This window comes from Telluribacter humicola, from assembly GCF_017355935.1.
GTDB classification, from domain to species: Bacteria; Bacteroidota; Bacteroidia; order Cytophagales; family Spirosomataceae; genus Telluribacter; species Telluribacter humicola.
The window spans coordinates 115343-173013 of sequence record NZ_JAFIQT010000006.1 but is presented as its reverse complement, the minus strand read 5'-3'; the positions used below and the strand labels follow the sequence as shown (position 1 = coordinate 173013).

Below are 57671 nucleotides of genomic sequence, written 5' to 3'. Positions count from 1 at the left end.
TGCACCAGGCGTTGATGGTGCGAGGGTTATTTTTTTGCATGAGGAGAGTATTTGGGTGCAATATAAAAAAAGCGGCAGGTTTTACCTGCCGCCTCATTTTCCAAATATATTTTTGAATGAATTCTTCCTATTGAATCACCGGCTCAAACACCATGTGTGCATCCTGCTGTACACCGCTGACAGGTACCCGGTTCTTTAACGTCATCTTTGAACGGGTTAATTCTATTACACCAAACGCTCCCTTAAACTGGCTTACTTCAATATCAAGTACCTGTGAGTTATCTTTCAGATACCAGGTACCACCATTGACAACCTGACGGGTAGTACGGTCAAGTGCTTTGGTAACGTTGTTATCAAAAAACTGAATATCGAACATATAGATGGCCTGGGTCTCAAAGCTTAGCTGATTGGTAGGTATGGCTTTCCCGTTCACGTCTGTAACTGATATCAGACGCCAGGGATTAGAAACCAGCACCTTGTCTTTGGTTTGATTAGTAGGCTCCGGATCTGTAGTGTTGCAGGCAGAAAAAAGCACTACAAAAGCAAAAACCGATATGTAACTTAGTAAACGATTCATATAGTCGAACAGTTTTTATTAGGGAATCCCGGCAATGTTAAAGATTTTTGCAAAAGTAACGAATGTATGCGGTCAAATCTTATCAAGTGGTGAACTTTAAAAATATGTACCAGCGATTTCTACTTTTTATAGTCATACTACTTGTTCATCAGCGAGCGCTAAGCCAGGTATGTGAACCCGCTTTCAAACTGAGCCCTGTCACTCCCAACAATACGATAGAATGGTCTAAGTTTCCTGAGTTCTCCTTACCCTTTACAATCATCTACGAAGGTCCTCGTTTTGGTGATACCCAATCCCAGCCCTTAAAGCACGGATTCAGCCACCTTTCAAGCCTCAGCGGAGCTGAACCAAGTACCCTGCCTGTACAGAATCGGGCTCTCCTGTGGAATTCGGTTGCCACCGTTGATAACAAGCAGCCCTGGTCCATTTTCGGACTCGAAAGTCCCTGGGGTAATGATACAACCCTGTACCGAAACTACTGGAACAACTACCTGGAGTTCCTGGCCAACAGGTTCGACAACTCACGCGGTACTGGTTTACCCAAAGCCGATATTATATGCCTGGACGTAGAACGTATGCAGGAAGAAGACCGAGATATACTGCGGCTAAAAACAGACCGCCGTGTACCCGAACCATACCTTTCCCTATCAGATACTGAATTTTTGAGGACTTATAAACAGGACATCCGCTGGTGGTACAGTGAAGCCGTACGCCACCTCAAAAGAAAAGGCCTGGACCCGTCTACCAAAATTACCAGCTACAGCGATGTACCCGTACGCGGCACCTGGCTAAACATCACGGCCAACAGTTGGCAGGACTGGGCTACCAATCCTCTGCGAACCCACTACCTGATGAATGATAACAGTGGTAAGGTAGGCGGTCAATTTTATGAGCAAATGGACCTGCTGACCCCTTCAGCTTACTACTTTTATCCGTATTCTAATCCACTGGGGAAGGACTACCTGTCGTACCTGCTGTTTCAGATAGAGGTAAACCGCGCCTGGAGTGATAAACCCATCGTACCGTTTGTGTGGCTGCGCTACCATACCAGTTTCTCTCCGGATGCCAATCAGATTCCAGATTTTATGGCTCAGGCCACGGCTATTTTCCCATTCTTCTCAGGGGCAAAGGGACTGTGGCTATGGGATAGTAATCAGTACGAGCGTAATCGTCAGGAGAACTACGCCACCTACGAGCACTTTATCTATGGCCTCTATCGGCTTTCGGAATACGCCGATATGTTCCAGGGTAACTACGAACTGGTGATCCCTCAGTCGGCCCGGGACCATATGGAGCTCCGCAACCCAATCTGGCGGGGTGTGGTGAAGGGTGACCGGATACTCATCGCTGCTCAAAACACCTATGCTACTGAAAACCAGGATACTGAAATCACTGTCGCCTATCGCAACTGGTACAAGACCATTACCCTCAAAGGCCGTGAAGTATTCCTCTGCAGCTTTGATCTCAAAGACGTCATTGCCTCAGACGAAACGTACCTGGCCGATGCTCGTTTGTATCCCAATCCTACCAGTGAGCAGGCCTATATGATCCTGACGGGAGTAGGCGGGGGTGAAGTAGACTTCACCCTCACTGACGTAAGAGGAACAGTTATTTTGGAAAGCAAATACCGTGTACTTCCGGGTGACTCGCGCTACGAACTTCATCTGCCTGGCCTGGCGCCCGGTGTGTACATAGCTCGTATAGCAGGCAAGGACAAAGTTCTGACCCGGCGGCTCGTGATTGCCAAATAGTATTTCCGATAACTGAAACTAAGCAGCGTGAATAGATTAGCCAACGAAACCAGCCCTTACCTACTCCAGCACGCCCACAACCCGGTAGACTGGTACCCGTGGGGGGAAGAAGCACTCAGTAAAGCCAGAGAAGAAAATAAGCCCATTCTAGTCAGTATTGGCTACTCGGCCTGCCACTGGTGCCACGTGATGGAGCGAGAGAGCTTCGAGAAGGAGCAGATCGCGTCTATTATGAACGACAACTACATCTGCATCAAGGTGGATCGGGAGGAACGTCCTGATGTAGATGCTGTATACATGGATGCCCTGCAGGCGATGGGCACCCGCGGAGGCTGGCCTCTTAACGTATTCCTGTTGCCCGATGCCAAGCCCTTTTACGGAGTTACCTACCTACCTCCCCAGAACTGGGCCAACCTGCTGCTGAGTATCAAGACCGCTTTTACCAATCACCACAAAGAGTTGATCGAATCGGCGGAAGGCTTCGTGCAGAATATGATCATGAGCGAAACCGAGAAGTACGGACTGGCATCTACCTCCGACTCCTATACCGAAGATGAAGTAGATACTATGTTCGAGGTACTAAGGCGTAACTTCGATCGGGCTAAAGGAGGCATGAACCGGGCACCTAAGTTTCCGATGCCTTCCATCTACAAGTTTCTGCTCAGGTACTACGACCTTACCCAGCATCCCGAAGCCATTGCCCAACTGGAAACGACACTGGATCGAATAGCTCTGGGTGGAATCTACGACCACGTGGGGGGCGGATGGGCTCGCTACTCGGTAGACGATGAGTGGTTTATCCCCCACTTCGAGAAGATGCTCTACGACAACGCCCAGCTACTGAGCATTTATGCCGAAGCCTATACGCTTACCCGTAAACCTTTGTATGCTGATCGACTAAGACAGACCATTCAGTGGCTGCAACGCGAAATGCAGTCGCCAGAGGGAGGCTTTTATTCAGCTCTGGACGCGGACAGTGAAGGCGTAGAGGGGAAGTTCTACATCTGGACGGAAGACGAGCTACATGATATATTAGAGTCTGATTTTGAGTGGTTCGCTAAGTTGTATTCAATACGTACTGAGGGCAACTGGGAGCATGGCTACAACCACTTGCACCTTACGCACTCCGCCGAAGACACCGCCCGCCTCCAAGGGATCTATACCGATGATTTTGGGCAGAAGTACCAGACAGCGCTCCAAAAGTTAGCCGAGGCCCGCACCGCACGGGTACGTCCCGGTCTAGATGATAAGATACTTGCCTCCTGGAATGGGCTACTGCTGAAAGGGCTAACCGATGCCTATCGGGCCTTGGGTGATGAATCCATTCGGGAGACAGCGCTGGGCGTAGGTGAGTTTATCCTTACCCGAATGACAGATAACGGTAAGCTCTGGCACAGTTATAAGCAGGAGAAGGCCACCATTACGGCATTTCTGGAAGACTACGCAGCAGTAGCTGAAGGGTACCTCGGACTATACCAGATTACCTTTGACGAAAAATGGCTCCTGGAAGCGCAGACTCTTTGTGACTATACACTGGCAAACTTCTATGACCCGCACGACGAGTACTTCTACTTCACAGATGCCGCGGGCGAATCGTTAATTGCCCGTAAGAAAGAAGTCATTGATAACGTCATACCGGCCTCCAACTCGATCATGGCTCATAACCTGTACACACTTGGAGTCATACTGGACCGGGAAGACAACCTGGAGGTATCGGACAAGATGCTGTCCAAGATGCGGAAGATCATGCTCACGGATGTACAGTGGGTAACCAACTGGGCCGCTTTGTTCTGCACCCGCGTTACCCCTACCGCAGAGATCGTACTGGTGGGGCCCGAAGCCGATCAGTACCGTCAGGAGATAGAGTACTACTTTATACCTAATAAAGTAGTAGCCGGTACGCCGACTACCTCTCGCCTACCTTTGCTGGAAGGACGAACTACCATACAGGGAGAGACTGCCATCTACGTCTGTTTTAACAAAACCTGTCAGCTTCCTGTTACGAGTGTAGAGAAAGCATTTCAGCAGTTAAGAGAGGCCAGGAGTATGTAGTTGGGTTTTGTAAAGATATCAGGTGATTGGCAGACTTAAATGTATGGTCTAAGCTACGTAGACTCATTAACTAAGAACTCATCGACTCATATACTTATTTAAGACGTTCCGGATTCTCGTTTAAGAAGGCTCCCCAACCTCCTTTCTTAGCTTTTTTGCCAGAACCTCCGCCTCCAATCGAAGCAGGAGCTGTAGCGTGATAGTGATGACAGATGGCAATGGCTATGCCGTCGGTAGCATCCATAAACTCCCGGCTCAGCTCCATTTTGAGGATATTCTCGAGCATATAGGCTACCTGCTCTTTAGTAGCGTTACCATTGCCGGTTACCGACTGCTTTATCTTTTTTGGGGAGTACTCAACGATAGGTATACTGCGCGCGAGAGCCGCCGCCATGGCTACTCCCTGGGCACGGCCCAGTTTAAGCATAGATTGGGCATTTTTACCAAAAAATGGATCCTCAATGGCCATTTCGTCGGGAAGATACTCGTCTATGAGCTGGCTGATCCGTTCAAAGATTTTCTTTAACTTCAACTCATGGGTACTATATTTGCTGAGATGGATGACCCCGTACTGAACCAGACTAATCTGCTGGTTTTTGACCATAATAACCCCATACCCGGTTACCTGCGTACCCGGATCCACCCCGATTATAATCTTTTCGGGCGTCTCTACTTTTGTCGCACCAGCGCTGGTTCCCACTTCTTTTTGAATCATCATGGTGCAAGATAAACAACTACCACTTCCAAACGACAAAACGGTATCCAGAAAGCTGTGGTGGTTGCTTAAATTTTTCGTAACCGGACTTGTACTCAGCTATATATTTTCAACCCTTCAGTCAGAGCAAAAAGGGGTACAGTCCATTGGTGTAGTACTGGGTCAGCTGTGGGTAAAAGAAAATGGCATTACCCTACTGACCATGCTCCTGCTGGTCCCGGCCAATTGGGCACTCGAAAGTCTGAAATGGCAACGACTGGCGCTGAAAGCAGTACCTGTCACATTCAAGGAAGCATTTAGGAGTACCCTTACCGGGCTGGCCGTGGGAGTAGCCGTACCCGCTCAATTAGGCGATACCCTGGGTCGGGTAGCTTCACTACGTTCTGATAAGCGCCTGCTAGCCATCGGAGCTGCCGTGGTTTCAAATGGTATCCAGTTTTATGTTTCGCTGGTAGTCGGGCTGGTGAGCTGGTCACTGGTAGGTAGTTCGGTTCCGGTTTCACCTACCTTGTCTACAATCATTTCAGGAGGATTAATATTCCTGGTCGTACTGGGGCCGGTTGTAGCTTATTTTCGTAAATCGCTGACCCGCTGGAAATCAAATTTCGCTTTTATTAATAAAATTGCTCCCTACTTTCAGGTGATCAGCCGGTACGAAGCCGGGGATCTGCTCCCCCCTCTCCTGTACGGTATGTTCCGATACCTGGTGTTTATGCTGCAGTTTGTGCTGGCGCTTACGCTCTTTAACTTCCCCCTGACCCTGGTTGAACTTACCGCCTGCGTCGGACTAATCCTCCTCGCCAAGACTATCATTCCGGCTATCAACCTGTTTGGTGACCTGGGACTTCGGGAGTTTATCGCATTGTTTTTGTTCAGCCAATATGGTCTGCCCTCCGAGCAGGTTATAACGGCTACCCTATTAGTGTGGGCGATCAATATTCTTGGTCCGCTATTGGTAGGTATCGTACTGGTGTGGCAGCACAAATGGCTTTCCCGACATGATTGAAATACTTGTAGATATACTTTGGGTGCTAATTGGAAGCTACTCCCTCTTTACTATAGGGCTGCTGTTCCTGTGGAGGTCTATTCCCAAAAACAAGATAAAAAGTACCGCTACTTCCACTACGATATCGGTGATTATACCCGTACGGAATGAAGCTGCTAATATTCTTCACCTGCTACGTGACCTGGAGGGGCAGTCACTTCCCTACCACCAGTTTGAAGTGATCATTGTGGACGATTCTTCGACCGATAACACCGCTGAACTGGTAAATACGTTTCGGGCAGGTTCTTCCTGTCGGATCCACTTGCTTCCACTTACAGATACCTTTACAGAATCGCCTAAGAAACGAGCTATTGAGTCAGCCATACACATAGCTACAGGTGAGCTCATTGTCACGACCGATGGTGACTGCCGCGTAGGGCCCGGTTGGCTGGAGGCTATTGCGACCTGTTACGAACAAACTTCGGCTCGCCTGATTAGTGGTCCGGTTACGTTTACTGCGGAAACATCCCTTACTGACCACCTGCAAACGGTAGAGTTCTCCAGTCTGATCGGAAGCGGTGCCTGTACCATTGCCGCCGGTAAACCTACCATGTGCAACGGAGCTAATCTTACTTATACCAGAGAGGTATTCTTCGACGTGGATGGCTTTGAAGGTACCAGACACGTGGCCTCGGGGGATGATGAATTTCTGCTGCATAAGATCTCGTCCCGTTATCCTGACCAGATTCAGTTCCTGAAACATCCTGAGGCAATAGTACAAACAGGTCCCCACAGGCAATGGATGCAGTTCTACCGGCAGCGGAAGCGCTGGGCCAGCAAGTGGAAACATTATAAGAGCAAATCTCCGGTCATACTAGCCCTGTATGTTTTCAGTTGTAATGCCGCCTTACTGGTAGCTCCTATCCTGGCGGTAAGCGGATTTATCACGTTCACTACTTTGCTGGCTATGTTGCTGCTGAAATGGATACCTGAGTGGCTATATATTGGCCGAGTCCTGTTGTTTCTGAAGAAGAAGAGGTCTATCCCCTATATTCCATTAGTACAGCTTATCTACCCTTTCTATGTAACGTTCTTTGGTCTGGCGGTACAGCGACCCGAATATGAATGGAAAGGCCGGAAGCTGGTTTAAGAAAACTTTTACATCAATTGATAGCCATGTTCATGCATTATTCCCCCTTCTGGCTGAAGGCTATTTTCCCGAAGTACCTGTGGCACGTACCTACCCGGGAGAAAAAGCTGTACCTGACTTTTGATGACGGCCCTATACCGGATATCACCGAAATGGTACTGGACACGCTGGCACAGTATGGGGCTAAGGCTACCTTTTTTTGTATTGGGGACAATGTCAGAAAACATCCGGAAGTGTATCAGAAAGTATTGGCGGCAGGGCACTCGGTAGGGAATCATACCTTCAACCACCTCAACGGCTGGAAAACAGAAGATACTACTTACCTGTCTAATATTGACCAGTGTACCCAACAGTTGAACCTAAGCACCCGGCTCTTCCGTCCCCCCTACGGCCGGATCAAAGGGAGTCAGGCGCGGGTAGTAATGGCCGACAAGCAGGTAGTGATGTGGGATGTACTTAGTGGGGATTTTTCAAAAGAAGTAAGCTCAGATACCTGTCTTCGTCAGTCAATCAAACATACCCGATCCGGCTCTATCCTGCTATTCCACGATAGCATTAAGGCCGCTCCCAATATGCAATACACAGTGCCGCGGGTGCTGCAGCATTTTACCGAAGCAGGCTTTACCTTTGAAGCACTTCCCATGCACTAAGTCATGGTACAGTTTTATAGATACAGTCTGCAACAAGATCCGTGATACATTTGGAAGAGAATATACAAGTGAGTGTACTCGTAGCTGCCCGCAACGAGGAAGCTAATATAGAACGGTGCTTACAGGCATTGTATGAGCAGCACTACCCGACCAGGCAGATTGAGATACTTATTGGTGACGACCAGTCTACTGATCAGACTGCACGTATTATACAGGAATTCATTGCAGATAAACCCCAGTTCAGGTACATCCTCATCGAGCAGGAAATAGCCGGACTCAAAGCCAAAGCCAACGTACTTGCCCAGTTGGCCCAGCAGGCCCGCGGACAATATTTTTTATTCTGCGATGCCGATATTACGGTTTCCAGCCACTGGGTTACGAATATACTCCGTCACTTTACCCCCAAAGTAGGGATAGTAGTAGGCGTCACGCGTATGCAATCTATGGGTTACTTCCCGGATCTGCAGTCACTCGAGTGGATGTTTATTATGGGTGGTGTACGAATGCTTTCCCTGTTCCGAATACCTGTTACCGGTTTGGGTAATAACATGGCTGTCACGGCCAAAGCCTACCGTCAGGTTGGTGGCTACGAAAGCATTGGGTTTTCTATTGTAGAAGATTACAGTCTGTTTATCACCATAGTTCGCAAGGGGTATCGCTTTGTTCAGGCATTTGAAAAAGGGATATTAGCCCGGTCTGAGCCGGTACTTTCCTACACTGAACTGATGAAGCAGAGGAAACGTTGGACAGTAGGTGCGATGAAGCTTCCCTGGCCACTCCGGCTCTTCTCATTTATTACGGCCCTTCTGTTACCGGCCTTAGTAGTTATGGCATTTTGGATACCGGAGCAGAGCCTTAGTATAGCGGTATATCATTACTTCCATCTTACTTTTGCGGCTGGACTAACTGTGGTCATGCTCCGTCAGTGGGACCTCCTGAAGGTAGTACCGCTGTTTTGGTTCTATATAATGGGGAACTTCACCAGCATGCTGATTAACTACTACCTGCCCAGCCCTATGGTGTGGAAAGACAGGCAGTTTTTACAAGCGAATTAGACAATATAAATTAATAAATATAGTAAAGAATAGCTTTTCAAATGATTGAAACCCACGCTCATATATACGACGAGCAGTTTGCAGAAGAGCGCGATGCCATGCTCGAACGGGCTTGGCAGGCCTGTATACAACAAATATGGATGCCTAACTGCGACCATGGTACCATCGAGGGTATGATGCAACTTGCTGAACAGTACCCTCAGCGCTGTCTGCCCATGATGGGGCTACACCCTACCTATGTAAAAGAAGGCTTTGAGAAAGAATTACAGATCGTTGAAGACTGGCTGGCCAGGTACCCTTTCCTGGCCGTAGGAGAGATAGGCATGGATCTATACTGGGATACGACCTTCCGCTCCCAGCAGGAAGAGGCTTTTCTGGTACAGTGCGGATTGGCCCGTAAGCACAACCTCTGGATCGATATCCATAGCCGCAACGCCTTCTGGGAAACCGTAGCCCTCATTGAGAAATTTGCCGATCCGGAGCTGACCGGTATATTCCACTGTTTTGTAGGTACTCTGGAAGAGGCCAACAAAGCCATTGAATTAGGTTTCAAACTGGGTATCGGAGGAGTAGCTACGTTCAAGAACGGAGGACTGGACAAAGTACTCCCCTACGTAGATCTTGAACACCTCGTACTCGAAACAGACAGTCCCTACCTCGCTCCTGTCCCATACCGTGGCAAGCGCAATGAGCCCTCTTATCTGGAACTGGTAGCCCAACGCGTCGCTGACCTGAAGCGCATATCCAAGGCTGAGGTGATAGAAGCTACTACCCAAAATGCCCTGTCCTTCGTCTCTGAAAAAACGACTAACTGACCCGGCTTTACCTGCCCTAATGGCTATTATGGAGTATAAAGAAGTACGCATCAATCCCATTTCGCCTGAGCCCCCCCGGGCCTCGGTGCTGGTTATCTACACAGGTGGTACATTAGGAATGGTGTTCGAATCAAAAGGGCGTCAGCTGGTCCCCTTCGACTTTGAGCATATCATCGACAAAGTACCTGAGATTCGGAGGCTCGACTTTGAGATTACCTTCCTCACTCTTACCGAGCCCATTGACTCATCCAACATGAAGCCGGCCCTCTGGGTGGAGATAGCTCAGATCATCTACAACCACTACACCCAATACGATAGCTTTGTGATCCTGCACGGTACCGATACCATGGCCTATACGGCTTCGGCCCTGAGCTATCTGCTGGAAAACCTTAAAAAACCCGTTATACTGACGGGAGCTCAACTGCCCATAGGAGTAGCCCGGTCCGATGCGCGTGAGAATTTCATCACAGCCCTTGAAATAGCCGCGGCTACCAACGAGCAGGGTTACCCAATCATCTCGGAGGTGTGTATCTATTTCAACTCGGTACTACTGCGGGGCAATCGGGCCAAGAAACAAGAGAGTTCGGACTTTAACGCCTTTCACTCACAGAACTATCCTCACCTGGCTAAGGCTGGGGTTCGTATCGAATATAATTTCCCTTATATAGCTGCTTACCAACCGGGCTCGACGCTACGGCTCAATACCAAACTGGATCGTAATGTTACCTTTCTCAAACTATTTCCGGGAATCTGTCGCAAGGTAGTTAGCTCTATACTTGAAATTGAAGGTCTGAAAGGGGTGGTCATTGAAACCTTTGGTGCGGGCAATGCTCCAACTGATTACTGGTTTCTGGAAGAGCTAAGGATGGCGATTGACCGGGGACTGATCCTGTACAACGTTTCGCAGTGTGAAGGCGGACGGGTAACCCAGGGCCAGTACCAGACCAGCAAGTACCTGGAGCAAATAGGCGTAGTAAGTGGCTCAGATATTACAGCCGAAGCGGCTATTACCAAAATGATGTATGTATTTGGTAAAGAACTGGATAGTCTACACTACCGCGATCTGCTCTCTGCCCCCCTGCGTGGTGAAATGAGTATTTGATTTGCACAGATAGGTAATTGCGCTATATTTACACCCACTTTCCTATACAGAGAGGTGCCCGAGTGGTTGAAGGGGCACGCCTGGAAAGCGTGTATACCGGTAACGGTATCGAGAGTTCGAATCTCTTCCTCTCTGCAAAAAGCCGATCTTAGTCGTAGGATCGGCTTTTTCATTTTTATACTACTGACCAACAAGAATTATTTTAAAGGGATATGCCTTTTGTAGCAGAGACTATAACAGGTTGTATCTACCAGACTAACCCTTCCTGAATATAATCTAAGCTTACACATTCTGGATCATTCTCCCTTACCAGGTATAGATTCGCCTGCTTCACCACCCTAATAAGTAACCAAATAATTATTTTTAGAAACACACACTTTGAAGTTACTGTAACTCTCTGTATATTAACACTTCAACTGCTAGTATTTCAGCTACTTATAGTAGCAGGAGTCAGTGATTTAATTATTGCGACTCATACTTTACTAGATCATACCTTAGCGATAGGTGCAGGGCGTTATCCAGCCCTTCGTTTTTCGCCAATTGTCTTCCGTCACGGCCAGCAGAGGTCGTATTCCTGCGTTTGCTTAATAAAGTACCTAGCCACACCTTCACCGCTATTCCTATCATGATTAAGGCTACTAGTATTATGGCCCAATTTCCGGCCTCATCCATTGCTGAGTACTACCCATTTGCCCGGGAGATATTTGAATATGCTGAAATCAATTCACCCGAAAGAGAATCTATGTTCTGGGCCCAGACCGGACACGAATGCGCCGGTTACACCCGCTTTATAGAAAACCTGAACTACAGCGAAGCCAGACTGCCCCAGGTATGGCCGAAGCGTTTTAGAACGATCAAGGTAGGTGAAAGACGGGATGTACCAGTATTCGCTGACGGCAAACGTAATCCTGCCTTTTACGCGAAGAATCCTGAACGACTGGCTAACTATGTTTATGGAAACCGACTTGGCAATGGGAACGAAGCCAGTGGTGATGGATGGCGGTACCGTGGGCGCGGCCCCAAAATGATAACCGGAAAAAGTAACTATATCGCCCTTAACCGTGATATTGGAATGGGGCTGGGGGTTGACTTTGTAAAAAATCCCGATCTGGTAGCCACGCCACGCTGGGGTATGTGGGCGGCAGCCTGGTTCTGGAAGAGGAACGGCCTGAATGCCTTTGCAGATAAAAAAGATATGGTCAGGACCACCGAAATCATCAATGGTGGATTAATCGGGCTCAAAGAACGGACTACACTCTTTGACCTACTCCTTAAAGATAATTTATCCTCTTTGGCTTAGACAGATAACTGACGTCCCTTTACAGACCCGTCATAAGCTACTGGAACATGTGCCGGGGATGGTACGCAATAAATTTATTCTATTTGGAAGAAACCCTCATGTCAAAGCCCCGGCTGACTGGACTAGTCGGGGCTTTGATATGCGTAAGTGGTAATCAGCAGCAGACTATCTTCAAGTAGTATTAGCTCTTACTAAGTACATAATCTGCCCCACGTACAGACTGACATTGGGTACACGTACATAAACTGCACAGGTACTCACCACAGGTTGAGCATTCGGTCAGGAGATCCTTAGGTAGTATATGCTTACAGCTACTGCACTTAATTTCTTCCTCTTCGTTGGCCCACACCACATCAAATACAGGCTCCTTATCGAGCGGACCACTATAACTGCGAGCTATATAAAGGATTTCGTCTAGTACGTCAGGTATTTCTGACTGAGGATTGCTAGTGATTACGAGGTCGTTAATTACACAGCGACCTATAATATTTCCGTTGGCAGTATGGCTAAGTTCTAAACTATACATGCATATCTTGAGTGTTGAAACTTGGCAATTCTAAGCAAATTTCGAGCCACACATACCTCAACCTCCAAAATATATTTTTCTATTTACAATACCGGCGCCATATATCATGTAATCCACTCAATACCAATGATATAAACAATAATATCACTACTATATGCACTACATATGATACTAACGCTATTGTATAGTCAGCCTACTGTACCAATATTTGTTGCTGAGCCTTTCACTGCATACAGTCTGTATCTCAATAAGACATTCAGAGTTTACTCTTATCTACCAAACATCAGGTTTTATTCCAATTCCTTTTTTTACTTCTCGTTGTATGGTACAAGCTTTTTTGCCAACTTTACCATAGCCCTAATTTCACTTCCCTCCAATGGACAAAAAGAAGCTAGTACTTGAACACTGCAAAGAGGCACATGCATTAACTGAAGAGTGCTATCTGGAACACGAAGCTATCAAAGGATCACCTGAATGGCTTGAAAAACGCAAATATCTACTGGCGGACCTTTCGCTTCACATGGTACAAGCAGCCCTACAGCAAGATAAAGCCGATCCTGCTCTAATCAGTCGATCGCTCTACTCGTTGCTCATAGTTTGTGAAGATTTTATTCCGGATGCTGAATTGCTACCATTGGCCAGAAAAATGATGGAACAACAGCGGGTAACTGAATAGCCAGATTTCTCATTTTGAATAAAATGAGAAAGTAAAGATATAAAGAAAAGAAGCAATTAGAATTATATATGTGAGAAAGAAATGATAGCTACTGCTGTAACTGTAAGAGAAAGTGATTACGAATTTCCTGACTTTCGAATTCCCAGATAATCTGCTTTTTTTGACTTTTTTTCAGTTGCAGAAATACAACAAGTGACTGCCCCTGCGGATTAGTATCAGGTAGAACTGCATTGACCATACTGAGGTCAACAAATTCTTCTAAGGTTGGATGTTTGACGAGATCGGCCATGTAGTTAGGATGGTAAGAGGTGAGAGACACTACATTCTGATCCACAGAACTAACGGGTACTGGTGCGGATAGTAAGGTACCCCCGAATTGTGCGTAGCAAAATATAAGTAAATGTAACAAAATTATTTATCAAACGGTACTACATCGCTGAAAAATAACACAAGCGTCACATTGAAGTTTTAACTGAAGTACCGGAGCAGAGTGGGTTATGAGGTTTGGCTAACGAAATCTAAATTAGTTAGTTATCCTACTTAGTGAACAAAGTATAGTCTGACAACACCCCCGCAACTGCATGAATGATCAGCAGTCAGTAAACAATAAATAATTACATTGCTTTTATATTCTCACCATTGTTTCAAAAAACACATGAAAAAACTACTTCTGTTTTGTACAGTACTGGTACTAATGGCTGCCTGCAAAGGCGAGCAGGGCGATATCGGCCCTCAAGGTCCCGCCGGGCCTCGTGGTGAAACAGGAACCGCCGGTCCTGCCGGACCCGCAGGGCCAGCTGGACCACAGGGACCAATCGGTGAACCCGGTGCCAGCCCCAGGATCTATGACTTTACGGCAGGCTTTGATTCCGGACTTTTTACCTCCTTTGACTTTCCTGCGGCCCTTGATTCCACGGATTTTGTACTGGTCTACATTCGTAAGGATACTAATTTATACAGTTTATTGCCTTTCCGAAGCTGGGCCTACACGGCTGACGGTGAAAATCTGGTTAACCTGGACCTGACTTTTGACTATAATCCTACTACCCTGTTTATCAATAGCCCTAGCAACATTTCCCCGGCCTACACCTTCAGATACAGAGTAGTGGTTCTGAAGGGTATACCTACCGGGCGTATGAATATGGAACGGTATAGGGATTACGAAAACCTCAGGAAAGACTATAATCTCTTAATACAATAAAGTCTAAATAGTACCAGAGCAGCCTAACGGCTGCTCTTTTTTATTGTAAGGGTATAGAGTTTTCCTAGAGTAGCAATGGCTTCGTGAACGGTAGTATACTGTCAATTCATTCTATGTAACTTAGTTACAATAAGAATACTTCATCAATGAAACGATTTGATATTGACAGCTTTATTGCCAGGGCCAAAACCCTCGATTTGGTTGATCTCATCATCTTTACCAATGATGAAATCGCCAGAGCAAGCCTGTACCTTAAGTGCCTGAATGAATCCTCATCAGAGTGGATCAGAACCAAAGGCTACCTCTGTTTCATCCAAAATACGCTACATTTCTTTCAGACAGGAGGAAATATACTGCTAACTGAGCCAACCCTGCGCTCCCGCCTTCAGCCCGTGATAGAAGCTCTAAGCCAGAAGAATCAACTATTAACCAGCTAAAATATCATCTGAATTTAGGATACCTCGTTGTTATTTTTGATCAGATACAGCATGACTACCCCATTCTCATAAATAGCATGCTGCGCTAATTCCAGGTTTTCCTGTCTGGTCACGGCCGGAAAAAGCTCTACCCCTTCACCCAGTACAATGGGAATGTACGCCAGTATGTACTCATCGATAAGTCCGGCATCGTGAAGTAGCGTAATAACCTCCCCTCCGCCCACGACCCAGATATCTTTACCTTCTGACGTTTTAAGATCCCTGACAAATGCTACGGGGTCCTGATTAACCAGTTGCACTACCGGAAGTACCTCCCGATCTGGATTTTTGGAAAGAACGTAGGAGGTTTTGTCCTTATAGTACCAATCCCCGAATCCCAGGCACACTTCATATGTCTTGTAGCCCATGATCACTGTATCAATAGAATCATAAAACTCCTGATAACCATAGTCTTCGCTGCTTGGATCAGGTAACCAGTCTATGGCTCCGTCTTTACGGGCTATCTTACCATCCAAACTGGTAGCGATGTAGAGTATGAGCTTACGCATGGGGATCATGTTTTTGTTCCTACCTATAAATTACAATAAGAATAGTGCCACTGGTCAAGTTTGTTTTGCGTATATCCAAAAGTGTACATAAATTACTATGATTTCAGTCTATCCACTTATCCACTTTTTCATTACGTTATGCGAAAACTTATTTTACATTCAATGCTCCTGGTCCTGATAGGCCTGGTATTTTCTGCTTGTGAAGGCCCTCAGGGTGAAATAGGCCCGGAAGGTCCTCAGGGGCCCCAGGGTGTTCAAGGAGAGCCGGGTGAGGCAGGTACAGCTGGAGCTTTTCAGTTCTCGACTGATACCATCAGTACTGATGAGTCGGGTGATCTGGCCTTTGCCCTCGAAGATCTTCCGGCGGATGCAGTTGCCAGTGTTGAAAAAGGAGTAATACTGGTATATGCCAAAAGCCAGAATTTGTGGTTTCCTCTACCCGGCATTGTTCTTTTTGGAAATAATCAGGTATCAAGTTACAGCTTCTTCTATGGCATCGAAGGGCAGAATATGAATGTCTTCCTGCTACAGAACAGTGAGGCCGCAAAGCGTAGTTTTCAGGATTTACGGGTAGTAATAGTACCAGCACTGAATGCCCGATTGAGTGCGGAGGTAAACTTAAAGAACTATGAAGATGTAAGGAAGGCGTTTAATCTACCTGAATAAGAAAAAGCCGGGTAATACCCGGCTTTTTCATTTAAAATTTTTAGATTCAGAGACCTCACTGACAGGTGCCCTACTTATACCTTATCATCGGAACTACTCAGGTACTACCACCCCTCCTTGCAGAAGTTCAGCAAAACCACTGCTCCCCTTGCCACCAATTGAAAGTATACCCGAATAGATATATAACTCGTTACCCTTTTGTACCTCAGTACGCCATTCCTTTTCTATTTCTAGCCATAGGGTATAGAGCAGGAGCCTGCGGCACTATATGGGTCAAAACAAAGGTAGCTTCCTGGCTTCAGTAGTACGGATATTATTACCGACGGAACATATTAGCCCGCACCAACACTAGCAGCAGTAGTACTTCTTTTATGCCCAAAGGTAGAAACTGGCCACTCACATGGTACACGAGGTACTCTATCAATGACAAATAACATTACAGAATTTGTTGTAAAATAGGTACCTGTCTGGCCCTCTTCGTACTTGTAGATCCACTTTATTTAGGCTATTTTGCTGTGAACCCTAAATAAGTGGTAATTTTACACACTATTTAAAAACGTGAATCAGTGGCTCTTAATACCGATAATATTCGTTTGGTCTTTGGCTTAAAGCTCAAACAACTCCGCCTCGATAAAGGTATGTCGCTCAGCGACCTCTCCCAGAAATCGGGCCTCTCTATCTCCTACATCAACGAAATTGAAAAAGGCAAGAAATACCCCAAGTCAGATAAAATCATAGCCCTGGCGGCGGCCATGGATGTAGACTATGATACTTTGGTATCCATCAAGCTCAGCAAGCGGCTCGAACCTATTTCGGAGCTACTGAGCTCCAATATCCTGACGGAGCTTCCCCTCGAACTATTTGGTATTGACCCGGCCAACCTTTTGGAACTTCTTTCAGATGCTCCTACCAAGATCAGTGCCTTTATAGGTACCCTTATAGAGATAGCCCGCAACTACAATATGTCGGTGGAGCAGTTTTACTTCTCGGCCTTACGTACCTACCAGGAAATGCATGACAACTACTTCGAGGATATTGAAATAGCCGCGGAGCAGTTCCTTGCCGACCGGGGTATTGGTGATGATATGATCCTGGACGAGAAGTACCTCGCGGATGTACTCAGGAAAGACTTTGGATACAGCATCGAGGAGATCAATGACAAGACTCACCCCGGACTGCACGGCGTACGCTCCCTGATCATCCCCCGCCCTCAGGCCAACCGCATCCTTATCAACACACAATTGACTTCTATTCAGCGGTCATTTGAGTATGGCCGGGAGATTGGGTATCAGTACCTCAAACTAAAAAACCGTCTGCATACTACCGCTCTCGTGGAGGCTGAGTCCTTTGAGCAGCTCCTGAACAACTTCAAAGCTTCCTACTTTGCAGGTGCGATTATCATCAAGCGTACACTGCTGGTACAGAAGCTGAAAAGCTTCTTTGCCCTCGACACCTGGCAACCCGACGTACTGGTGGATATGATCAGGTACTTCAATACGACACCCGAGACCTTCTGCTACCGCCTCAGCAATGTACTGCCCCGGCATTTTGGCATCAAGCAGTTGTTCTTCCTCCGGTTCAGCAACTTCTCCGGTCAGAACCGTTTTGAGATGACCAAAGAGATGCACCTGGCCCGCAAGCACAATCCGCATACGGTAAAGGATGAGCATTACTGCCGCCGCTGGATAGCCCTGAATATTCTGCAGGAACTAGCCGAACAGCAAAAGGCGAAGGAAACTACTTCCATCCTGTGTCGGAGCCAGATTTCCCATTATGTTGATACTTCTGACGAGTACTTTGTTGTGAGTTTCGCCAAGGGTATAGCTACGACGGATCATCTGAATGTAAGCGTGACGATGGGTATCTATCTGGACGAAGCCGCCCGGAAGGTTATCAATTTCCTTGACGATCCCTCCATCCGACGCCGCGAAGTCAACGAAACCTGTGAGCGCTGCCGCCTCTTCAACTGCAAGGAGCGAATGGCCGCTCCTACGGTACTACAGAAGCGCCGCAAAAACGAAGAGCTTCGCAAGGTAATTACCCGGATGATCCAGGAAAGCTGATACTGAACTCTACTTAAAGGCAGGTATTCCCGTAATATCTGCTCCCAGGATCAGCAGGTGGATATCGTGGGTACCCTCGTAGGTAATCACGGACTCGAGGTTCATCATGTGGCGCATAATGGGGTACTCTCCGGTTATGCCCATACCACCCAGTACCTGCCGGGCTTCGCGGGCGATGTTTAGCGCCATATCTACGTTATTTCGCTTAGCCATGGATATTTGTGCTGTGGTAGCCCGTCCCTCGTTTTTGAGTACACCCAGTCGCCAGCTTAGTAGCTGGGCCTTGGTGATCTCGGTAAGCATCTCGGCCAATTTTTTCTGGGTAAGCTGGAAGGCTCCGATTGGTTTATCGAACTGAATACGCTCACCCGCATACCGGACAGCTGTTTCGTAGCAATCAATAGCCGCACCGATGGCTCCCCACGATATACCGTAGCGGGCGTTGTCCAGGCACTGCAGCGGAGCAGTTAGACCCATTGCATGAGGCAGTAGATTATCCTTAGGTACCTTCACCTGGTCAAATACCAACTCACCCGTGGCGCTGGTACGCAGCGACCACTTGTTATGGATCTCGGGGGTGGTAAATCCTTCCATGCCCCGCTCCACCAGTAGTCCCTGTACCCGTCCCTGTTCATTACGGGCCCACACGACGGCCAGGTCAGCAATGGGCGAATTAGAGATCCACATCTTGGAGCCGTTGAGCAGGTAGTAGTCGCCCTCGTCGGTGAAGTGGGTTTTCATACCCGCCGGATTGGAACCAAAGTCCGGCTCGGTGAGGCCGAAGCTGCCGAGTAATTCGCCCGTAGCCAAGCGCGGCAGGTACTTCTGCTTCTGCTCGTCGGAGCCAAACTGGTAGATGGGCCACATGACCAGCGAACTTTGTACCGACACCGTCGATCGCATACCCGAATCGCCCCGCTCGATCTCCTGACAGATAAGCCCGTAACTAATGTAGTCGGAGCCGCCTCCCCCGTATTCGGCAGGCAAAGTAGAGCCAAAAACGCCTACCTCTCCGAACTTCCGCACCAGGTGCCGGGGGAACTCAGCTCTCTGAGCGTAGTCCTCCATAATGGGTTTCACCTCCCGGTCGGTAAATTCCCGAACTGTTTGCTGAATGAGGCGCTGCTCGTCGGTCAGTAGCTCGTCGATTCTGTAGAAATCACTGTTGATCATTATTCAATCATGTTGTTGATGTAGTAGCTGCTTTTTTCAAACCAGCCGTAGTGCCGCTATGTTACTAATTTATTCGTAATTTAAGGCATTCGAAAAGGAGAATCATCAACCTCATGAAGCCATCCCCCGTTCATCAGGCCGAAGTGGCGGAGCGTCTGCAAAGACTGGAAGAAAAATTTGCCGCCATGGGGCAGGACCTTACCTCCTACCTTGACGGCCTCCTCTATGCCGACTACCTTACCTACTGGGAGTATGTAGAGCTGGATACCCTGCTTTCGCTCCAGAAGCCCAGGACTCCCTTCCCGGATGAACTGATATTCGTTACCTACCACCAGATCACGGAGCTGTACTTCAAGCTGATTATTCATGAGATCCGGCAGATAGCATCCCATCCATCGCTCACTGCCGATTTCTTCACTGCCCGACTAATTCGGATCAACCGCTACGTTCACTTGCTGATCGATTCGTATGATGTGATGGTACACGGGATGGAAAGGGACCAGTTTCTCAAATTCCGGATGGCCCTACTCCCGTCCAGTGGTTTTCAGTCGGTACAGTACCGGATAATTGAGATCATGGCGACAGATATGACAAATCTGGTACTACCGGAAGATCAAGGTACCTTGGGCAGGACGAGTCCTGTCGCGGACTTATATGAAACTATATACTGGAAAAAGGGAGCGACAGAATTGGCGACTCAACAGAAGACTCTTACACTTCGGCAGTTTGAACAGAAGTACAGTCCGCAGCTCTTACAACTAGGCGAAGAGTACCGTACTAATAACCTCTGGCAACGGTATCAGCAATTGGATAAAGAGGCCACTAATCAGGACCTTATCGGACAATTACGCCGCTTCGATCACCTGCTCAATATCCAGTGGAAGCTTTCGCACCTGCGCTCGGCAGTACAGTACCTGCAGAACGACCCCGTTGTGATCGAAGCGACCGGAGGTACCAACTGGCAGCAGTACCTCCCTCCTATCCGCCAGCAGATCCGCTTCTTTCCGGAACTATGGAGTGATGAAGAACGTAACGAATGGGGGAAAATAGCTAAACTAACCAAAAGCTAAATGGGCAGTATCATCATGGGCGTGGTATACATTGTAGCCGGAGTCCTGCATTTTGTCATTCCCAGGTTCTATCTACGAATCATGCCCCCTTTCATCCCGGCTCATCAGCAGATGGTAGCCCTCAGTGGTGTGGCTGAGATCGTTCTAGGCATAGCTATGTTCTTTCCTGTTACCCGTAGCTGGGCCGCCTGGGGGATTATCCTGCTGCTGATCGCCGTGTTTCCGGCCAATATCTATATGGCCTATGCGGATAAGTTCCAGCACCTTTCGCCCCTGGTCCGTTGGGGACGTTTGCCACTACAATTTCTGCTGATCTGGTGGGCTTACCAGTATACCCGTTGAAGAGTCTGGATTCTTTTTCTTCTTAAAAACGTTGTATCTTTGCACCGTTAAAGGTTAACTTCCTTTCCCCAAATGCAACGTACACTTCAATTGACCCTCCCGCCGCATACGGCGATGGACGAAACCTTGTTTCGTCAGCATATTCTAAGTGAGCTCCGACTCAAAGAAAGCGATCAGCCTACTATCCGTAAGATCCGACAGTCAATCGATGCCCGCAGCCGTCAGGTTAAGGTCAACGTGCAGGCTGAGGTTTATGTAGGTCTGACACCACCTGATATCATCCAGTACCGCAAGGACTACCCTGACGTAAGCCAAAGCCAGCAGGCTATCATAGTGGGCTGCGGCCCCGCCGGTATGTTTTCGGCCATTCGCCTGATCGAGGCTGGAATTAAGCCTGTACTGCTTGAGAGGGGCAAAGATGTCCGGACGCGTCGGCGTGACCTGGCGGCTATTAACAAAGAACATACCGTTAATCCCGACTCCAACTACTGCTTTGGCGAAGGCGGCGCCGGTACCTATTCCGACGGTAAGCTGTACACCCGTTCTAATAAGCGGGGAGATGTACGGCGGGTACTGGAAATATTCGTGGCGCACGGAGCCAGCGAGCAGATCCTGGTGGACGCGCATCCGCACATAGGTACCAATAAACTACCCCGCATTGTAGCCGAAATGCGCGAGAGCATCCTGAACGCCGGGGGAGAAATCCACTTTGATACCCGGGTTACGGATCTAGTGCTGGAAGGGGATGAGATCAAAGGTGTCACCACGGCCGATGGCAAAGAGTATACGGGTCTGGGGGTTATACTGGCGACAGGCCATTCAGCTCGTGATATTTATGAACTCCTGCAGGAGCGTGATGTACTCATGGAAGCCAAGCCTTTTGCCATGGGTGTCCGGATCGAGCATCCGCAGTCATTCATTGACTCGGTGCAGTACCACTGTGGCCCTGACCGGGGCCCTTACCTGCCCGCTGCTTCGTACAGCCTCGTCTCCCAGACCTACTATAAGGGCATTCAACGGGGCGTATTCTCTTTTTGTATGTGTCCCGGAGGCTTTATAGTTCCGGCGGCTACCGCACCCGGCGAATTGGTGGTGAATGGTATGTCCCCCTCCCGTCGTGACTCCCGCTTTGCTAATTCGGGTATGGTGGTAGCCATTCAGGAAGAAGATATAAAGCCTTATAAGGCATATGGTGTACTAGCAGGATTACAACTACAGAAAGAGGTAGAGCAAAAGGCTTGTCGCGTGGCCGGAGGAGGCCAGACCTCTCCGGCTCAGCTGGCGATGGATTTTACCAACAAAAAAGTTTCAAGGGAATTGCTGGATACTTCCTACCAGCCGGGCCTGGTGTCGATGGATATGTACGAGGTATTTCCTGATCATATTGCCTATCCGCTCCGGGATGGCTTGAAGGATTTCGGCCGGAAGATGAAAGGGTACCTTTCCAACGAAGCTCAACTGATTGGAGTCGAAAGCCGTACCTCCTCTCCCGTTCGGATACCCCGTGACCGCGATACCTGCGAGCATCCGGAGGTAAAACGACTTTTCCCCTGTGCCGAAGGAGCCGGTTACGCGGGTGGAATTATGTCGGCCGCTATGGATGGTGAACGCTGCGCTGAACAGCTCGTGAGCCTATACGTATTAAAGAACCGATTTTGATTGTCCCTAAAAAAATAGTATCATTGACCTTTCACGGTAATATTATATTTCCTCCCGTAGAAAGTACATGCTCGAACAGTCCTTTACCGATTTTACAGAATCACTTGCTGCCAATTTAAAAAATCCCTTACCCGGAGAGGCTGCTCACCAGCGTATGCTCTCTCAGTCACGACTTAGAATGATCACCGCTCCCAACGAGCGGACGCGAAAGAGTGCCATACTGATTCTGTTTTATCCGTACCAGGAGGAGGTCTACTTTCCCCTGATCCTGAGGCCCGCTTACGACGGAGTACACGCCGGACAAATGGCTTTTCCGGGAGGACGTTACGAGCGAACCGACGAGAACCTGATCCGTACCGCCCTACGCGAAGCGCAGGAAGAAATAGGCCTCCGCCTGACGGACGTAGAAGTTCTGGGCGTACTGAGCGAACTTTTTATACCAGCCAGCAATTTTTTTGTGCTCCCTGTTGTTGCTTCTATGCCCTATCGTCCCGAATTTTATCCGGACCCCCGCGAAGTAGAAAAAGTATTCGAAGTACGGCTTCAGGAAATTATGGATAAATCCATCGTCGGTGAAAGCGAAATTCAGGTCAGAGGTGTCACCATACAGGCACCACACTATATGGTTCAGAACTACAAAATATGGGGAGCCACTGCCATGATGATCAGCGAACTGCTGACCGTCATTGAGTCTTGATTCGACACGGCAAGCGACCTGCTAAAAATTACATGTTTCTTTATTTTTAGGGTCAGGAAACGTGTTTTTCTCTTAAAATTTTCTTATTTTTACTGACTACTTAACCCTAAGTATCCTCGTCTGTTTATGGATGAAAACGGAACACCAATACACTTAGAAGACAGTGAACTTCACGATCAGATCCCCGTATCAGGTCTGTATGAGAGCTGGTTTCTGGACTATGCTTCCTATGTAATTCTTGAGCGTGCCGTACCGGCTATTGAGGATGGACTGAAGCCCGTTCAGCGACGCATCATGCATGCCCTTAATGAGATGGATGATGGTCGCTTTAATAAAGTAGCCAACGTAGTAGGTTCAGCTATGCAGTATCACCCGCACGGTGATGCTTCTATTTATGATGCAATCGTTAACATTGGTCAGAAAGAACTACTCCTGGACACACAGGGGAACTGGGGAGATATTCGTACCGGTGACAGTGCCGCTGCCGCCCGTTATATCGAAACCCGTCTTTCCAAGTTTGCGAAGGACATTGTATTCAACAACGACACCACCAACTGGCAACTATCGTACGACGGCCGCAAACGCGAGCCAGTCACCCTTCCTGTCAAGTTCCCGCTGCTGCTGGCACTGGGTGTGGAAGGTATTGCCGTAGGTCTGTCAACCAAGATACTTCCCCATAACTTTGTTGAGTTGCTGGAGGCTTCCATTGATATTCTCAAAGGCAAGCAGGTAATACTCTACCCTGACTTCCAGATGGGTGGGCAGATCGACATCTCCAACTACAACGATGGGAACCGGGGCGGAAAGGTACGTGTACGGGCCCGTATCGAAGAGGAAGACAAGAAAATGCTTGTCATCCGCGATATCCCCTACGGTACCACTACTACCTCTCTGATCGACTCGATCATCAAGGCCAACGACGCCGGTAAGATTAAGATCAAGAAGGTGATTGATAATACCGCTGCCGATGTAGAGATACAGATCCACCTGGCCACGGGCGTGTCGCCTGACATTACCATGGATGCGCTCTACGCATTTACGGAATGTGAGGTATCCATATCGCCCAATGCCTGTGTGATTATTGAGGATAAGCCGCACTTTGTGGGGGTGACCGATATACTCCGGTACAACACCCAGCAAACGGTTGATCTGCTGAAGCAGGAACTTGAAATCAAGAAGGCGGCTCTGCTGGAAAAAATCCTGCATGGCTCACTGGAAAAGATATTTATCGAGAATCGCATTTACCGTGATATTGAAGAGTGTGAAACCTTTGAAGATGTCATCAAGACCATCGATAAGGGACTGACTCCATACAAGCCACAGTTTTACCGTGAGATTACCGAAGATGATATCCTCAACCTGACGGAGATCAAGATCAAGCGTATCTCTAAGTATGATGCCTTCAAGGCCGAAGAGCAAATGCGGAAATGGGAAGAGGAACTCGCAGAGACCGAGGACAACTTGGCTAACATTATTCGCTTTGCCATTGACTACCACAAGGACTTACTGAAGAAGTACGGCAAAGGACGTGAGCGCCGGACTGAGATCCGTACTTTCAACCAGATTGCAGCCAATATTGTAGCAGCCAACAACCAGAAGCTGTACGTCAATCGCGACGAAGGCTTTATTGGCTACGGCCTAAAGAAGGACGAGTACGTGATGGACTGCTCCGACATTGATGATATCATTGTATTCCGTCGGGATGGCCGTTGTGTGGTTACCAAGGTACAGGAGAAGGTATTCGTCGGCAAGGACATCATACACTGCGCTGTGTTCCACAAGAACAACGAGCGTCAGGTGTACAACATGGTGTACCTCGATGGCAAGTCAGGAGCCTCTTACATGAAGCGTTTCCAGATTACTGCCGTGACCCGCGACCGCGAGTACGACCTGACGCAGGGTACCCCCCGCTCTAAGATTACCTACTTCACGGCGAATGACAACGGCGAAGCCGAGATCATCAATGTAAGTCTGACGGCACAGAGTAAAGCCAAGGTGAAGCAGTTTGACTTCAACTTTGCTGACCTGGCCATCAAGAACCGTAACGCGATGGGTAACATCCTGACGAAGTACCCCGTCCGTAAGATCATCATGAAGCAGGCCGGTGTATCTACCCTGGGAGGCGTGGATATGTGGTACGACCGTACCATTGGTCGACTCAATCGTGATGATCGGGGTCAGTACCTTGGAAACTTCGAAGCTAAAGACAACATCCTGGTCATCTATAAGGATGGTACCTATGAGCTGACCAACTTCGACCTGACCAACCACTACGAGCCCAACGATATTGTGCTGCTCCGAAAGTTTGAACCGGAGCGTGTTATCACGGCAGTATACTACGAAGGGGTTCAGCGCCTGTACTTCGTCAAGCGATTCACCATCGAGACGTCGACCGTTGATAAGAAATTCCTGTTCATCAGCGATACCAAAGGCAGCCGTCTGGTATTGGCGAGTCTGGACAAGCACCCTCGTCTGGAACTAAGCGTTCAGAAAAATAGTAAGAGCGCCGTTGAGAAGGAAGAGCTGTTGGTCGAAGAGCTGGTAGATGTAAGGGGATGGAAAGCCCAGGGTAATAAATTGACCAGTGATAAGCTGAAGGATGTAATCTGGCTGGAGTCCTTACCCGAGGAAGAAGAAAAGCCGGAAGTAGTAGATGTAGATAATGATAATGATAATGATGTAAATAGCAGCCCTGCCGCCCCGCTGGACGAAGTAGCCCCTACCCCTGATGAATCGGAAGAATTAGATACTGTTGAGGTAGATGCTCCCGTTTCGAAAGCCAAGGACGCCGCCGCCCGGCTAGGAGTTGATATATCAGAAACTAAAAAGAGCCAACTGGGACTATTTGAATAAACAAGTAGGATGGGCTTGTCAATGTTTACATCAAAAGAACAAGATTGGGAGGCCGTTCCGGCCTCCCGAATCGTTTTTTTACGTGTGAAAAGAGTAATCAAAATACTTACCGGCCTGGCATTCTCAGGTATTGTCTTTGTGCTACTATGCAATCTTTGGGTAGTTTACAGCACAAGACAATACAACTATTTTGCCGTAGACAAACTTCCTTCCAATGATGTAGCTCTGGTACTGGGCACAAGCCGGAACATAGTCAGAGGCAAGATGAACCTGTACTTTAAGTACCGGATGGAAGCCACCGCCCGGTTGTTCAAGGAAGGTAAGATCAAGTACATCATCCTGAGCGGCAACAACGACTCGGAGTATTATAATGAGCCCCTCGATATGCAGAGGGCCTTACTGGACCTGGGAGTACCTGCTCATGTCATGACACTTGATTACTCCGGCTTCCGTACTTTCGACTCGGTGGTACGCTGCAAAGAGGTATTTAATCAGAAGAACTTCACTATTATTTCGCAGAACTTCCATAATGCCCGCGCCCTGTACATCGCCCATCAGGAGGGTATCAATGCTATCTCCTTTGCCGCACAGGACGTGCCGGCAGGTTATTCTATTAAGACACTGATCAGGGAGTACCTGGCTCGCCCCAAAGCTGTACTGGATGTACACCTGCTTCGCCCGGAGGCAGATCTCACCTCTAACATAGAGATAAAAAAGCGCTAGAAAGCTTCTTTAACTGAATTATATGTTTATCTTAGCAAGGTTATGCCTTGACGATGAAAATTGCTGTACTATTCCAAGTCTTTTTTTTACTCCTGTCTTCGGTCCACACGTATTCCCAGTCAAATTCCACTATCAAGGGCTGTGTTACTGATGCCTCAACCGGAGAGCCAATTCCTTTTGCCAATGTAGCTATAAAAGGCTCTCTATCTGGTACTATCACTGACTTTGAAGGTCATTACCAACTTAACTACAAGTCCCCCGCCGATTCCATAGCAGTTACATACGTAGGCTATACTCCCCGTTCCAAACCGATTGCACTTAACCAAGTTGAGCAAACGATAGACTTCCAGCTTGCACCCAATGTCTTTCAGCTACAGGAGGTAAAAATATATGCCGGCGAAAACCCCGCCCATGCCATAATCAGAAAGGTGGTAGCTAATCAGAAAAAGAATAATACAGATAATCTGGACGCCTATCAGTATGAGAGCTACAACAAGATTCAGATTGATATTGACAATATCTCGGATAAGTTCCGTAAGAGCAAGGCGGTCGGTAAGATCACTCACATCGTAGAGCAGTATGATCAGATTAAAGGGGAGGATGGGCAGACGATCATCCCCATTTTTATTTCGGAGTCAGTTTCGGATGTATACTTTCGTAACAGTCCCCGAAAAAAGAAGGAGATCATTCAGAAAACAAAAATGGCCGGTGTAGGCCTTACCGATGGCAGTCTGGTCTCACAGGTTATCGGCTCCTCCTTCCAGCAGTATAACTTTTACTCCAACTGGCTGAATCTGCTCGAAAAAGATTTTGTATCTCCTATCTCAGAAAGCTGGAAAGTGTACTATGAATACTATCTAGCTGATAGTGTCCATAACGGTACCAACTGGGACTATCAAATCGACTTCGAACCCAAGCATGAGCAGGATCTGGCTTTTGCGGGAACGATGTGGGTAGATGGTACCAGCTTTGCCCTGACCCAGATTGACGCCAGTGTCGGGCAGAAGGCGAATCTGAATTTTATCGAAAAGATCAAGATACAGCAGTCCTACGAGCTGCACGATGACGATAGTACCTGGCTTCCCGGCAAAACCCGCGTGTTGATAGATGTCGCTGAGATATCCAATAAGTCGGCTGGTATGCTGCTGAAGTTCTATTCCGCCAATCGGAACTACATTCTGCATGCACCCAAGCCCCCTAAGTTCTACGATACTGCCATCGAACTGAATGAAGAGTACCGGGAGCATGCGCCATCGTACTGGGAGAAAAACCGTCCGGAGGTACTTTCAGAAAGCGAAAAGCTGAGCTACGCGCTGGTAGATTCTATTAAAAGTCTGCCGGTGATACATACCTATACCGAGCTACTGAATATTGCAGTAAACGGCTACAAGAAGATAGACCGCTGGAACATTGATCTGGGGCCCTACCTGTACCTCTACACCAACAACAATATCGAAGGACACCGGCTCAGACTAGGCTTCCGCACCGACCCCGGATTTAGCCGCAAGTGGATTCTGAATGCCTACGGGGCCTACGGTACTCGTGACAACCGCTATAAGTACGGTGGCGGGATTGACTACATCCTGTCCCGCAAGCCCTGGACTATAGCCGGTGCCTCCTACCGCTATGATCTGGAACAACTTGGTATATCGCGTGAATTGTTGGGATCTAACTATCTGTTTGAAGCTTTTTCCAGGTTTGGTACTTACCAGCGAGGGTACTTACAGAACGAGACAAACCTGTACCTGAGAAGAGAAGTAGTAAAAGGACTGACCCAGCAAATAGCCCTCAGACACCGTAGCTTTGATCCCCTCTTTCCCTTTGTGTACCGATCAGCGCCCGAAATGGGTATGGATTCGCCCCTGAGGAGCAGATTTGAAGTAGCGGAGCTGAACTTCGAAACCCGTTTGGCCCGTCAAGAGCTCTTTCTACAGAATGACAACGAACGGATTAGTATGGGCAATGGAAACAGTCCTGCCTTTACCCTTCGCTACACTGCCGGAATAAAAGGCTTCCTGGACGGTGATTTCATGTATCACAAGATCGCGTTTAACGTCAGACAGAGTTTCCGTACCGGCGTTATTGGTCGCACCAATTATGATCTGACGCTGGGGTACATACCATCTACTCTACCCTATCCCCTCCTGTATACTCCGCTGGGTAATGAATCTTTCTTTTACGTGGGGAGTGCCTTTAACCTGATGAACTACTTTGAGTTTATCAGCGATCGCTATGCCACGCTATTCCTTGAGCACAACTTCCAGGGCTTTATCCTGAACCGCATTCCGGCAATCCGAAAGCTGAAATGGCGCATGCTGGCAACCGGGAAAGTATTTTACGGCGGGGTCAGAGACTCCAACCTAGTGTTAACTCCACAGGTTGACAATGCCGGCAATCCGATCGAAACGTTTAAGCCTTTCGGTAATATACCCTATGTAGAAGTTGGCTACGGGATAGATAATATTTTCAAAGTAGGTAGAATAGATGCCATCCATCGGCTTACCTTCCGCGACAGCCCCGATGCTACCCGCTTTGGTGTGAAGGTATCATTCTGGTTTAGTCTCTAAAATTCCACTGCCCCCAATGCTCTACCCCACCCGTCGGACATCCTGCTCCGAATAGGTGAGTAGTACCTTGTCACCCACGACAAGATCTGCCTTCTGACGGTAGAATACCATCTTTTCTTTTTTGCCATTGGTACACAGATAATCCCAGTAAATTCCCCTGAACCGGATGGTATCAACTACTCCCTCCCATTTACACTTATCCTGGTTACGGGTAATTTTGACCTTTTCAGGCCGGATAAATCTCCTCTTACCGGAGGTGGAGTCGCCCAACCAGTTAACACTACCAGTCAGCTCCGCCACGTAAGCGTCGGCGGGCTGGTCATACACCTCCAGTGGAGTACCTACTTGAATAATCTTTCCCTCCCGAAGTACCGCTACCTCATCGGACCAGGCCAGCGCGTCAGAAGCCTCATGGGTCACAAATATGCAGGCCATATCCTCCTTTTTACGAAGACGGCTGATGGCCTCCGTCAGGGCCTGACGATTGCGGTTATCCAGGTGGGCAAAGGGCTCATCCAGCAGGAGTATATCCGGTGTTTCAGCAAGGGCCTTGGCGATAGCTGTCCGTTGCTTTTCTCCCCCCGATAATAGTTTGGCCTTGTGATCGCGTACGTGATGGAGCCGGGTTAGCTGCATCAGTTCCTCAACCCGATCATTGCGATAGCTGGGCTCATAAAAACGGAGGGAGTAGGAAATATTCTCCTGCACCGTTTGATTCGGGAACAGCTCAAACTCCTGGTGTACCAGCTTAATAGCCTTGTGTCCAGGTATGAGCTGGTCCCGGACCGGAGTTATGCGCTCATTCCGAAAAAGGACTTCGCCCTCATCCTGATCAATAAACCTGCTTACTATCCGCAATAGGGTACTTTTACCCGAACCACTCTCTCCCAATATACCCAGCCACTGCCCTTTCCTGAGTTGAAAGGAGACTCTACTCAGTACTTTGTTTTCATCAAAGCATTTAGAGAGGTTTCGGGCACGCAATAATGTCATACTATTCGGGTAGTGGGTTGATGATTTTTGATAGAAGGTAAAGATACAGCCCTGTACCGGAAGAAAAAGCTTTTGCCAGAATCACCAAGAAATTAGGGTTTGATGGCTTTATGTAGGTAGTACAGCATTTATCTACTCATCCAAATGAACTACAGTATATCATTAACTAAGCTGGCGGGTACACTTCTGACTCTGGTATTACTATCGGGATATACCTGTGTAGTAGGTCAGGCAACGGCTCCCTTACGGCTACACCCTCAGAACCCGCACTACTTCCAGTACCAGAATAAACCTATGGTACTCATAGGCTCAGGAGAGCATTACGGGGCAGTGGTCAATCTGGACTTTAACTACAAGAAGTACCTAAAGGCTACGGCCCGGGACGGCATGAATACGACACGGCTTTTTACCGGAGCTTACATAGAAAAGCTGGGAGACTTTGGCATCAAGAAGAATACACTGGCACCGGCAGAAGGCAAAGCCATCCTGCCCTGGAAGCGAAGCAGTACGGCGGGTTACGCGCTGGGAGGTACTAAGTTTGATCTGGATCAGTGGGATGTAGCCTACTTTGCGCGGCTCAAAGACTTCATGGATGAAGCTAATCGGAATGGTATAATAGTAGAGATTTGCCTGTTCTCGGCCCACTACGGCGCTGGCTGGAACTACAGCCCTTTCAACCCTATTAATAATGTCAATAATACCAATGAGGTAAAGTCGGTACTGGTCAATACGCTGGACAACGGCAACATTCTGGCTTATCAGGAGAAGTACGTCCGCAAAATGGTACAGGAGCTGAATGGCTATAACAACTTCTACTTTGAGATACAGAACGAGCCGTGGGCCGAAAGTCCTGATAAAGTCATGACACGTAACGAGTTCGGCCCAGCCAACGACTGGAAGATGCAGTACCAGGTAGTATCGCAGAAGTCCGATGAGTGGCACCGCCGGGTAGCGCAATGGATCATTGACGAAGAAAAGAAACAGCCTAAGAAGCACTTGATCTCTCAAAACATCAGCAATTTCAGCTATCCTATTACGGAGGCCGATCCTAACATATCTATCTTCACCTTCCACTACGCCTTACCCGAGGCAGTATATGCCAACTACCACCTCAACCGGGTCATTGGCTTTAACGAAACCGGCTTTGCCGGATCGAAGGATGAAACCTACCGTCGCCAGGCGTGGCGCTTCATGATGGCTGGCGGTGGCTTGTTCAATCAATTGGACTACTCGTACTCAGTAGGTTCGGAGGATGGACAGGATACCTCCTATGAGGCACCTGGTGGAGGCAGTCCGGCCTTGCGAGCTCAGTTCAAAATCCTGCGCAATTTCCTGGAAGGCTTGAACCTCATCCCATTACGGCCTGACCTGTTGGTAGTTAAGGCAGCGCCCGGTAGTACTACCTACTCTCTTAGCGATGGCCGCTCACAATGGGTCATCTATCTGGAACAGCTCTCGGTAAAGGGATACCCGCTCACGCTCAACTTGCCCAAAGGTACCTATCAGGCCGAGTGGACTGATGTAGTATCGGGTAAAAAGCTTCTGACAACTACCGTTACAGATGGAGTATTGGCCGTACCCGAAAGCAGTAGAGATAAGGTGGTGGTGATAAAAAGCAAGAAGTAAATAGACAAAGAGAAGCCCCACTGCTGTCGGCAGTGGGGCTTCTCTTTGTCTATAAGTGATCTATTTATTCAGTTTCACATCAGCCTTGAACATGTTGCTGTTACCAGCCTTCCTACTCAAGGATACTCCTACATTGTTTAGCGGATTGCTTTCCGGGGCTCCTCTTCTAGCCACAGCTCCACCTGTAATTTGATGCAGGGCTTCGCTCAGAAACGCCTCCCTAGTATCACCTAAAGGTAGTAGCTGCAAGGGCTCCTCGATCTCTATATTTGGTTTGAAACCAGCCGCATAGTCAGACTGTCCCAGACTGTTATAGCTCTTGAATACAATAGGCTGCATTCCCCATTTGATCTTACCGGTTTCGTCATCCAGTGTGATAGAGCCTACATTTTTACCATACGTAGTGGTACCAATCGTAATAACAGGCATGTAGGGCCTTAGACCATTGATGATCAACTCGCTGGCCGAAGCGGTCCAGTCGGTAGTTAGTACGAACACCCGCTGCAGATTGCCTCCGATATTCTGCGTTTTATTCACAAACTTCTCCTGAAAATAGCTATCGCCGTACTCCTTCTTGAGGTAAGTAGTAAGTCCCTCGTTCCATTCTTCGCGGAAATATAGCTTGGAGTTGTCTACACCGCGCCCGATCAGACTAGCCAGGTTGGTTGACGATGAAGTATACCCACCCGGATTGTAGCGTAGGTCAAGTACCAGTTCATTTACTCCCTTGTTTTTAAAGTTCTGAAAAATGGCGTCGATTTGCCGATCATATTCCTTGGCATTACTACCATTCGCACCGGGTATAAACTGGTTATACACCAGGTACCCTACGGTTTTACCTCCTACTGTATAGATAGAATCCATAAATACCGGATTCTCCTGAAATACGGTAGCAGTTACTGACCGACTCTGGTCACTATCTACTATTGTAGAACCATTAACTGTACCCAGTCCAAAGTTAAATGTAGTACCGTTGAGTAATTTACTGTAGTTACTGGTAGTTAGGGACTGGCTATTCACCTTCGTGATGATATCGCCCCGTTTAATACCTGCCCTAGCGGCCGGTGAACCTGGCAGTACATACAGTACCTGAGCGATCACTCCGCTGGAACCTGTTGAGCGCAGGTACAGGGCATACTCCATACCGGTCGTAGTAGTTTGTCCGCTCAAACTTGCACTCAGTTCATCAGCGTTCTCCTCAATCCACGAGAAACGGTCGCCATCGGGTCGGGAAGCCGCATCAAACGAATACAGGAGGGACTTAAAGAAATCGGCCGGTACTTTCTTCACATCCGGATTGGCGGGTATTTTACTACTCCAGTAGTAGTAATCCTTCATATTGGAAAGGATCCATTCATTGACTGACTGGTCATCGGCAGTCGTGGTAGTAGGGGTAGGTTCTGTTTCTACCGGTGTAATGACGTCCAGATCATCTTTACAAGACCAGAATCCCAGCAGTAACAACACCGCCCAGCCTGACCGGAACACAGATTTCGATAAATTCATATAAGGTATATATAGGGTTAAGTAATTGGTCTGCTCTGGTGGATGGCCACCAGCCTTTTCACACTCACACAAATGGATAATTCATACGTACGCAGAAGTCAGATATTGTGTTGCACCTGTTAAATCAGGTCAGGATAAAATGGCAGAAAATAAAGATAAGCCGGGTAGATTAGTCAGGCTCCTTAAATGTAGCAACCAGACCTAACTGCACTTATTCATCCACACAAACTGGTTATTCAGCTGTACTTATAACGTGTTCTCCTCTAAAAAACGTTATTTGAGGTATATTTCGTTCAAGAACTTTTATACTTCTCACACACATTATTGGCTGGCTGCTCTTCATCAGCCTGCCGTTGCTATTCCTTTCACACAATGACGGAACCGGGCAGTTGGTTTCTATCTTGAGATCACCTCTGTTTTGATGTTAACTCCGAGTACCGGCTGGTGAAGATACCGCTGAAAGACATAGAATTCATTGAGAGCCTGGAGGACTATATCCGAATACATCTACAGGGTGAAAAGCCTGTGATGACGCTAATGACAATGAAGAAGGTACTTGAAAAGCTACCCGAGGACCGGTACAGGAAAATACACCGCAGCTATATCATACCCGTAAATAAGATACAGGCTATTGCTAATAGAAAGGTGAAGCTGCTGTCCGGTAGGGAACTCCCTATCAGCGATACGTACAGCAGCTTTATCAATGACCTAAAGAAGAGCTGAGTTAGCTACTTCAAGTACCAGCATCAGCGCGTTATAACTCAGGGCTTCGATCTCTACTTCCTCCAGATCCCACAGCGCAAGGCTGTCCTTTTCGTGAAGTAGCCGACCCTCTACTTCAAAAGCTCCCGAAAGTACGAAAGCGAAGAATTGAGAACTTTTATTCTTCAATCGATAGGTAGCTTCCTTCCGCCCGTTAAACCGGCCCAGGTGCAGGGAAAATGGCAGGTTAGTCGCCTGGCTGGTACCCGGTACCAACTCAAGGAGTATATTTTCCAGAGCAGTGAATTCAAATCCAAACACACGGGCTCGGGGCTTTACTTCCGGCTCCTCCGCGCTCACCCATAGCTGCAGATAGCTGATGCTTTGTACGGGATACGGATTTCGGATCTCAAAGGTACAGTTTGCCGGGATAGTATAGACAAATAGCTCTTCTACATCCACGGTAGCGAGGGAGCCGTTATGAAAGATGAAGTCAAGGGCACCGGTGACCGGTATGAGTATTACATGCGAAGCCCTGGGTGCCCGGTATTCCACCGTTTGAAAGCCACCAACAGTTTCTTCGTTAACGGCATAAAGGTTACCGACCTGAGTCTTATGCTCATCGAAGTTCTGTTCAAAATTAAGGGTACTGTATCTGTTTAATTGAGGTGTCTGAATCTGACCGCGCTGATAGGAAAGAAAAATCTTGCCGGGTGTTTGCTTAATCATTTTTTAAACGCTGTTTGTCAATGAGTGAATGCTCAGGAATGGCTGTACTTGCAGCATATGCGTCAGTACTTGCCTCTCCGTCCCTGTCGTATCTGAAATCAAGAGGTAATTGCCTATAGAATCGTGCCATACCATCGGCACTGAGAAGAAATTAATAGCTACCGCATGCTTCGTTTTATCGTGTACATCTGAATTGATAATCTCAAACTGAAATTGGTTAAACTTCAGAAAGTGTTTCCCAAGATTATTTACTACATCCGGCATGGTCTCATTGAGTTGCTGCAGGTACCCGATCGCGGCTGCACTTACCAGAAAATGCAGTTGCTCTGCCCCGGCCGAATGCTGGATTAGCTCGCCAAAGGTCCGGTACTTTTTATCCGGATTGTAAAGTTGGGCCTGCATCCTGAACTCCCTATAACTATCTTCAAAAACCAGACGGTCCCATAGCTTCGTAGAAGCTGCATCTACTATTTTCCGGTAACATAAGGTGATGGTACGTGCCTGCATAAGGTAAAGGGTAAGGCGTCAGAGAAAAGCCCCAACGCCCGGATTGATTGGTATGGTGTACAGAAAAAAACTAGGCAGCTACGTTCATCTTGATAGTTAGCTCGAAGCCGTCTATGGTGTTGCCGGTTACGGTAGCTATTTGATTTACTCCGCCATCATTACCAAATACATTATCCTTAGCATTCGTAGTATAGCCCTACATTCCTTTTGTGTAGCCATTCATCAGAGCTACGGCTGAGCCAGCCCCTTCCGGAAAAGCTATCTGGGTTACTTTCAACGAAGTACCATTGGCATTATAGATGTGAACATGAATGTGGGTAGACCTACCTGAATACCAACCCGGAAATATGGCTGTGAAAGTTACCAATCCGTTAGCATCTGTCACTTGCCGCCCGCGCAGGAAGTGCACCGACTGGAAGTTGGTGGATTGCATACCGCTTCCTCCGTACTCAGAGTAGTTACCGGTGGCATCGCAATGCCAAATATCAACGATGGCTCCGGCCAGTGCCGCACATCCATTGTTACTATTGCCAATGGTGATTTTAGCCGTTAATTTATAACCGGTACGTCCATCAGTGATGTCGCTTCTGACGTAAGAAGTAGGGCTTTTGGTGGGGAATGGCCCCTCCGTTTCGGTAGGCGCTACGGCACAGGCAGTGGAACTGGTACCGGGGTTAGTGACAGAACCGGTGGTACCTTCGGTGGGAGTAATATCTGTACTGCTTTTGTCGCAGGCAGTAAGCACAGTGGGAGCAGTTACCGCTCCAAATAGTAAGCTCTTAAGAAATCCTTTTCTTTCCATTGGGTTGTTCTTCGTATAATAATGATAACGAAATTGCCCCTACTTACTTGTTTTAACAACAGTGTGTCGGTAAAGAGGTAAATTGTGTAGATGAGTGAGGCTGAAGAACGGATAGTAGCTTATGCAGAAGCATCAGAAATTAAAAAAGCGTAAGCAGATAACTGCTTACGCTTCCCAAGTACCCAGAGCCGGAGTCGAACCGGCACGGGTGTGACCCCATTGGTGTTTGAGACCAACGCGTCTACCAATTCCGCCATCTGGGCCTGTTAACTGGGTGTTGGGATGGCAAAAATAGGTAGAAAAGCAGATTTGTCAAGCCATACATGCAAAATATTTAGCCTATTCGTAACGGAGCGCTTCGATGGGATCTAAGCGTGAGGCTTTTATGGCCGGATAAATTCCTGAAATAACCCCTACAAGTACACAAATCATTATCCCCACCAGCATCCAGAGCCAGGGAACCACAAAACTACCACTCTGACTGACCGTATTGGATATCAGATTACCGATTAGTATCCCAAACAGCAAGCCGCCCAGGCCACCAATGATACAGATAACAATGGCCTCAATCAGGAACTGTAACCGGATCACCTTAGGCGTAGCACCCAATGACTTGCGTATACCTATTTCGCGAGTACGTTCCGTGACCGATACCAGCATGATGTTCATGAGGGCAATGGAAGCTCCCAGCAACGTGATGATCCCAATCCCAAAGCCTCCGAGCCGCAAGTAGCCGGTAATGTTCTCGAAGTCTTTGGCCAGAGCATCGGCCCGCTGAATCTCAAAAGAATCAGGCGTACCCAATGCATCGTTCCGAACCCGGCGCATCAGTCCTCTGGCTTCTTCAATAACATACTCACCATCCTGAATGTCAGGAGCCGAGGCCGTAATATTAAAAGTTAGCGAACGGTTTGCGGCGAGTCCACGTCCTGTCTCCAGGGGTACAAGTATGATCCGGTCAGAACCGGTACCTCCTCCCAGTGATCCCTTTTTTTCCAGTACACCTATAACCGTAAAGCGGGCACCCATCAGGGTAATCTGCTTATTAATAGGATCACGCCCCTCAAATAGATTTCGGGCTACCTCCTGCCCCATTATTGCCACATTTAGCGACTTTTCCTGGTCCGTTCTGCTAAAATTCCTCCCCAAATCGATCTTGTAGCCGTTGATTCCCAAGTAAGCTTCATCGGCCGCAACCACCGAAACATTGGGATTTGTCTTCTTGGAAAGGTATTTGACCTGGATGGCTCCACCTACCGGTGCCGATAGCGACACCGTCGCATCAAACCCCTGTCTAAACTCGTTGGCAAAGGAGACTGCCTGGCGGTACGAAACATCAGGATAGCGCTTACGGGCCCGTCCGCCCGTCCTACGGCCCCTATCTTCGTGGTTACGTACCGTAAACGTATTGGCTCCCAGATCAGCAAAGCTACTGTTCACAGAGCTCTGAATCCCTTCGATGGCCGTAAGTATACCCACAAGTGAAGTAATGCCAATAGCTATGATCAAGGCAGTCAACACAGTACGAAGTACGTTAGCCTGAATTGATCGCAGACCTTCGTATACATTTTCCTTTATATTCATCAGCTTACGGCACCGGTTTGCATAAATTTTGTATATATTTCGTTATTTCAGTTCAATAAAGTAAAGCTGCAAACGATGGGTGAAAGATTCAAACCAGTGATACGGTTCTTTGTTCCGTTTATCATATTTATAGCACTTTCAGGGCAAACCTGGGCCAACCGACTCTTCATACCGATGGACGAGTCTCAGAAAAACCACCTGAAAGCCTATGGCATTGCCTACTGGATACTCAAAGTATATGAGACTGAAATGGACTGGCTCCTCAACTACCGGGGTGGTAGTTTTATGGTACCTTTTAATCAGAAGTTCGCCACAGAAATGACCGTCCGGGGGGTTAGCTATGAGGTCATCTCCGAAGCACAGGCCAGCCAGATATTATCAGAGGTAGCGGCGCCTGATGCTAACATGGATGCCGTAAAGCTACAGAAAGCACCCAAGGTAGCCGTGTATTCACCCAAGTCCAAGCAACCCTGGGATGATGCTGTAACCCTGGTAATGACCTATGCAGAGATTCCCTATGATGTAATCTTTGATGAAGATGTACTAAAAGGCAAACTTCCTGAGTATGACTGGCTTCACCTTCACCACGAAGACTTCACAGGCCAGTACGGTAAGTTCTATCAGTTCAAAGATTATCCCTGGTACCGCGACCAGAAACGTGAGGCCGAAAGTATCAGCGAAAAGTTTGGATTCAGTAAGGTATCACAGATGAAGCTGGCCGTTGTCAGAAAAGTGGCTGAGTTTGTTTCAGGAGGTGGCTATATGTTCGCGATGTGTAACGCTACTGATACCTTTGATATAGCAATGGCTGCCAATGGTACCGATATAGTAGAATCCATGTACGACGGTGATCCGGCTGACCCCAATGCCAATAAAAAGCTGGATTACAGCAAAACCATGGCCTTCCAGAATTTCAAAACTATTACCAATCCGTACGAAATAGAGTTTTCGGACATAGACAACCAACCCGAGCAGCGGGGACTAAATGAGTCCAATGATTTCTTTACTCTATTCCAGTTTTCGGCCAAGTGGGACCCAATACCTACCATGCTCACTCAAAACCACATGACCCTGATCAAAGGGTTTCTTGGACAGACTACTGCCTATAAGAAGCAGTATATCAAGCCTGAAGTAGTGGTATTGGCCGAAACTAAGTCAGCCGGAGAAGCACGATACCTGCATAGTACCTACGGCAAAGGTTTCTTCACCTTTTATGGTGGTCATGACCCGGAGGATTATCAGCACCGCATCGGTGAAGAACCGACTGACCTGAATCTGCACCCCAACTCAGCCGGTTATAGATTGATCCTGAACAATATCCTGTTCCCGGCGGCTAAGAAGAAAAAATTAAAGACCTAATAGGTGGTAGACATATACAAAAAGAAAGAGGCAGGTCTGACCTGCCTCTTTCTTTTTGTATATGTCTGTTATAAGTCTGTTATTTGAGACGGTACCAATCTGACGGATTACTTTGCGCTTCAACCTGATCTTCAATAGGATCGGGTAAACGGGGGAAGAAGTCAATTCCTGTCACCTGCTCCACTTTATCTATAGGTACCACAAAGCTGGACAGAGGCTGCTGTGAGCCTTCGTTCCGCATCAGGAAGGCGATTCCTTTGACCTCGCCCTGAGGTGTAGCCGTAAGTATAACTTTGTAGTACTGATCCGGCACCGCCACCTTATTCAAACGCCCGATAGTAGGAAGTCCGGGCTTAAGTACAGGGCCAGTCACTACAAATACTTTACGGTACCTTATAGCCCACACCCGCACGAGTTGCTCCAGGTCACTCCATATACCCCGGTTGAAGTCCGGTGCCTGAGGGCTGATGTTACTCATATAAAACGACTCTTTCATCATCACCCGGTTGTTCTTAAAATCTGCCGCCGGTGCCAGGTGTCCGCGATCGTATCCACTCCGGGTATAATCAGCATGTACGGCCGATCCGCTCTTTACGGATGGATCGTCATAGAAAGAACTTTCCCGCTCCTGATCCCCTTTGACCTGACTCCCCGGCAACTCATACGCCACCCAGGCAGCCTGTTCGTACCGCTCCACGTACTTAAGCGAATAACCCGTATGACGAACGACCTGATCATTTCCCTCCACGGTGGGTAGTACAAAATCCCGCTGACGAATGATACGGGCCAACTCTCCCGATGGAGCCGTACCGGATGTACTTTCCTCCTCCGACGATTCATTGAAGTCAGGTAGTGGCTTTTGTGATTTTCGGGTATCAGTGGCTACGTTATCCTCATCCCGGGCAGGACTATCAGTAGCTGTACCCGATTGACCCGGCTCAGGGGTTCTGTAAGGATTATCTCTGTTGCCGGAGGAGGAAGTAGTAAATATAGATTTTACATCTTCCCAAAATCGTAATACCGGCTGTGGCTTGCCTCCATAGTGAAGAAATAGCCCAACAATAAAAAAAACGAGCAGAAGTAGTAGTGTGTTGTTGTTCCATCTGGCACCTCTACGATGAAATTTTGTCATATATATTTTTACTATTTTTTTCAAAGGTAGGAGAATCGTGACATAGACGTACAGGCTATTCTACCCTAATCTGATAGATTTCTATCATTGTGTAGCTACTTAACACCTATTCAGCTCACTACTATATTAGATTACTAGTAGAAGTCTACTTTGGTTATTCAAATTAAATTATAGTTGAGAATTCGTGCTCCCTATCACCAACCATGATAACGTGATGTGTACTTATACCCTATTATAAAATCAATTCTATCAGACAAGCATCCATAGGAACTTGTTGTCGGGTAAATAATGTATTCCTTTGTAGTATCTCCCAATTAAACGCTTCATGCATATTGTGATTATCGGGGGTGGAGCGGCCGGTTTTATGGCAGCTATTACCGCCGCCGAAACTAACCCTACTGCCCGGGTAACGATAGTAGAAAAAAACCGAACGGTTCTGAACAAGGTACGTATTTCGGGTGGTGGCAGGTGCAATGTTACCCACTCCCCCAGCGAGTCCAGGTACTTTATCAAGAACTATCCGCGCGGGGCCAAACTTCTCAAGAAGCTCTTTCCCCAGTTTGATGCCCAAGCCACGGTAGACTGGTTTCAGAGCCGGGGCGTAAAGCTGAAGACGGAGCCGGATGGCAGGATGTTTCCGGTTACAGACTCTTCTGAAACGATCATCGATTGCATGGTACGGGCGGCCCAGCGTGCCGGTGTACAGGTACTGACCAGTACGGGGGTAAAATCTTTTGGCTGGTCCGACGCCGCCTCAGGTCCTCGCTTTGTGATAAACCTCCTGGATGATGCCCCAATCAAGGCAGACAGACTACTTATAGCCACGGGTGGCCAACCTCAGCGGTCTGGATTTGACTGGCTTACCTATCATGGACACTCTATTGAGTCGCCGGTACCTTCCCTATTCACCTTCAATACACCTGGTAACTACCTGTTGCCTTTGGCAGGAGTATCTGTACCCGATGCCTTTGTTAAAATACAGGGTACCAAGCATGAGTGGCGGGGGCCGCTACTGGTCACCCACTGGGGATTCAGCGGACCGGCCGTACTGAAGCTTTCGGCTTGGGGAGCGCGTGAACTGGCTGAAAATGGCTACCAGTTTACCTGCAAAATCAACTGGCTGCCTGACCTCAACGAACAGCAGGTAAGGGAGCAACTCATGGCTGACAAAGTCAATACGCCCAGGCAGCAGATCTACTCACACGCCCGCTTTGGATTGCCGCTTCGACTGTGGAAAGCCTTTGCCGAACAGGCCGAAATATCTGACTCGCTACGCTGGGGCGATGCTCCCCACAAAGCACTCAACCGCCTGACGGAGCTACTAACCAACAGCCAGTTTGAGGTGAAGGGTAAGAGTACTTATAAGGAAGAGTTCGTGACCTGCGGAGGTATAGCCCTGTCGGATATAGACACTGCTACACTGGAAAGCAAACAGGTACCGGGACTATTTTTTGCCGGAGAGGTACTTGATGTGGATGGTATCACGGGCGGCTTCAACTTTCAGAGTACCTGGACCACGGGCTTTATAGCCGGAAAAGCTCTTGGTAAAACTTCCTGAGCCTTTTACTAACTATAATAGATAAATCAGCCAAGGGGCGTGCTTTATATTTATAAAGTATTCTATCAAAATATATCTGTTCCCTTAATCCTGATTTATCTATGAAAAAACGTTCTCTACTGCTAATCCTGGCAGTGCTGTGCCTCTCTATCCCCCCCCTCCTTGCCCAGCCCGTCGAACGCTTTGTAAAGGTAGTCGTAGCTCCCGACCACACCGACTGGAACTACCGTACCGGTGAAAAAGCTAAGTTCACAGTAAGTGTTCTGCAAAATGGTAATCCGGTAAAGAATGCGGTGGTGAAGTATGAGATAGGTCCGGAGAAGATGCCTGCCACTGCCAAAGAAACCAAGACTCTGACTGATGGCACCATGGTACTGGATGGAGGTACCCTTAAGACACCGGGTTTCCTGCGCTGCATAGCCGTGGCAGAGGTGGATGGCATTGAGTACCGTGGCTTGGCTACGGCGGGTTTTGAGCCTGAAAAGATTCAGCCGACGGTAGCCGATCCGGCTGATTTTGACCAGTTCTGGACCAAGGCCAAAGCTGACTTGGCTAAAGTACCCATGGATGTCAGAATGACTTTGTTGCCTGAGCGCTGCACCGAAAAAGTAAATGTGTACCACGTCAGCATCCAGAACCACCAGCCCGGATCACGTATCTACGGCATCCTGTCCATGCCCAGGAAAGAAGGTAAATACCCCGCGTTGCTGCATGTACCCGGAGCAGGTGTTCGCCCTTACTTTGGAGATATAGCCAATGCCGAAAAAGGCATCATCACGTTACAGATTGGAATTCATGGCGTACCCGTTACTATGGATGCCGGAGTCTACAACGACCTTCGGGCCGCCGGACTGGACCAGTACTGGAACTATAACCTCGATGACAAAGATCGCTTCTACTACAAGAAAGTATACCTGGGCTGTGTACGGGCTAATGACTTTCTGGTGAGCCTGCCCCAGTACGATGGCAGTAACCTGGCTGTTACGGGTGGTAGTCAGGGAGGTGCACTCTCGATAGTGACCGCCGGACTGGATGACCGCGTGAAGTGGCTGGGGGCTTTCTATCCGGCTCTAAGTGACGTAACTGGCTACCTCAATGGTCGCGCCGGTGGCTGGCCCCACTACTTTGCCGGTAATAACCTGACCTTTAATAACAAGAAGGATAAAATCGAGACTGCCGGGTACTATGATGTAGTCAACTTTGCCAAACGAGTAAAGATACCGGGCAACTACTCATGGGGCTTTAATGATGAAACCTGTCCCCCTACCTCCATGTACGCTGCCTATAACGTCATTAAGGCTCCGAAGGATCTTTACCTGGCGCTGGATACCGGTCACTGGACCTATCCCGAGCAACGTGATAAAATGAATGAGTGGCTGCTTAGCCGCCTGAACACAAAAAAACAGGCCTCCAATGTGAAGTAAAAGGTATAAATCCTGATATTGGCGCTGATTACACACTCATCCAATCACTTTACAATGACTTTACAGCAAATCCAGGAAGCTACTGAGTACTTAAAACAACAAACTCATAACTACGCACCTGACTTTGGTATAATACTGGGTACCGGCCTGGGTTCCCTGGCCAATGACATAGAGGTAGCCTTTACTATTTTGTACGAGGATATACCGCATTTTCCGGTATCCACGGTGGAGTTTCATAAGGGCAAACTCATATTTGGTACCTTGTCGGGTAAGAGGGTAGTATGTATGCAGGGGAGGTTTCACTACTACGAAGGCTACACTATGCAACAGGTAACTTTTCCGGTGCGCGTGATGAAGCTACTGGGAGTACATACTCTGTTTGTATCCAACGCCGCCGGTGGTATGAACCCAGCCTACGAGGTAAGTGACCTGATGATCATCAACGATCACATTAGTTTTTTCCTGCCTCATAACCCGTTGATCGGGCCAAATCTGGATACACTCGGAGATCGTTTTCCAGATATGTGTGATCCGTATGATCTGGCACTGGTGGAGAAAGCCCTGGAAATAGCTCAGCAGCATGGTATTGAGGCTCACGCAGGAGTCTATGCCAGCGTACCGGGTCCTCAGCTCGAAACCCGTGCCGAGTACCGGCTACTTCGCCAGGTTGGGGCAGATGCCGTAGGTATGAGTACCGTGCCGGAAGTAATTGTAGCCCGTCAGATGAACATGACCTGTTTTGGCTTGTCAGTAATTACAGACATGGGAATACCTGAAACGCTCGAAAAAGCCAACATCCAGAAGATTATAGCCGCTGCCATGAAAGCAGAACCCGGTATGACTACTATCATAAAGGAGCTACTCAACTCTCTGTAAATCAAAAAAGGCAACTCTGATGAGTTGCCTTTTTCATATTCTTCTGGATATACACTTTTCACTTTTCAGCACTAAAATCAAACTTATGTCCTAGTTCCTCCATCCGGTTCATCTTTTGGATTGCTTCCTCCTGGCATTTACAACCGATAGGATAAAAGACCAGCACTTCATTCTCAACTCCCATGCCATCCCATTCCCCCATCAGGTCCCGCCAGATTACTTTTTTTCCTTCCAGCGAGCCCAGCTGCTTTTCTATGTATTTGAAAACGTTCAGAGCATCAAGTGTTACAGGTACTCCTCCCTTTTGATCTTCGATCAAAACAACATCTGCTTCTACCCAAAACCTAAACAGAGCCTTGTTAGCTGACTGATGTAGTTTCTCTCTCATTCCTGCTACTTTATATATTTAGCCACAACTACTCGTTACTACATACTTGAAAAACAGTTAATGCAGGTTAACTCGAATAAGAACAACCTCTATTTTTCAATATCTGATGTAACAAAGTTAGGAGAGTAAGCCTGCCCCCCCAATAAATGTGGATTAGAAAAAAATTAGTAAAACAAGGCTTCTTACAACTTTTAAGACAAAACCAGATACATTCCTCCATGGACAGACGAACATTTATACAAAATGCTGCGGTAACCGGTGCCGCTTTTTCGGCTTTACCCCTATTAAGCTCTCTGAAACGGATAGCCCCCTACCGTACCGCCCTGATTGGTACGGGCTGGTGGGGGATGAACATCTTAAGAGAAGCCATCGCGGCTGGTGAATCAAAAGTGGTAGCGCTGTGTGATGTGGACGAAAACCAAATAGCTAAGGCCAATGAAGAAGTCAATAAACTAACCTCTGACCGCCCTAAGGTATATCGTGACTTCCGCGAGATGCTGAACAGGGAAAAGCCCGAGATTGTGATTGTTGCTACTCCTGACCACTGGCACCCGTTATGCTGTATAGCTGCTGTCGAATCGGGTGCTCATGTATATGTAGAGAAACCCATCAGTCATACCATACGCGAAGGCCGGGCCATGGTCAATGCGGCCCGCAAGCATGGCCGCACGGTACAGGTGGGTACACACCGTCGTGTATCACCGCATAATGTGTCGGGTATGGAGTTTCTAAAATCAGGAAAAGCTGGTAAGATAGGTATGATCCGCACCTTTGTACATTACGGGGGAGGCGCTGGCCAGATGGTACCGGTAGAAGAGCCACCCAAGGGGCTGGACTGGGATATGTGGTGCGGACCTGCTCCCATGATTCCTTACAATAAGACAATCCACCCGAGGGGCTTTCGTAACTATCTTGAATATGCCAATGGTACACTGGGTGACTGGGGTATACACTGGCTCGACCAGGTACTATGGTGGACCGAGCAGAAGCATCCCAAAAAGATATATTCAACCGGAGGACGGGCAATCCGAAGCGACAATACCAATGCTCCCGATCATCAGGTAGCGGTGTATGACTTCGATGATTTTACGGTAGAATGGGAACACCGTCAGTTTGCCGGTAATAATGCTGAAAAGACGCACCCCCAACAAGCGGTTGGCGCTTACTTCTACGGTACCGAAGGTACTTTCCATATGGGCTGGCTGGACGGCTGGACCTTCTACCCTGCTAACGCCAACAAGCCCATTATTCACCAGGACCCTTCTCTGAACAAGCCGGATGACCAGAATATCAAACAACTCTGGGCTGACTTCCTGACTTCAATCAAAACGAATAAACTGCCGGTAAGTGATATAGAGATAGGACAGCGATCTACTAATATGGCCCTACTGGGTATGCTTTCGTATAAGCTGGGGCGTAGTATAGTCTGGGATGGCGAAAAAGAGATAATCGCGAACGATCCGGAAGCCAATAAGCTACTGTCGAGAGATTACCGGGGCGAATGGAAGTACCCTCAGGTATGACCCTTATAACTTCTTAAAACGAAAAAGACGTGATCGCTCACGTCTTTTTTTGTTGGTATTACATCTGAACTACTTCAGCCTGTATCTTATACTGCGTTACCATTTCACGGGCAAACCGTACATGTCCACGCGGAGCCATCAAATATAGCTTTCCGCCCTTCAATCCGGCTAGCTCACTTAACAGTTGCCATTTAGATATACTCCCCCGATTAGCATCGGATTTCATGGCCACTTCCAGATAATGCTTATTATACATATTAACAGCCGTTACATCCGGTGTGAATTTTTGGCTGTCTTGAGATCTCTCGTATGACACAGGTTTCTCATAACCATCAATATTGGCCTTGATGTTTTCAAAACCGTGGCTCTTAGCCCAGGTAATAACTTGTGGAATGAATCCTGTCTTTTCCATAGCACAAAAATGTTTTAACTCTCTCCCCCTGGGAAAGAAATGTTTAGATTAAAGAACTGTAGCAACTGATTAGGTAGAGGTCAGAAGGAAACTAGAACATTTAGACCCCATAAACTCGATATATCTGCAATATACGAAAATATTACGAGAATTCCTAACTTGTATGCTTGGATTGACTTTCCTCTATGGCTTCGGGGGTAGTACTTTGTATTTCCTTAATCACTTCTCCGGTATGAATATCCCGCTCCTGACGCACGATCAACACGGCATGTTCGTGAGGTACTATCGCTGAGCCATCGTATCGGGCATACACTTTGGTAAATTCAGCCCCGAAGTACAGAATAATTGAAGAGTAATACACCCACGAAAGTAGTATAACGATCGAAGCGGATGCTCCATAGGTTGCCCCTAAGTCGGCCTGACCGATATAAAAACTAATTAGGAACTTACCAATCAGAAACAGTACAGCGGTAAAAGCTGCCCCTATCAAACACTCTTTCCAACGTAGTACCCCATCGGGCAGCACTTTGAAAATAACAGCAAACAGCGCTGTAATAACAGCCAGTACAATAACCTGGTTTACAATATAGAACACTACTACTGATACTTCTGAGAAGTACCTCTCCAGTCGGCTACTAAGTAGCTCTACGATTGCATTCAAACCTAATGAAACGATCAGCAGAAAACCCAGTGTAATAATAATTGAGAATGAAATAAGACGGGTCTTGATAAATTTAAGCCAGCCGCGTTTAGGCTTAGCCTTAATAGCCCACACAAAGTTAATTGAATCCTGCATCTCGGCGAACAAAGTAGTGGCACCTACCACTAGTGTACCTATACCAATAGCCGCTGCTACACCTGATTTATTGGATACCTCGGCATTTCGTATAATATCCTGCAGCTGAGCAGCTACGCTCCCTCCTACCAGTTCCTGAATTTGGGCAAACAATTCGCCCTGAATGGCATCTCTGCCAAGGAAAATACTTGCGATCCATATCATTACCAGAAGCATGGGAGCCAGTGAGAAGACGGTATAGTAGGATAACGCTGCTGCCAGCTTCACCCCATTGTCATCCACAAACTCCGTAGCTGATGTTTTAAGAATATTCCAGTAGTCTTTGAATTTAACCTTGCTCATAGTGTGCATATTTAGAAATGTAGCCCCATAGCCTGTGGAGGGACCTACCCATTTCGTTATTATTATTTAACTATTTGATAAATTCCCACTTTCTGACCTTCACTTCAGCTTTGACAAGCGCCGAATTTAACTGCTCAACAGAGTCAAATTTTAACTGGTGCAAATGCCGGAACTCTACCTCCACGTCAAAACGATTTTTCTCGAAAGGCCAGGGATCTACCCTCATGGCTCCCGAAGTATCCTGCCAGAGCTGGTACATGGTGCCATCCGGTCCTTTGCTAATGTCCATCCGTCGCTGCTCGGATTGCATCTTATCCATACACAGAAGCAGTGACAATGCATCGCACCATTCTACAAACTTGTAAGCCAGCTCTGCCTTTTTTTTATGTACCCCCAGTTCCTTCATCAGCCGTTTCTGATATTGTTCCTGTTCTTTCAGAAACTCTTCCAGCTCCTTATCCTCATGCTTGATGTCTCCGTATAGGAAAGACAAGTGCATAGAGGTCATAAGGGCGTTCCAACGGCTTTTTGAGGCTGCTATTTCCATAACATTGCGGTACTGGGTGGCACTGTACTTCAGGAGCTTGAAATGCCGGGGGGCACCCGCTTTAGTCATATTCTCCTGCGATTGTGACTCAGCCATTCCGTCGTCATGTTCAGCAATAGCAATGAGGGTTTGGGTCCAGTAAGGAGGGCGGTCAGCTACTTTCCAATGATTGGCCAGTTGAGCGGCCAGAAGTCCGTGGGCTCTTTGATAAATCACCTCCCAACCTTCCGGAATTGTTTTTACTATCATCTGACCATACTATATTACTGGTTACTAATAGTATAATTCTTATGCCAAAGCGGTTTACCACTCTTCTTCTTCGTCCTGAAACATGCGGTAAGCCCGTACCAGCTCCTGATGTGTTTTGGTGTTAGCCTGCTGTTGGGCTAGCTTTATACCTGTCTTATAGGTAGCATGTGCTTCTTCAGATTTGCCTGATTCTGCAAAAAGCTGAGCCGCATGGTAGTAAGCCGGAAGATAATCGGGATGTTCAGCTAATAGTTTTCTAAATAATGCTTCCGATTTTCCTATATCAGATTTTTTATATTCGAGAGCTAAGGCGTAGATATTGAAGGGATCGTGGGGATCTTCATTATAGAATTCGAGGAGATTTTTGAGTAGAGGATTGTCCATAAATATTATTATGCTTGCATACTAATTACATATTTCTTTATATTCGCAAAACAAACCATTTGCTGAAAAGTTAGAATCAACATTCAGAAACTGCTATGAAAATACTTGTTTGTATTACGAATGTACCCGATACTACTGCCAAAATCACCTTCGCTGAAAGTGATACTAAACTCAACAAAACGGGTATTCAATTTATAATAGGGCCGTATGATGACTATGCGCTGGCCCGCGCCGTAGAGCTCAAAGAACAAAACGGAGGTACTGTCACTGTACTTAATGTTGGGGAAGCCGAAGGTGAGCCTCAGATCCGAAAAGCGCTGGCCATCGGTGCCGATGACGCCATTCGCGTCAATGCTGAGCCTACTGACTCCTACTTTGTCGCTTCGCAGATAGCCCACATTGCTCAACAAAACAACTACGACCTGATCCTGATGGGACGGGAGTCCATTGACTTCAATAGCGGAGTAGTACACGGGCTGGTTGGTGAGATGCTGGGAATCCCTTCATTCTCGCCGGTGATGAAGCTGGACATTGAAGGCAGTACCGCCAAGTTTGCCCGTGAAATAGACGGGGGCAAAGAATACATGGAGGCTCCCCTACCTCTGGTATTTGGCTGTCAGGAGCCCATTGCCGATTGGAAAATCCCGAACATGCGCGGTATCATGACAGCCCGTACCAAACCCTTACAGGTCGTGGAGCCGGTTGCCGTCGATGATATGGCTATCAACGAGAAGTATACACAACCTGCCGCAAAGGGCGAGTGCAAAATGATTCCGGTGGAAGATGTCGAAAAGCTGGTTACGCTGCTTCGTACCGAAGCCAAGGTACTCTAAGCTTGTTCCACTAGTCACTAACTTAAAACTACCCGAAAAACTATGTCAGTATTAGTTTTTGTAGAAATAGATAACGGTTCTATCAAAAAATCATCACAGGAGGCTATTACCTACGGAGCCGAGGTAGCCCGCATGACTAATGCCACTGCCACTGTACTAGCGCTGGGAGCGGCCGATGAGTCGGCGCTGGCCCAGGCCGGCAACTTTGGAGCTACCAAAGTGCTGCATGCCTCTGATTCAAAACTCACCCAGGAGAATAACATGGCCTATGCCGATGTACTTGCTCAGGCGGCCCTACAGGAAGGCAGCAGTGTCATAGTAATGGCTAAAACGGGTCTGGGGGATGCCGTAGCAGCGCGCGCCGCGGCCAAGCTTAAAGCCAGTGTTATATCAGGAGTAACCAGCCTTCCAGACCTCAATGGTGGTTTTAAGGTAACCCGCAGCATATATACCGGCAAGGCTTTTGCGAGTGTAGACATTCGTTCAGAAATAAAAATACTGGCTATTCGTAAGAATGCCATTGAAGTCACTGAGTCGGGTAACACGGCCACCGTGGAACCTTTCTACCCTACCCTGAAAGATGCCAGCTTTACGGCAAAGGTGACAGATGTAGAGAAGTCAAATGCCGAGTTATCACTATCTGAGGCTGATATAATCGTATCAGGAGGGCGTGGTATGAAGGGTCCCGAAAACTGGCAACCCCTGATTGACCTGGCCAAAGCCTTGGGAGCCGCAACCGGCTGTTCCAAGCCCGTATCGGATCTGGACTGGCGTCCTCACCACGAGCACATAGGCCAAACCGGTATCAAAGTAGCGCCCAATTTGTATATAGCCTGTGGTATATCGGGAGCTATACAGCACCTGGCTGGTGTCAACGGCTCCAAATGTATTGTAGTAATTAATAAAGATCCGGAGGCGCCCTTCTTTAAAGCAGCCGACTACGGTATTGTAGGGGATGTTTTTGAAGTACTACCGCGCCTAACCAAAGCGATTGAGAATTCTAAATAACCGTCATACGTACTGTAAACCTGCTCTGTGTTTTTTTATACAGGGCAGGTTTTTTATTTTTGTCTTTTTACAGATTATTTCTGCGAATTTTACATCCGGCACTACCAGTCTGGAATAAATTTAGTAGAAAAATTGTTGGCGAATGAACATACGTCTACCCGACAAGCTACCCGATAGCATCGCCTGTAAATTGTGCAAATTGTAAGAAACTCATTAAAGTATCGTGAAAAAAATAAAGCTTGAAATACTAGGATTATCCCCCAGTCAATCCCAATCGGGTTCTTTTGCACTGGTACTGGGCGAAGAAATGGGAAACCGGAGGTTGCCTATTATCATTGGCGTATTTGAGGCACAGGCCATAGCGGTTCAGATTGAAAATATAGTGCCCAACCGGCCTATGACCCATGACCTGTTCAAGTCATTTGCCACGGCCCTAAACTTCAAACTCAAGGAGATAATAATTTCAGACCTTCGGGAAGGGATTTTTTACGCAAAGATTATTTGCAGTGATGATCTGCGTGAAGTAGAGATTGATTCAAGACCTTCGGATGCCATTGCTATCGGTTTACGTTTCAACGCTCCCATCTATACCTATGAAAACATTCTTTCTGAGGCTGGTATCGTATCCAGTGCGATGGCTGAGGATGAAGATGAAGATGATGACCTGGTGCGCGAAACTATTCGTCCTAAAGGTACACTAACGGAGCAACTTAAAGAATTACCAAACGATGAACTGCAAAGACTGCTGGATGAAGCCCTCAAGAACGAAGAATACGAGAAGGCTGCCAAAATCCGGGATGAATTGGGACGTCGAAACTAATACAACCACAACCTGATACTTTACAGGCGCCTGGATACCCGGGCGCTTTTTTTCGTTAAAAATACTTAACGAATGACTCATTTGGACCTATTAATGGTATTAATAGTTATTTTTGCAACCAATACAACAAAAGCAATGGTCCAATAGAGGCTATTTGAATCACCTTACAATTTATCCCTGCGTATGCCCAGAAAGAAGAAGAAGATTGGTAGCTACCCCAATACTATGATTGTGGTCAGTCTGACGGCAGCTCTCTTCCTGATTGGTTTTTGTGGAATGCTGGTCATACAGTCCAAAAAGATGGTGTCGATCATCCGACAGAACATTGAGGTGCGGGTCTTCCTGGAGAAGACATCCACTGAAGCCGGACGAGACTCTCTCCTTCAGGAAATCCAGAAGAAGCCTTACCTACAGACAAGTACTGAGGAACCTGCTATCATTTTTGTATCTAAAGAAGAAGCCGCTAAGGAATTCATCGAAGGGACCAAAGAAGACTTTACTACTTTTCTGGGTGAAAACCCACTTCGGGATAGTTACCGGGTAAAAGTACATGAAGACTATTTTGAAGAAGCCAAGCTAAAGCAGATCCGGGAAGACCTGGAAAAAATAGACAATGTATACGAAGCGGTATATCAGGAAAACCTGGCGGACAATATCAACCGTAACATTACCAAGATCTATATCATCCTATCGAGCTTTGCCCTGATTATGCTTATCATTATCGTACTACTGATCAATAATACCATCAAGCTGGCTATTTATTCCCAGCGTTTCCTGATCAGGAGTATGCAACTAGTCGGCGCTACTAACGGATTTATACAACGTCCGTTTGTAGTACGGGGTGCCGTCCAGGGGCTGGTGGGCAGTATCCTGGCATGCGGACTACTTATACTACTTCAGCAAGTAGCTGTAAGAAATGTGGAAGGTTTATACCTCCTGCAGGAGTATGATAAGCTCGCCATCCTGATCGGATGTGTGCTCATACTTGGTATCATGATCGGCATTACCAGTACCTACCAGTCTATTATTCGGTACCTCCGGATGTCACTCGATGATCTTTATTGATATTCTAGCTATACTACAAACTAATTACACGTACTTCTAAAGAACTTTTCAATGAGTGCAACTAAAAATCCATTTCCTTTTTCGTCGACTAATTACCGCTTGCTTCTCATAGGCCTGGCGCTAATTTTAGGGGGCTTTATCATCATGAATCTCGACTCTGAAGAGTTTGGGTTTGGTGTACTTGGCCTTACCATTGGACCACTTGTTACCATCAGCGGCTTCATCGTTGAATTTTGGGCTATTCTACGCAAACCTTCCGATAAATAATGAATTTTTGGCAAGCAGTAATACTCGCCATTGTTGAGGGTATTACCGAATTTTTACCAGTATCCTCTACTGGTCACATGATTATCGCGTCCTCTATGATGGGGATTAGCCACCTGGAGTTCACCAAGATGTTTACTGTTAATATCCAGTTTGGTGCTATTCTTTCTGTAGTAGTTCTGTACCGCCGACGCTTCTTACAAACCCGTGACTTTTACTACAAACTCTTCGTAGCTTTCTTACCGGCTGCGGTTATTGGCTTTCTGCTCAATGATTACATCGATGCCATGCTCGAAAACGTTTGGGTAGTTGCTATTTCTCTACTACTAGGCGGTATTGTACTTGTATTCATCGATAAAATAGCGAATGAATATCCCAAGGACCGCGAAATAAGTTATCCCGAAGCGGTGAAGGTCGGCTTCTTTCAGTGTATAGCTATGATCCCCGGAGTGTCACGCTCGGCAGCAACTATAATCGGTGGTATGTTTCAGGGCTTAACCCGGAAGCAATCGGCTGAATTTTCGTTTTTCCTGGCGGTACCTACAATGGCAGCCGCGGCAGGCTACAAACTCCTGAAGACTTACAAAAGCATCCAACCTGAAGATATCGAAACTCTACTGGTAGGTAATCTGGTTGCTTTCGTCGTAGCCATGCTGGCTATTCGCTTTTTCATAAATTTTCTGACCCGCTATGGTTTTAAGTTGTTTGGCTATTACCGCATCATACTCGGGTTAGTATTACTAGGCTTACTGGCTTCCGGCTATAAGCTTGATATAGTATAATAATGACAAATAGTAATCCAGAAGTACCTGATAAAGATAATCAGCCAGCGGACGAGGGGGAAGTGATTCTAATAGACAAGCCCCTTACCTGGACTTCTTTTGATGTTGCCAATAAGCTCAAGAGAGCCTGTAAGTTTAAAAAGATCGGACATGCCGGTACACTTGACCCATTAGCTACGGGCCTGCTGATACTGTGCACCGGCAAGAAGACAAAACAAATAGATACCTACCAGGCTCAGGAAAAGGAGTACACCGGTACCCTGGTACTGGGCAAGACCACCCCCTCCATTGACCTGGAGACCGAGTTTGATGCGGAGTACCCTACTAACCACATCAATGTCGATCTTCTCGAAAAAGCCCGTCAAACTCTGACAGGTACTATTGATCAAGTTCCCCCTATTTACTCCGCTGTTCGGGTGGATGGTGAGCGCCTGTACAAGAAAGCTCGTCGCGGCGAAACCGCCGAAATAAAAACCCGGCAAGTCACTATTTCGTTATTCGAGATAGATACTACCCGATTCCCTGAAGTGACCTTCCGGATTGTATGTACTAAAGGTACCTACATACGCAGTATCGTCAGGGACTTTGGAAAGTTAGTAGAAAGCGGGGCTTATTTGAGCTCCCTCTGTCGAACCCGCATCGGTGAATTTAAGCTTTCGGATGCCTGGTCACTTACTGACTATATTCAGCAAAAGAGAGCTCAGCTAGACTTACCAAATGAATAATGAAAGTATATCACTCCATTGAGTCGTTTGAGAAGCTTCCCTACGCCGTAGTGACAAGCGGTACCTTTGATGGAGTACACGTGGGTCATCAGAAGATTCTGTCCCGCCTGCGTGAGATAAGTACCAATAGTGGAGGCGAAACCGTAGTACTTACCTTCTGGCCCCACCCCCGCATGGTAGTTTCGGAAGATAGTCAGGATCTGCAGCTACTATCTACCATTGAAGAAAAAACAGAACTCCTGGCGCAGCTGGGTATTCAGCACCTGGTGATAGTGCCCTTTACCCGCTCGTTTTCCGAACTGTCTTCAGAAAACTTTATCCGTCAGGTACTGGTGGACCGTATTGGTACCAAAAAGCTGGTAATCGGCTATGACCACCGGTTCGGTCGTAACCGTGAAGGGAGCTTTGAGTTTCTGCAGCAGAATGCCAGCCAATACGGCTTTGAAGTGGAAGAGATATCCCGCCAGGATATAGACCAGCTAGCCATCAGCTCAACCAGAATACGCAAGGCCTTACTTGAAGGTGATGTGAAGGAAGCTAATGAGCTATTAGGGCGCCCCTACGAGTTTTCGGGTACTATTGTGAAGGGGAAGCAGCTTGGTCGTACCATTGGCTTTCCTACTGCCAATGTATTGGTCAGAGAAAATTATAAGCTTATACCAGCCAATGGAGTGTATATCATTCGGGCCAAACATGCCGGTACTGTATACGGAGGTATGCTCAACATTGGTACCCGTCCAACTGTAGACGGCACCAACCGTACCATAGAAGCCAACCTGTTTGAATTCAATAAGGAGATCTACGGAGAGAAGCTCCAGGTAGAACTGCTCCACTACCTCCGCCCTGAACACAAGTTCAACAGCCTGGATGATCTGATGCAGCAGATAAAGGCAGACAAGGAACAATCCCTTTCCTACCTTACTCAATAGCCTTATTTACTATCTGATATCCTGACGTAGCTCCCCAGCCACTTGAGGTGCGTTCCGTACTTCTGGAAAATTTCCTGCACGGGCTGGTCGTCGTGGTGCCCTTCAAATTCCACCAGAAACCAGGACTTGAATGTAGAGCCATCACGTAGGGGACGGCTTTCTATCTTGGTCAGGTTAATGCCCCGATCATTGAAGTCTTTGAGAAATTCGAAAAGTACTCCAGGCCGGTGGGTATTGGGTAAGTTAGCGATGAGCGTGGTCTTATCGGCCTGGCTTTTCTGATTAACAAAAGATTTAGACAGGATCACAAAACGCGTCCGGTTCTGATCTCCATCCCCGATATTATCAAACAGTACAGGTACACCGAATAACCGAGCGGCTATGTGAGAACAAATAGCCGCGGCATCCGGCTCCTGAGCGGCCAGCTTGGCAGCCTTTGAAGTAGACTCTACCGGTATCAATTCTACATTAAGCTCTTCAAAGTACTCCCGCAGGAACTTACTACACTGCCGGAAGGCAATATCCTTGGAGTAGATTCGACGGATATCGTGCAGAGAATCTGACTGGGATACGAAGGAGAAGTGAATCGGAAGCAGTACCTCGGCAGCGATTAGCAGCTCCTTTTCGCGCAGCAGGTCCATTGTCTCACTTACTACCCCTTCCTGATTATTCTCGATAGGTACTACACCAAATCGGGCACGGCCTGTCTCAACACTATCAAAGATGGAACGGATGGTTGGAAGCACCAGGTACTCACTCATCCCACCAAACCGGCTTTCGGCGGCCTGATGGGTAAAGCTTCCCTCTGGACCCAGGTAGGCAATTCGCTCCGGAAGCTCAAGATTACGTGATACCGCAAATATTTCCAGGAAGATAGCTTCGATCGCCGAACGGCTAAGCAGCCCTTTATTTTGTTTTTCCAGCCGATCCAGAATCTGTTTTTCACGCTCGGGCCGGTAGATAATAGTTTTGGTAGCTCGTTTGAGCTCTCCTACTTTTTTGACCAACTCCATCCGCTCGTTAAGGAGCTGGAGGAGTTGGTCATCAAGTGAGTCAATATGTTTTCTTAAATCTTGTAAATCCACAGAAAGTAAGTGGGTATGGTACTAAATCGGTTTGCAAAACTAGCTCACCAGGGCCAGTTCATCTACGTTCTTTTCAATCTTGAGGTTATCAATGATGAATCGCTGACGGTCCGGGGTATTCTTACCCATATAGTAAGTCAGCAGCTTCTGAATAGACATCTCCTTCTGAAGAATGATAGGCTCCAGACGCATATCCTCTCCAATGAACTTTCCGAACTCATCAGGTGAAATTTCACCTAACCCCTTAAATCGGGTTATCTCAGGTTTACCTCCCAACTTAGCTACCGCCTGCCTCTTCTCTTCTTCTGAGTAGCAATAAATCGTCTCTTTCTTATTCCGCACCCTGAACAATGGTGTTTCGAGGATGTAAAGATGGCCATTACGCACCAGATCCGGAAAGAACTGCAGGAAAAAAGTCATCAGGAGCAGGCGTATGTGCATCCCATCCACATCGGCATCGGTAGCAATTACGATCCGATTATAACGCAGGCCTTCGATACCGTTTTCGATATCCAGGGCGTGCTGCAACAGGTTGAATTCTTCGTTTTCGTATACGACCTTCTTCGTCAGTCCGAAGCAGTTCAGAGGCTTACCCCGCAGACTAAATACCGCCTGGGTTTGTACATCCCGTGACTTAGTGATAGATCCACTCGCTGAGTCACCCTCGGTTACGAAAAGGGTCGTCTCCAGACGTTGCTCGTTCTTCGTCTCAGATAGGTGCAGCCGGCAATCCCGCAACTTCTTGTTGTGAAGGTTTGCCTTCTTGGCCCGGTCATTAGCGAGTTTCTTGATCCCCGCCAGCTCTTTACGCTCCCGCTCCGACTGCTCTATACGCTTCTTGAGCGCGTCGCGCGACTCAGGGTGCATATGGAGGTAGTTATCAAGGCGCTCCTTTACGAAGTCGTTGACAAAGGTACGTACCGTTGGGCTATTGGGGTCCGGCGAGATATTGGTTGAGCCAAGTTTAGTTTTGGTCTGTGATTCAAATACCGGCTCCTGTACCCGGATAGCCACCGCAGCAATGATCGAAGACCGTACATCTTCTGGAGCGTATTCTTTATTAAAGTGCTCCCGCACAGCCCGCACCACACCTTCCCGAAAGGCCGACAGGTGAGTACCACCTTGCGTAGTATACTGACCGTTCACAAACGAATAGTACTCTTCACCGTACTGGTTACCGTGGGTCAAAGCAAATTCGATGTCCTCTCCCTTAATATAAATAATCGGATAACGGATAGCATCTACATCCGTTTTGCTACGCAGCAAGTCAAGCAGACCATTCTGAGAAAAATACTTCTGCCCGTTAAAATTAACGGTAAGTCCTGCGTTAAGGTAGCAGTAATTCCACACCATGTTATCCAGGTACTG

56 protein-coding genes and 2 tRNA genes (2 of these 58 running past the window's edge) are annotated in these 57671 nt (G+C 47.5%); 37 read left to right on the top strand and 21 right to left on the bottom strand.

Annotated features, from left to right (window positions below; all coding sequences use genetic code 11):
* Positions 1 to 40, bottom strand: partial view of an MFS transporter gene (locus JUB14_RS21765; RefSeq protein ID WP_207508939.1) — the 5' portion only. Its footprint begins 1274 nt before the window's first position; only the first 40 of its 1314 coding nucleotides appear in the window; the start codon lies at positions 38 to 40; its stop codon lies off the left edge, out of view.
* Between the two features lie 87 nt (positions 41 to 127).
* Entirely contained in the window at positions 128 to 577 is a 450-nt protein-coding gene (locus JUB14_RS21760) for a hypothetical protein (RefSeq protein WP_207508938.1), read from the bottom strand.
* A gap of 104 nt (positions 578 to 681) precedes the next feature.
* On the opposite strand from JUB14_RS21760, the gene JUB14_RS21755 reads away from it, so the two are divergent.
* Positions 682 to 2328, top strand: coding sequence for a T9SS type A sorting domain-containing protein (locus JUB14_RS21755; RefSeq protein WP_229368118.1), 1647 nt, complete (start codon positions 682 to 684; stop codon positions 2326 to 2328).
* Between the two features lie 27 nt (positions 2329 to 2355).
* Positions 2356 to 4380, top strand: a complete 2025-nt coding sequence (locus JUB14_RS21750) for a thioredoxin domain-containing protein (RefSeq protein WP_207508936.1) — start codon at positions 2356 to 2358, stop codon at positions 4378 to 4380.
* 94 nt (positions 4381 to 4474) lie between these two features.
* Here JUB14_RS21750 and ruvC read toward each other — a convergent pair whose 3' ends face one another.
* Positions 4475 to 5098, bottom strand: a complete 624-nt coding sequence (gene ruvC / locus JUB14_RS21745; RefSeq protein ID WP_229368115.1) for a crossover junction endodeoxyribonuclease RuvC — start codon at positions 5096 to 5098, stop codon at positions 4475 to 4477.
* Here ruvC and JUB14_RS21740 point away from each other — a divergent pair.
* The 9 genes from JUB14_RS21740 (at position 5097) to JUB14_RS21700 (ending at position 13354) form a co-directional block, all read left to right on the top strand.
* A complete protein-coding gene (locus JUB14_RS21740) occupies positions 5097 to 6101 on the top strand; it encodes a lysylphosphatidylglycerol synthase domain-containing protein (RefSeq protein WP_207508935.1) in 1005 nt (334 codons plus the stop codon). The genes ruvC and JUB14_RS21740 overlap by 2 nt on opposite strands.
* Positions 6094 to 7230 carry a glycosyltransferase gene (locus JUB14_RS21735; RefSeq protein ID WP_207508934.1) on the top strand — a complete coding sequence of 379 codons (1137 nt, stop codon included), beginning with the start codon at positions 6094 to 6096 and terminating at the stop codon, positions 7228 to 7230. The genes JUB14_RS21740 and JUB14_RS21735 overlap by 8 nt, the downstream gene beginning before the upstream one ends.
* Before the next feature lie 26 nt (positions 7231 to 7256).
* Entirely contained in the window at positions 7257 to 7880 is a 624-nt protein-coding gene (locus JUB14_RS21730) for a polysaccharide deacetylase family protein (RefSeq protein ID WP_207508933.1), read from the top strand.
* Positions 7881 to 7948: 68 nt separating this feature from the next.
* Positions 7949 to 8935 carry a glycosyltransferase gene (locus tag JUB14_RS21725; protein WP_207508932.1) on the top strand — a complete coding sequence of 329 codons (987 nt, stop codon included), beginning with the start codon at positions 7949 to 7951 and terminating at the stop codon, positions 8933 to 8935.
* A 41-nt stretch (positions 8936 to 8976) separates the two neighbouring features.
* Positions 8977 to 9750 carry a TatD family hydrolase gene (locus tag JUB14_RS21720; protein ID WP_207508931.1) on the top strand — a complete coding sequence of 258 codons (774 nt, stop codon included), beginning with the start codon at positions 8977 to 8979 and terminating at the stop codon, positions 9748 to 9750.
* A 28-nt stretch (positions 9751 to 9778) separates the two neighbouring features.
* Positions 9779 to 10852 (top strand): asparaginase, encoded by a 1074-nt coding sequence (locus JUB14_RS21715; protein ID WP_207509116.1) that lies wholly within the window; start codon positions 9779 to 9781, stop codon positions 10850 to 10852.
* Between the two features lie 48 nt (positions 10853 to 10900).
* Positions 10901 to 10987: transfer RNA gene (locus JUB14_RS21710), tRNA-Ser, on the top strand.
* Between the two features lie 490 nt (positions 10988 to 11477).
* Positions 11478 to 12152: a glycoside hydrolase family 19 protein gene (locus JUB14_RS21705; RefSeq protein WP_207508930.1), complete on the top strand. Its 675-nt coding sequence runs from the start codon at positions 11478 to 11480 to the stop codon at positions 12150 to 12152.
* Between the two features lie 902 nt (positions 12153 to 13054).
* The gene (locus JUB14_RS21700) at positions 13055 to 13354 is read left to right on the top strand and encodes a hypothetical protein (RefSeq protein WP_207508929.1); all 300 of its coding nucleotides are present in this window, start codon (positions 13055 to 13057) and stop codon (positions 13352 to 13354) included.
* Positions 13355 to 13442: 88 nt separating this feature from the next.
* Here JUB14_RS21700 and JUB14_RS21695 read toward each other — a convergent pair whose 3' ends face one another.
* Positions 13443 to 13643 (bottom strand): hypothetical protein, encoded by a 201-nt coding sequence (locus JUB14_RS21695; RefSeq protein WP_207508928.1) that lies wholly within the window; start codon positions 13641 to 13643, stop codon positions 13443 to 13445.
* 366 nt (positions 13644 to 14009) lie between these two features.
* On the opposite strand from JUB14_RS21695, the gene JUB14_RS27935 reads away from it, so the two are divergent.
* Positions 14010 to 14555: a collagen-like protein gene (locus tag JUB14_RS27935; protein WP_207508927.1), complete on the top strand. Its 546-nt coding sequence runs from the start codon at positions 14010 to 14012 to the stop codon at positions 14553 to 14555.
* Between the two features lie 146 nt (positions 14556 to 14701).
* Entirely contained in the window at positions 14702 to 14992 is a 291-nt protein-coding gene (locus JUB14_RS21685; RefSeq protein ID WP_207508926.1) for a hypothetical protein, read from the top strand.
* A 14-nt stretch (positions 14993 to 15006) separates the two neighbouring features.
* Here JUB14_RS21685 and JUB14_RS21680 read toward each other — a convergent pair whose 3' ends face one another.
* The gene (locus tag JUB14_RS21680) at positions 15007 to 15540 is read right to left on the bottom strand and encodes a dihydrofolate reductase family protein (RefSeq protein WP_229368113.1); all 534 of its coding nucleotides are present in this window, start codon (positions 15538 to 15540) and stop codon (positions 15007 to 15009) included.
* A gap of 138 nt (positions 15541 to 15678) precedes the next feature.
* Between JUB14_RS21680 and JUB14_RS21675 the strand changes: the two genes are divergently transcribed.
* Positions 15679 to 16206 (top strand): collagen-like triple helix repeat-containing protein, encoded by a 528-nt coding sequence (locus JUB14_RS21675; RefSeq protein ID WP_207508924.1) that lies wholly within the window; start codon positions 15679 to 15681, stop codon positions 16204 to 16206.
* 566 nt (positions 16207 to 16772) lie between these two features.
* Positions 16773 to 18269 (top strand): helix-turn-helix domain-containing protein, encoded by a 1497-nt coding sequence (locus tag JUB14_RS21670; RefSeq protein WP_207508923.1) that lies wholly within the window; start codon positions 16773 to 16775, stop codon positions 18267 to 18269.
* Positions 18270 to 18278: 9 nt separating this feature from the next.
* Here the strand turns inward: JUB14_RS21670 and JUB14_RS21665 are convergent, their stop codons facing one another.
* Positions 18279 to 19442 carry an acyl-CoA dehydrogenase family protein gene (locus tag JUB14_RS21665; RefSeq protein WP_207508922.1) on the bottom strand — a complete coding sequence of 388 codons (1164 nt, stop codon included), beginning with the start codon at positions 19440 to 19442 and terminating at the stop codon, positions 18279 to 18281.
* Positions 19443 to 19555: 113 nt separating this feature from the next.
* Between JUB14_RS21665 and JUB14_RS21660 the strand changes: the two genes are divergently transcribed.
* From JUB14_RS21660 to JUB14_RS21630, 7 genes are all read left to right on the top strand, one after another.
* On the top strand, positions 19556 to 20512 hold the full coding sequence (locus JUB14_RS21660) for a tryptophan 2,3-dioxygenase family protein (protein WP_229368110.1): 957 nt from the start codon (positions 19556 to 19558) through the stop codon (positions 20510 to 20512).
* Positions 20513 to 20854 (top strand): DoxX family protein, encoded by a 342-nt coding sequence (locus JUB14_RS21655; RefSeq protein ID WP_207508921.1) that lies wholly within the window; start codon positions 20513 to 20515, stop codon positions 20852 to 20854. It begins immediately after the preceding gene.
* A gap of 72 nt (positions 20855 to 20926) precedes the next feature.
* A complete protein-coding gene (locus tag JUB14_RS21650) occupies positions 20927 to 22513 on the top strand; it encodes an NAD(P)/FAD-dependent oxidoreductase (protein WP_207508920.1) in 1587 nt (528 codons plus the stop codon).
* A 67-nt stretch (positions 22514 to 22580) separates the two neighbouring features.
* Entirely contained in the window at positions 22581 to 23210 is a 630-nt protein-coding gene (locus tag JUB14_RS21645; protein WP_207508919.1) for an NUDIX hydrolase, read from the top strand.
* Positions 23211 to 23336: 126 nt separating this feature from the next.
* A complete protein-coding gene (locus tag JUB14_RS21640) occupies positions 23337 to 26063 on the top strand; it encodes a DNA gyrase/topoisomerase IV subunit A (protein WP_207508918.1) in 2727 nt (908 codons plus the stop codon).
* A gap of 84 nt (positions 26064 to 26147) precedes the next feature.
* Positions 26148 to 26786, top strand: a complete 639-nt coding sequence (locus tag JUB14_RS21635; RefSeq protein WP_374757828.1) for a SanA/YdcF family protein — start codon at positions 26148 to 26150, stop codon at positions 26784 to 26786.
* 53 nt (positions 26787 to 26839) lie between these two features.
* Positions 26840 to 29353, top strand: coding sequence for a DUF5686 and carboxypeptidase-like regulatory domain-containing protein (locus JUB14_RS21630; protein ID WP_207508916.1), 2514 nt, complete (start codon positions 26840 to 26842; stop codon positions 29351 to 29353).
* Between the two features lie 21 nt (positions 29354 to 29374).
* Here JUB14_RS21630 and JUB14_RS21625 read toward each other — a convergent pair whose 3' ends face one another.
* Entirely contained in the window at positions 29375 to 30346 is a 972-nt protein-coding gene (locus tag JUB14_RS21625; protein ID WP_207508915.1) for an ABC transporter ATP-binding protein, read from the bottom strand.
* 144 nt (positions 30347 to 30490) lie between these two features.
* Here JUB14_RS21625 and JUB14_RS21620 point away from each other — a divergent pair, with 144 nt between their 5' ends.
* On the top strand, positions 30491 to 31972 hold the full coding sequence (locus JUB14_RS21620; RefSeq protein WP_207508914.1) for a hypothetical protein: 1482 nt from the start codon (positions 30491 to 30493) through the stop codon (positions 31970 to 31972).
* Between the two features lie 60 nt (positions 31973 to 32032).
* Here the strand turns inward: JUB14_RS21620 and JUB14_RS21615 are convergent, their stop codons facing one another.
* The gene (locus tag JUB14_RS21615; RefSeq protein ID WP_207508913.1) at positions 32033 to 33478 is read right to left on the bottom strand and encodes a S41 family peptidase; all 1446 of its coding nucleotides are present in this window, start codon (positions 33476 to 33478) and stop codon (positions 32033 to 32035) included.
* Positions 33479 to 33922: 444 nt separating this feature from the next.
* Between JUB14_RS21615 and JUB14_RS21610 the strand changes: the two genes are divergently transcribed.
* A complete protein-coding gene (locus JUB14_RS21610) occupies positions 33923 to 34201 on the top strand; it encodes a LytR/AlgR family response regulator transcription factor (RefSeq protein ID WP_207508912.1) in 279 nt (92 codons plus the stop codon).
* Here JUB14_RS21610 and JUB14_RS21605 read toward each other — a convergent pair.
* The 5 genes from JUB14_RS21605 to JUB14_RS21585 all read right to left on the bottom strand — a co-directional run bounded on the left by JUB14_RS21605 (position 34187) and on the right by JUB14_RS21585 (position 37802).
* The gene (locus tag JUB14_RS21605; RefSeq protein ID WP_207508911.1) at positions 34187 to 34909 is read right to left on the bottom strand and encodes a pirin family protein; all 723 of its coding nucleotides are present in this window, start codon (positions 34907 to 34909) and stop codon (positions 34187 to 34189) included. The genes JUB14_RS21610 and JUB14_RS21605 overlap by 15 nt on opposite strands.
* Before the next feature lie 3 nt (positions 34910 to 34912).
* The gene (locus JUB14_RS21600) at positions 34913 to 35416 is read right to left on the bottom strand and encodes a hypothetical protein (RefSeq protein WP_207508910.1); all 504 of its coding nucleotides are present in this window, start codon (positions 35414 to 35416) and stop codon (positions 34913 to 34915) included.
* Positions 35417 to 35612: 196 nt separating this feature from the next.
* Complete coding sequence (locus JUB14_RS21595; RefSeq protein ID WP_310586183.1) at positions 35613 to 36218, bottom strand: dioxygenase family protein; 606 nt, start codon at positions 36216 to 36218, stop codon at positions 35613 to 35615.
* 179 nt (positions 36219 to 36397) lie between these two features.
* Positions 36398 to 36481, bottom strand: a tRNA-Leu gene (locus tag JUB14_RS21590).
* Between the two features lie 76 nt (positions 36482 to 36557).
* Complete coding sequence (locus JUB14_RS21585) at positions 36558 to 37802, bottom strand: ABC transporter permease (protein ID WP_207508909.1); 1245 nt, start codon at positions 37800 to 37802, stop codon at positions 36558 to 36560.
* Between the two features lie 75 nt (positions 37803 to 37877).
* On the opposite strand from JUB14_RS21585, the gene JUB14_RS21580 reads away from it, so the two are divergent.
* Positions 37878 to 39161, top strand: a complete 1284-nt coding sequence (locus JUB14_RS21580) for an asparagine synthetase B (protein ID WP_229368108.1) — start codon at positions 37878 to 37880, stop codon at positions 39159 to 39161.
* A 79-nt stretch (positions 39162 to 39240) separates the two neighbouring features.
* Here the strand turns inward: JUB14_RS21580 and JUB14_RS21575 are convergent, their stop codons facing one another.
* Entirely contained in the window at positions 39241 to 40293 is a 1053-nt protein-coding gene (locus tag JUB14_RS21575) for a DNA/RNA non-specific endonuclease (RefSeq protein WP_207508908.1), read from the bottom strand.
* Between the two features lie 325 nt (positions 40294 to 40618).
* Between JUB14_RS21575 and JUB14_RS21570 the strand changes: the two genes are divergently transcribed.
* The 3 genes from JUB14_RS21570 (at position 40619) to JUB14_RS21560 (ending at position 44151) form a co-directional block, all read left to right on the top strand.
* A complete protein-coding gene (locus tag JUB14_RS21570) occupies positions 40619 to 41851 on the top strand; it encodes a BaiN/RdsA family NAD(P)/FAD-dependent oxidoreductase (RefSeq protein WP_207508907.1) in 1233 nt (410 codons plus the stop codon).
* Positions 41852 to 41952: 101 nt separating this feature from the next.
* The gene (locus tag JUB14_RS21565) at positions 41953 to 43275 is read left to right on the top strand and encodes an acetylxylan esterase (RefSeq protein ID WP_207508906.1); all 1323 of its coding nucleotides are present in this window, start codon (positions 41953 to 41955) and stop codon (positions 43273 to 43275) included.
* Between the two features lie 54 nt (positions 43276 to 43329).
* Positions 43330 to 44151 (top strand): purine-nucleoside phosphorylase, encoded by an 822-nt coding sequence (locus JUB14_RS21560; protein WP_207508905.1) that lies wholly within the window; start codon positions 43330 to 43332, stop codon positions 44149 to 44151.
* A gap of 58 nt (positions 44152 to 44209) precedes the next feature.
* On the opposite strand, the gene JUB14_RS21555 is transcribed toward JUB14_RS21560, so the two are convergent.
* Positions 44210 to 44539: a hypothetical protein gene (locus JUB14_RS21555; protein WP_207508904.1), complete on the bottom strand. Its 330-nt coding sequence runs from the start codon at positions 44537 to 44539 to the stop codon at positions 44210 to 44212.
* 218 nt (positions 44540 to 44757) lie between these two features.
* On the opposite strand from JUB14_RS21555, the gene JUB14_RS21550 reads away from it, so the two are divergent.
* Positions 44758 to 46062: a Gfo/Idh/MocA family protein gene (locus JUB14_RS21550; RefSeq protein WP_207508903.1), complete on the top strand. Its 1305-nt coding sequence runs from the start codon at positions 44758 to 44760 to the stop codon at positions 46060 to 46062.
* Between the two features lie 58 nt (positions 46063 to 46120).
* On the opposite strand, the gene JUB14_RS21545 is transcribed toward JUB14_RS21550, so the two are convergent.
* From JUB14_RS21545 to JUB14_RS21530, 4 genes are all read right to left on the bottom strand, one after another.
* Positions 46121 to 46474: a hypothetical protein gene (locus JUB14_RS21545; protein WP_207508902.1), complete on the bottom strand. Its 354-nt coding sequence runs from the start codon at positions 46472 to 46474 to the stop codon at positions 46121 to 46123.
* Between the two features lie 154 nt (positions 46475 to 46628).
* Positions 46629 to 47612: a YihY/virulence factor BrkB family protein gene (locus JUB14_RS21540; protein WP_207508901.1), complete on the bottom strand. Its 984-nt coding sequence runs from the start codon at positions 47610 to 47612 to the stop codon at positions 46629 to 46631.
* Between the two features lie 70 nt (positions 47613 to 47682).
* The gene (locus JUB14_RS21535; protein ID WP_207508900.1) at positions 47683 to 48408 is read right to left on the bottom strand and encodes a DUF3891 family protein; all 726 of its coding nucleotides are present in this window, start codon (positions 48406 to 48408) and stop codon (positions 47683 to 47685) included.
* A gap of 54 nt (positions 48409 to 48462) precedes the next feature.
* Entirely contained in the window at positions 48463 to 48792 is a 330-nt protein-coding gene (locus tag JUB14_RS21530; RefSeq protein WP_207508899.1) for a tetratricopeptide repeat protein, read from the bottom strand.
* Positions 48793 to 48887: 95 nt separating this feature from the next.
* Here JUB14_RS21530 and JUB14_RS21525 point away from each other — a divergent pair, with 95 nt between their 5' ends.
* The 8 genes from JUB14_RS21525 (at position 48888) to JUB14_RS21490 (ending at position 55218) form a co-directional block, all read left to right on the top strand.
* Entirely contained in the window at positions 48888 to 49625 is a 738-nt protein-coding gene (locus JUB14_RS21525) for an electron transfer flavoprotein subunit beta/FixA family protein (RefSeq protein WP_207508898.1), read from the top strand.
* A gap of 42 nt (positions 49626 to 49667) precedes the next feature.
* Positions 49668 to 50633: an electron transfer flavoprotein subunit alpha/FixB family protein gene (locus JUB14_RS21520; RefSeq protein WP_207508897.1), complete on the top strand. Its 966-nt coding sequence runs from the start codon at positions 49668 to 49670 to the stop codon at positions 50631 to 50633.
* Between the two features lie 223 nt (positions 50634 to 50856).
* A complete protein-coding gene (locus JUB14_RS21515) occupies positions 50857 to 51453 on the top strand; it encodes a bifunctional nuclease family protein (RefSeq protein WP_207508896.1) in 597 nt (198 codons plus the stop codon).
* A gap of 183 nt (positions 51454 to 51636) precedes the next feature.
* On the top strand, positions 51637 to 52518 hold the full coding sequence (locus JUB14_RS21510) for a cell division protein FtsX (RefSeq protein WP_207508895.1): 882 nt from the start codon (positions 51637 to 51639) through the stop codon (positions 52516 to 52518).
* A 51-nt stretch (positions 52519 to 52569) separates the two neighbouring features.
* Positions 52570 to 52785, top strand: coding sequence for a DUF3098 domain-containing protein (locus tag JUB14_RS21505; RefSeq protein ID WP_207508894.1), 216 nt, complete (start codon positions 52570 to 52572; stop codon positions 52783 to 52785).
* A complete protein-coding gene (locus JUB14_RS21500; protein WP_207508893.1) occupies positions 52785 to 53564 on the top strand; it encodes an undecaprenyl-diphosphate phosphatase in 780 nt (259 codons plus the stop codon). The genes JUB14_RS21505 and JUB14_RS21500 overlap by 1 nt, the downstream gene beginning before the upstream one ends.
* 2 nt (positions 53565 to 53566) lie before the next feature.
* Positions 53567 to 54289 carry a tRNA pseudouridine(55) synthase TruB gene (gene truB / locus JUB14_RS21495; RefSeq protein ID WP_207508892.1) on the top strand — a complete coding sequence of 241 codons (723 nt, stop codon included), beginning with the start codon at positions 53567 to 53569 and terminating at the stop codon, positions 54287 to 54289.
* A complete protein-coding gene (locus JUB14_RS21490; RefSeq protein ID WP_207508891.1) occupies positions 54289 to 55218 on the top strand; it encodes a bifunctional riboflavin kinase/FAD synthetase in 930 nt (309 codons plus the stop codon). The genes truB and JUB14_RS21490 overlap by 1 nt, the downstream gene beginning before the upstream one ends.
* 2 nt (positions 55219 to 55220) lie before the next feature.
* On the opposite strand, the gene pheA is transcribed toward JUB14_RS21490, so the two are convergent.
* A complete protein-coding gene (pheA, locus tag JUB14_RS21485; protein WP_207508890.1) occupies positions 55221 to 56303 on the bottom strand; it encodes a prephenate dehydratase in 1083 nt (360 codons plus the stop codon).
* Positions 56304 to 56342: 39 nt separating this feature from the next.
* Positions 56343 to 57671, bottom strand: the 3' portion of a protein-coding gene (locus JUB14_RS21480; protein WP_207508889.1) for a DNA topoisomerase IV subunit B. It continues 546 nt past the right edge of the window; 1329 of the gene's 1875 nt are visible here — the last part of the coding sequence; its start codon lies beyond the right edge, outside the window; its stop codon occupies positions 56343 to 56345.

Coding starts and splice junctions, on each gene's coding strand:
- JUB14_RS21530 (WP_207508899.1), bottom strand. CDS start 48,792: ATGGACAATCCTCTACTCAAAAATCTCCTCGAATTCTATAATGAAGAT.
- JUB14_RS21585 (WP_207508909.1), bottom strand. CDS start 37,802: ATGAATATAAAGGAAAATGTATACGAAGGTCTGCGATCAATTCAGGCT.
- JUB14_RS21720 (WP_207508931.1), top strand. CDS start 8,977: ATGATTGAAACCCACGCTCATATATACGACGAGCAGTTTGCAGAAGAG.
- JUB14_RS21630 (WP_207508916.1), top strand. CDS start 26,840: ATGAAAATTGCTGTACTATTCCAAGTCTTTTTTTTACTCCTGTCTTCG.
- JUB14_RS21645 (WP_207508919.1), top strand. CDS start 22,581: ATGCTCGAACAGTCCTTTACCGATTTTACAGAATCACTTGCTGCCAAT.
- JUB14_RS21665 (WP_207508922.1), bottom strand. CDS start 19,442: ATGATCAACAGTGATTTCTACAGAATCGACGAGCTACTGACCGACGAG.
- JUB14_RS21700 (WP_207508929.1), top strand. CDS start 13,055: ATGGACAAAAAGAAGCTAGTACTTGAACACTGCAAAGAGGCACATGCA.
- JUB14_RS21695 (WP_207508928.1), bottom strand. CDS start 13,643: ATGGCCGATCTCGTCAAACATCCAACCTTAGAAGAATTTGTTGACCTC.
- JUB14_RS21525 (WP_207508898.1), top strand. CDS start 48,888: ATGAAAATACTTGTTTGTATTACGAATGTACCCGATACTACTGCCAAA.
- JUB14_RS21500 (WP_207508893.1), top strand. CDS start 52,785: ATGAATTTTTGGCAAGCAGTAATACTCGCCATTGTTGAGGGTATTACC.
- JUB14_RS21595 (WP_310586183.1), bottom strand. CDS start 36,218: ATGGAAAGAAAAGGATTTCTTAAGAGCTTACTATTTGGAGCGGTAACT.
- JUB14_RS21570 (WP_207508907.1), top strand. CDS start 40,619: ATGCATATTGTGATTATCGGGGGTGGAGCGGCCGGTTTTATGGCAGCT.
- JUB14_RS21685 (WP_207508926.1), top strand. CDS start 14,702: ATGAAACGATTTGATATTGACAGCTTTATTGCCAGGGCCAAAACCCTC.
- JUB14_RS21565 (WP_207508906.1), top strand. CDS start 41,953: ATGAAAAAACGTTCTCTACTGCTAATCCTGGCAGTGCTGTGCCTCTCT.
- JUB14_RS21705 (WP_207508930.1), top strand. CDS start 11,478: ATGATTAAGGCTACTAGTATTATGGCCCAATTTCCGGCCTCATCCATT.
- JUB14_RS21650 (WP_207508920.1), top strand. CDS start 20,927: ATGCAACGTACACTTCAATTGACCCTCCCGCCGCATACGGCGATGGAC.
- JUB14_RS21560 (WP_207508905.1), top strand. CDS start 43,330: ATGACTTTACAGCAAATCCAGGAAGCTACTGAGTACTTAAAACAACAA.
- JUB14_RS21580 (WP_229368108.1), top strand. CDS start 37,878: ATGGGTGAAAGATTCAAACCAGTGATACGGTTCTTTGTTCCGTTTATC.
- JUB14_RS21660 (WP_229368110.1), top strand. CDS start 19,556: ATGAAGCCATCCCCCGTTCATCAGGCCGAAGTGGCGGAGCGTCTGCAA.
- JUB14_RS21730 (WP_207508933.1), top strand. CDS start 7,257: ATGTTCATGCATTATTCCCCCTTCTGGCTGAAGGCTATTTTCCCGAAG.
- JUB14_RS21735 (WP_207508934.1), top strand. CDS start 6,094: ATGATTGAAATACTTGTAGATATACTTTGGGTGCTAATTGGAAGCTAC.
- JUB14_RS21625 (WP_207508915.1), bottom strand. CDS start 30,346: ATGACATTATTGCGTGCCCGAAACCTCTCTAAATGCTTTGATGAAAAC.
- JUB14_RS21620 (WP_207508914.1), top strand. CDS start 30,491: ATGAACTACAGTATATCATTAACTAAGCTGGCGGGTACACTTCTGACT.
- JUB14_RS21490 (WP_207508891.1), top strand. CDS start 54,289: ATGAAAGTATATCACTCCATTGAGTCGTTTGAGAAGCTTCCCTACGCC.
- JUB14_RS21680 (WP_229368113.1), bottom strand. CDS start 15,540: ATGCGTAAGCTCATACTCTACATCGCTACCAGTTTGGATGGTAAGATA.
- JUB14_RS21605 (WP_207508911.1), bottom strand. CDS start 34,909: ATGATTAAGCAAACACCCGGCAAGATTTTTCTTTCCTATCAGCGCGGT.
- JUB14_RS21555 (WP_207508904.1), bottom strand. CDS start 44,539: ATGAGAGAGAAACTACATCAGTCAGCTAACAAGGCTCTGTTTAGGTTT.
- JUB14_RS21655 (WP_207508921.1), top strand. CDS start 20,513: ATGGGCAGTATCATCATGGGCGTGGTATACATTGTAGCCGGAGTCCTG.
- JUB14_RS21540 (WP_207508901.1), bottom strand. CDS start 47,612: ATGAGCAAGGTTAAATTCAAAGACTACTGGAATATTCTTAAAACATCA.
- JUB14_RS21675 (WP_207508924.1), top strand. CDS start 15,679: ATGCGAAAACTTATTTTACATTCAATGCTCCTGGTCCTGATAGGCCTG.
- JUB14_RS21740 (WP_207508935.1), top strand. CDS start 5,097: ATGGTGCAAGATAAACAACTACCACTTCCAAACGACAAAACGGTATCC.
- JUB14_RS21615 (WP_207508913.1), bottom strand. CDS start 33,478: ATGAATTTATCGAAATCTGTGTTCCGGTCAGGCTGGGCGGTGTTGTTA.
- JUB14_RS21520 (WP_207508897.1), top strand. CDS start 49,668: ATGTCAGTATTAGTTTTTGTAGAAATAGATAACGGTTCTATCAAAAAA.
- ruvC (WP_229368115.1), bottom strand. CDS start 5,098: ATGATGATTCAAAAAGAAGTGGGAACCAGCGCTGGTGCGACAAAAGTA.
- JUB14_RS21510 (WP_207508895.1), top strand. CDS start 51,637: ATGCCCAGAAAGAAGAAGAAGATTGGTAGCTACCCCAATACTATGATT.
- JUB14_RS21600 (WP_207508910.1), bottom strand. CDS start 35,416: ATGCAGGCACGTACCATCACCTTATGTTACCGGAAAATAGTAGATGCA.
- JUB14_RS21575 (WP_207508908.1), bottom strand. CDS start 40,293: ATGACAAAATTTCATCGTAGAGGTGCCAGATGGAACAACAACACACTA.
- JUB14_RS21505 (WP_207508894.1), top strand. CDS start 52,570: ATGAGTGCAACTAAAAATCCATTTCCTTTTTCGTCGACTAATTACCGC.
- JUB14_RS21640 (WP_207508918.1), top strand. CDS start 23,337: ATGGATGAAAACGGAACACCAATACACTTAGAAGACAGTGAACTTCAC.
- truB (WP_207508892.1), top strand. CDS start 53,567: ATGACAAATAGTAATCCAGAAGTACCTGATAAAGATAATCAGCCAGCG.
- JUB14_RS21755 (WP_229368118.1), top strand. CDS start 682: ATGTACCAGCGATTTCTACTTTTTATAGTCATACTACTTGTTCATCAG.
- JUB14_RS21760 (WP_207508938.1), bottom strand. CDS start 577: ATGAATCGTTTACTAAGTTACATATCGGTTTTTGCTTTTGTAGTGCTT.
- JUB14_RS21550 (WP_207508903.1), top strand. CDS start 44,758: ATGGACAGACGAACATTTATACAAAATGCTGCGGTAACCGGTGCCGCT.
- JUB14_RS27935 (WP_207508927.1), top strand. CDS start 14,010: ATGAAAAAACTACTTCTGTTTTGTACAGTACTGGTACTAATGGCTGCC.
- JUB14_RS21535 (WP_207508900.1), bottom strand. CDS start 48,408: ATGATAGTAAAAACAATTCCGGAAGGTTGGGAGGTGATTTATCAAAGA.
- JUB14_RS21715 (WP_207509116.1), top strand. CDS start 9,779: ATGGAGTATAAAGAAGTACGCATCAATCCCATTTCGCCTGAGCCCCCC.
- JUB14_RS21545 (WP_207508902.1), bottom strand. CDS start 46,474: ATGGAAAAGACAGGATTCATTCCACAAGTTATTACCTGGGCTAAGAGC.